Annotated in this window: 53 protein-coding genes and 1 tRNA gene (1 of these 54 running past the window's edge); 24 read left to right on the top strand and 30 right to left on the bottom strand. The window is 67.2% G+C overall.

All coding sequences use genetic code 11. The features are described from left to right. From QOZ99_RS17925 to QOZ99_RS17880, 10 genes are all read right to left on the bottom strand, one after another. Positions 1 to 343: the 5' portion of an XRE family transcriptional regulator gene (locus QOZ99_RS17925; protein WP_306891370.1), read on the bottom strand. It extends 2 nt beyond the left edge of the window; 343 of the gene's 345 nt are visible here — the first part of the coding sequence; its start codon is at positions 341 to 343; its stop codon straddles the left edge of the window (only 1 of its three bases is visible, at position 1). A gap of 272 nt (positions 344 to 615) precedes the next feature. Further along, entirely contained in the window at positions 616 to 1,080 is a 465-nt protein-coding gene (gene ptsN / locus QOZ99_RS17920; protein WP_183191438.1) for a PTS IIA-like nitrogen regulatory protein PtsN, read from the bottom strand. A 76-nt stretch (positions 1,081 to 1,156) separates the two neighbouring features. After that, a complete protein-coding gene (gene hpf / locus QOZ99_RS17915; RefSeq protein WP_306891369.1) occupies positions 1,157 to 1,765 on the bottom strand; it encodes a ribosome hibernation-promoting factor, HPF/YfiA family in 609 nt (202 codons plus the stop codon). Between the two features lie 231 nt (positions 1,766 to 1,996). Beyond that, positions 1,997 to 3,583, bottom strand: coding sequence for an RNA polymerase factor sigma-54 (gene rpoN, locus QOZ99_RS17910; protein ID WP_306891368.1), 1,587 nt, complete (start codon positions 3,581 to 3,583; stop codon positions 1,997 to 1,999). A gap of 65 nt (positions 3,584 to 3,648) precedes the next feature. Then, complete coding sequence (lptB, locus tag QOZ99_RS17905; RefSeq protein WP_306891367.1) at positions 3,649 to 4,554, bottom strand: LPS export ABC transporter ATP-binding protein; 906 nt, start codon at positions 4,552 to 4,554, stop codon at positions 3,649 to 3,651. A gap of 169 nt (positions 4,555 to 4,723) precedes the next feature. Beyond that, the gene (locus QOZ99_RS17900; RefSeq protein ID WP_306891366.1) at positions 4,724 to 5,482 is read right to left on the bottom strand and encodes an LptA/OstA family protein; all 759 of its coding nucleotides are present in this window, start codon (positions 5,480 to 5,482) and stop codon (positions 4,724 to 4,726) included. A 10-nt stretch (positions 5,483 to 5,492) separates the two neighbouring features. Further along, positions 5,493 to 6,134, bottom strand: coding sequence for an LPS export ABC transporter periplasmic protein LptC (lptC, locus tag QOZ99_RS17895; RefSeq protein ID WP_306891401.1), 642 nt, complete (start codon positions 6,132 to 6,134; stop codon positions 5,493 to 5,495). Between the two features lie 327 nt (positions 6,135 to 6,461). Beyond that, on the bottom strand, positions 6,462 to 7,094 hold the full coding sequence (locus QOZ99_RS17890) for a ribonuclease D (RefSeq protein WP_306891365.1): 633 nt from the start codon (positions 7,092 to 7,094) through the stop codon (positions 6,462 to 6,464). A gap of 84 nt (positions 7,095 to 7,178) precedes the next feature. Continuing rightward, on the bottom strand, positions 7,179 to 8,153 hold the full coding sequence (ubiA, locus tag QOZ99_RS17885) for a 4-hydroxybenzoate octaprenyltransferase (protein ID WP_306891364.1): 975 nt from the start codon (positions 8,151 to 8,153) through the stop codon (positions 7,179 to 7,181). A 10-nt stretch (positions 8,154 to 8,163) separates the two neighbouring features. Continuing rightward, complete coding sequence (locus QOZ99_RS17880; protein WP_306891363.1) at positions 8,164 to 8,937, bottom strand: hypothetical protein; 774 nt, start codon at positions 8,935 to 8,937, stop codon at positions 8,164 to 8,166. A 117-nt stretch (positions 8,938 to 9,054) separates the two neighbouring features. Here QOZ99_RS17880 and QOZ99_RS17875 point away from each other — a divergent pair, with 117 nt between their 5' ends. The 3 genes from QOZ99_RS17875 (at position 9,055) to QOZ99_RS17865 (ending at position 12,836) form a co-directional block, all read left to right on the top strand. Continuing rightward, positions 9,055 to 9,834 (top strand): 16S rRNA (uracil(1498)-N(3))-methyltransferase, encoded by a 780-nt coding sequence (locus QOZ99_RS17875; RefSeq protein WP_306891362.1) that lies wholly within the window; start codon positions 9,055 to 9,057, stop codon positions 9,832 to 9,834. Positions 9,835 to 10,107: 273 nt separating this feature from the next. Further along, a complete protein-coding gene (locus tag QOZ99_RS17870; protein ID WP_306891361.1) occupies positions 10,108 to 11,229 on the top strand; it encodes a carboxylate-amine ligase in 1,122 nt (373 codons plus the stop codon). 236 nt (positions 11,230 to 11,465) lie between these two features. Then, entirely contained in the window at positions 11,466 to 12,836 is a 1,371-nt protein-coding gene (locus QOZ99_RS17865) for a glutamate--cysteine ligase (protein WP_306891360.1), read from the top strand. On the opposite strand, the gene QOZ99_RS17860 is transcribed toward QOZ99_RS17865, so the two are convergent. Both QOZ99_RS17860 and QOZ99_RS17855 read right to left on the bottom strand, forming a co-directional pair. Continuing rightward, positions 12,837 to 13,256: a VOC family protein gene (locus QOZ99_RS17860; protein WP_306891359.1), complete on the bottom strand. Its 420-nt coding sequence runs from the start codon at positions 13,254 to 13,256 to the stop codon at positions 12,837 to 12,839. A gap of 154 nt (positions 13,257 to 13,410) precedes the next feature. Next, the gene (locus QOZ99_RS17855) at positions 13,411 to 14,295 is read right to left on the bottom strand and encodes a LysR substrate-binding domain-containing protein (protein ID WP_306891358.1); all 885 of its coding nucleotides are present in this window, start codon (positions 14,293 to 14,295) and stop codon (positions 13,411 to 13,413) included. Positions 14,296 to 14,487: 192 nt separating this feature from the next. Between QOZ99_RS17855 and QOZ99_RS17850 the strand changes: the two genes are divergently transcribed. Both QOZ99_RS17850 and QOZ99_RS17845 read left to right on the top strand, forming a co-directional pair. Further along, positions 14,488 to 14,835, top strand: a complete 348-nt coding sequence (locus QOZ99_RS17850) for a DUF1127 domain-containing protein (protein WP_306891357.1) — start codon at positions 14,488 to 14,490, stop codon at positions 14,833 to 14,835. A 371-nt stretch (positions 14,836 to 15,206) separates the two neighbouring features. After that, the gene (locus QOZ99_RS17845; protein ID WP_306891356.1) at positions 15,207 to 16,268 is read left to right on the top strand and encodes an LLM class flavin-dependent oxidoreductase; all 1,062 of its coding nucleotides are present in this window, start codon (positions 15,207 to 15,209) and stop codon (positions 16,266 to 16,268) included. A gap of 204 nt (positions 16,269 to 16,472) precedes the next feature. On the opposite strand, the gene QOZ99_RS17840 is transcribed toward QOZ99_RS17845, so the two are convergent. After that, complete coding sequence (locus tag QOZ99_RS17840; RefSeq protein ID WP_306891355.1) at positions 16,473 to 17,873, bottom strand: glutamine synthetase family protein; 1,401 nt, start codon at positions 17,871 to 17,873, stop codon at positions 16,473 to 16,475. Between the two features lie 194 nt (positions 17,874 to 18,067). Between QOZ99_RS17840 and QOZ99_RS17835 the strand changes: the two genes are divergently transcribed. From QOZ99_RS17835 to QOZ99_RS17800, 8 genes are all read left to right on the top strand, one after another. Further along, positions 18,068 to 19,243 carry an ABC transporter ATP-binding protein gene (locus QOZ99_RS17835; protein WP_306891354.1) on the top strand — a complete coding sequence of 392 codons (1,176 nt, stop codon included), beginning with the start codon at positions 18,068 to 18,070 and terminating at the stop codon, positions 19,241 to 19,243. A gap of 11 nt (positions 19,244 to 19,254) precedes the next feature. Next, entirely contained in the window at positions 19,255 to 20,166 is a 912-nt protein-coding gene (locus tag QOZ99_RS17830; protein WP_306891353.1) for an ABC transporter permease, read from the top strand. Beyond that, the gene (locus QOZ99_RS17825) at positions 20,167 to 20,985 is read left to right on the top strand and encodes an ABC transporter permease (protein ID WP_306891352.1); all 819 of its coding nucleotides are present in this window, start codon (positions 20,167 to 20,169) and stop codon (positions 20,983 to 20,985) included. 163 nt (positions 20,986 to 21,148) lie between these two features. Then, positions 21,149 to 21,697: a dual specificity protein phosphatase family protein gene (locus tag QOZ99_RS17820; protein ID WP_370876886.1), complete on the top strand. Its 549-nt coding sequence runs from the start codon at positions 21,149 to 21,151 to the stop codon at positions 21,695 to 21,697. Positions 21,698 to 21,785: 88 nt separating this feature from the next. Next, entirely contained in the window at positions 21,786 to 23,654 is a 1,869-nt protein-coding gene (gene mutL / locus QOZ99_RS17815) for a DNA mismatch repair endonuclease MutL (protein WP_306891350.1), read from the top strand. 24 nt (positions 23,655 to 23,678) lie between these two features. Beyond that, positions 23,679 to 24,959, top strand: coding sequence for an NAD(P)/FAD-dependent oxidoreductase (locus tag QOZ99_RS17810; RefSeq protein WP_306891349.1), 1,281 nt, complete (start codon positions 23,679 to 23,681; stop codon positions 24,957 to 24,959). 10 nt (positions 24,960 to 24,969) lie between these two features. Further along, on the top strand, positions 24,970 to 25,494 hold the full coding sequence (locus QOZ99_RS17805; protein ID WP_306891348.1) for a DedA family protein: 525 nt from the start codon (positions 24,970 to 24,972) through the stop codon (positions 25,492 to 25,494). Between the two features lie 84 nt (positions 25,495 to 25,578). Continuing rightward, on the top strand, positions 25,579 to 26,100 hold the full coding sequence (locus QOZ99_RS17800; RefSeq protein WP_306891347.1) for a macro domain-containing protein: 522 nt from the start codon (positions 25,579 to 25,581) through the stop codon (positions 26,098 to 26,100). A gap of 79 nt (positions 26,101 to 26,179) precedes the next feature. Here the strand turns inward: QOZ99_RS17800 and QOZ99_RS17795 are convergent, their stop codons facing one another. The 7 genes from QOZ99_RS17795 to QOZ99_RS17765 all read right to left on the bottom strand — a co-directional run bounded on the left by QOZ99_RS17795 (position 26,180) and on the right by QOZ99_RS17765 (position 32,108). Then, positions 26,180 to 26,332, bottom strand: coding sequence for a hypothetical protein (locus QOZ99_RS17795; RefSeq protein ID WP_306891346.1), 153 nt, complete (start codon positions 26,330 to 26,332; stop codon positions 26,180 to 26,182). A 64-nt stretch (positions 26,333 to 26,396) separates the two neighbouring features. Next, entirely contained in the window at positions 26,397 to 26,714 is a 318-nt protein-coding gene (locus QOZ99_RS17790) for a BrnT family toxin (protein ID WP_306891345.1), read from the bottom strand. 105 nt (positions 26,715 to 26,819) lie between these two features. Beyond that, the gene (gene ilvC, locus QOZ99_RS17785; RefSeq protein WP_306891344.1) at positions 26,820 to 27,839 is read right to left on the bottom strand and encodes a ketol-acid reductoisomerase; all 1,020 of its coding nucleotides are present in this window, start codon (positions 27,837 to 27,839) and stop codon (positions 26,820 to 26,822) included. A gap of 15 nt (positions 27,840 to 27,854) precedes the next feature. Beyond that, positions 27,855 to 28,526, bottom strand: a complete 672-nt coding sequence (locus QOZ99_RS17780; RefSeq protein ID WP_306891343.1) for a TetR/AcrR family transcriptional regulator C-terminal domain-containing protein — start codon at positions 28,524 to 28,526, stop codon at positions 27,855 to 27,857. Positions 28,527 to 28,616: 90 nt separating this feature from the next. Further along, complete coding sequence (locus QOZ99_RS17775; RefSeq protein WP_306891342.1) at positions 28,617 to 29,558, bottom strand: DMT family transporter; 942 nt, start codon at positions 29,556 to 29,558, stop codon at positions 28,617 to 28,619. Positions 29,559 to 29,627: 69 nt separating this feature from the next. Further along, positions 29,628 to 30,143, bottom strand: coding sequence for an acetolactate synthase small subunit (gene ilvN / locus QOZ99_RS17770; RefSeq protein WP_183191413.1), 516 nt, complete (start codon positions 30,141 to 30,143; stop codon positions 29,628 to 29,630). 204 nt (positions 30,144 to 30,347) lie between these two features. Beyond that, the gene (locus tag QOZ99_RS17765; protein ID WP_306891341.1) at positions 30,348 to 32,108 is read right to left on the bottom strand and encodes an acetolactate synthase 3 large subunit; all 1,761 of its coding nucleotides are present in this window, start codon (positions 32,106 to 32,108) and stop codon (positions 30,348 to 30,350) included. Positions 32,109 to 32,434: 326 nt separating this feature from the next. Between QOZ99_RS17765 and dapB the strand changes: the two genes are divergently transcribed. The 3 genes from dapB (at position 32,435) to QOZ99_RS17750 (ending at position 34,495) form a co-directional block, all read left to right on the top strand. Further along, on the top strand, positions 32,435 to 33,250 hold the full coding sequence (gene dapB / locus QOZ99_RS17760) for a 4-hydroxy-tetrahydrodipicolinate reductase (protein WP_306891340.1): 816 nt from the start codon (positions 32,435 to 32,437) through the stop codon (positions 33,248 to 33,250). A gap of 47 nt (positions 33,251 to 33,297) precedes the next feature. Then, a complete protein-coding gene (locus QOZ99_RS17755) occupies positions 33,298 to 33,921 on the top strand; it encodes a 2,3-bisphosphoglycerate-dependent phosphoglycerate mutase (RefSeq protein ID WP_306891339.1) in 624 nt (207 codons plus the stop codon). A 238-nt stretch (positions 33,922 to 34,159) separates the two neighbouring features. Next, the gene (locus QOZ99_RS17750; RefSeq protein ID WP_370876885.1) at positions 34,160 to 34,495 is read left to right on the top strand and encodes an SMR family transporter; all 336 of its coding nucleotides are present in this window, start codon (positions 34,160 to 34,162) and stop codon (positions 34,493 to 34,495) included. A gap of 108 nt (positions 34,496 to 34,603) precedes the next feature. Here the strand turns inward: QOZ99_RS17750 and QOZ99_RS17745 are convergent, their stop codons facing one another. After that, a complete protein-coding gene (locus QOZ99_RS17745) occupies positions 34,604 to 35,497 on the bottom strand; it encodes a methylated-DNA--[protein]-cysteine S-methyltransferase (RefSeq protein WP_306891338.1) in 894 nt (297 codons plus the stop codon). A gap of 83 nt (positions 35,498 to 35,580) precedes the next feature. Beyond that, positions 35,581 to 36,126, bottom strand: a complete 546-nt coding sequence (locus QOZ99_RS17740) for a DUF2244 domain-containing protein (RefSeq protein ID WP_306891337.1) — start codon at positions 36,124 to 36,126, stop codon at positions 35,581 to 35,583. 238 nt (positions 36,127 to 36,364) lie between these two features. Between QOZ99_RS17740 and nth the strand changes: the two genes are divergently transcribed. Continuing rightward, positions 36,365 to 37,108: an endonuclease III gene (gene nth, locus QOZ99_RS17735; RefSeq protein ID WP_306891336.1), complete on the top strand. Its 744-nt coding sequence runs from the start codon at positions 36,365 to 36,367 to the stop codon at positions 37,106 to 37,108. On the opposite strand, the gene QOZ99_RS17730 is transcribed toward nth, so the two are convergent. Next, positions 37,065 to 37,775 carry a sulfate transporter family protein gene (locus QOZ99_RS17730; protein ID WP_306891335.1) on the bottom strand — a complete coding sequence of 237 codons (711 nt, stop codon included), beginning with the start codon at positions 37,773 to 37,775 and terminating at the stop codon, positions 37,065 to 37,067. The two genes, nth and QOZ99_RS17730, sit on opposite strands and share 44 nt — an antisense overlap. 280 nt (positions 37,776 to 38,055) lie before the next feature. On the opposite strand from QOZ99_RS17730, the gene QOZ99_RS17725 reads away from it, so the two are divergent. Beyond that, the gene (locus QOZ99_RS17725) at positions 38,056 to 39,456 is read left to right on the top strand and encodes a flavin monoamine oxidase family protein (RefSeq protein WP_306891334.1); all 1,401 of its coding nucleotides are present in this window, start codon (positions 38,056 to 38,058) and stop codon (positions 39,454 to 39,456) included. A 54-nt stretch (positions 39,457 to 39,510) separates the two neighbouring features. Here QOZ99_RS17725 and pheT read toward each other — a convergent pair whose 3' ends face one another. From pheT to QOZ99_RS17695, 6 genes are all read right to left on the bottom strand, one after another. Beyond that, positions 39,511 to 41,916 carry a phenylalanine--tRNA ligase subunit beta gene (gene pheT, locus QOZ99_RS17720; protein ID WP_306891333.1) on the bottom strand — a complete coding sequence of 802 codons (2,406 nt, stop codon included), beginning with the start codon at positions 41,914 to 41,916 and terminating at the stop codon, positions 39,511 to 39,513. A 48-nt stretch (positions 41,917 to 41,964) separates the two neighbouring features. Next, on the bottom strand, positions 41,965 to 42,495 hold the full coding sequence (locus tag QOZ99_RS17715) for a hypothetical protein (protein ID WP_306891332.1): 531 nt from the start codon (positions 42,493 to 42,495) through the stop codon (positions 41,965 to 41,967). Continuing rightward, on the bottom strand, positions 42,492 to 43,592 hold the full coding sequence (gene pheS, locus QOZ99_RS17710; protein ID WP_306891331.1) for a phenylalanine--tRNA ligase subunit alpha: 1,101 nt from the start codon (positions 43,590 to 43,592) through the stop codon (positions 42,492 to 42,494). The genes QOZ99_RS17715 and pheS overlap by 4 nt, the downstream gene beginning before the upstream one ends. A 207-nt stretch (positions 43,593 to 43,799) precedes the next feature. Beyond that, the gene (gene rplT / locus QOZ99_RS17705; protein ID WP_306891330.1) at positions 43,800 to 44,183 is read right to left on the bottom strand and encodes a 50S ribosomal protein L20; all 384 of its coding nucleotides are present in this window, start codon (positions 44,181 to 44,183) and stop codon (positions 43,800 to 43,802) included. 34 nt (positions 44,184 to 44,217) lie between these two features. Then, on the bottom strand, positions 44,218 to 44,418 hold the full coding sequence (rpmI, locus tag QOZ99_RS17700) for a 50S ribosomal protein L35 (protein WP_183191402.1): 201 nt from the start codon (positions 44,416 to 44,418) through the stop codon (positions 44,218 to 44,220). 227 nt (positions 44,419 to 44,645) lie between these two features. After that, positions 44,646 to 45,458 (bottom strand): SH3 domain-containing protein, encoded by an 813-nt coding sequence (locus tag QOZ99_RS17695; RefSeq protein ID WP_306891329.1) that lies wholly within the window; start codon positions 45,456 to 45,458, stop codon positions 44,646 to 44,648. A 355-nt stretch (positions 45,459 to 45,813) separates the two neighbouring features. On the opposite strand from QOZ99_RS17695, the gene QOZ99_RS17690 reads away from it, so the two are divergent. Next, complete coding sequence (locus QOZ99_RS17690) at positions 45,814 to 46,620, top strand: undecaprenyl-diphosphate phosphatase (RefSeq protein WP_306891328.1); 807 nt, start codon at positions 45,814 to 45,816, stop codon at positions 46,618 to 46,620. A 95-nt stretch (positions 46,621 to 46,715) separates the two neighbouring features. On the opposite strand, the gene QOZ99_RS17685 is transcribed toward QOZ99_RS17690, so the two are convergent. Next, a complete protein-coding gene (locus tag QOZ99_RS17685; RefSeq protein WP_306891327.1) occupies positions 46,716 to 47,744 on the bottom strand; it encodes a complex I NDUFA9 subunit family protein in 1,029 nt (342 codons plus the stop codon). Between the two features lie 427 nt (positions 47,745 to 48,171). Between QOZ99_RS17685 and QOZ99_RS17680 the strand changes: the two genes are divergently transcribed. The 5 genes from QOZ99_RS17680 (at position 48,172) to QOZ99_RS17660 (ending at position 55,799) form a co-directional block, all read left to right on the top strand. Beyond that, a tRNA-Leu gene (locus QOZ99_RS17680) sits at positions 48,172 to 48,256 on the top strand. A gap of 1,053 nt (positions 48,257 to 49,309) precedes the next feature. Continuing rightward, positions 49,310 to 50,800 (top strand): class I SAM-dependent DNA methyltransferase, encoded by a 1,491-nt coding sequence (locus tag QOZ99_RS17675; RefSeq protein WP_370876882.1) that lies wholly within the window; start codon positions 49,310 to 49,312, stop codon positions 50,798 to 50,800. Beyond that, positions 50,793 to 52,139 (top strand): restriction endonuclease subunit S, encoded by a 1,347-nt coding sequence (locus QOZ99_RS17670; RefSeq protein WP_306891326.1) that lies wholly within the window; start codon positions 50,793 to 50,795, stop codon positions 52,137 to 52,139. Before QOZ99_RS17675 ends, QOZ99_RS17670 begins: the two co-directional genes overlap by 8 nt. A 121-nt stretch (positions 52,140 to 52,260) precedes the next feature. Beyond that, a complete protein-coding gene (locus QOZ99_RS17665) occupies positions 52,261 to 52,659 on the top strand; it encodes a hypothetical protein (RefSeq protein WP_306891325.1) in 399 nt (132 codons plus the stop codon). Continuing rightward, positions 52,659 to 55,799: a type I restriction endonuclease subunit R gene (locus tag QOZ99_RS17660; protein ID WP_306891324.1), complete on the top strand. Its 3,141-nt coding sequence runs from the start codon at positions 52,659 to 52,661 to the stop codon at positions 55,797 to 55,799. Before QOZ99_RS17665 ends, QOZ99_RS17660 begins: the two co-directional genes overlap by 1 nt. Positions 55,800 to 55,976 lie beyond the last annotated feature (177 nt).

Below are 55,976 nucleotides of genomic sequence, written 5' to 3'. Positions count from 1 at the left end.
ACACGTCGTTGGCGGAACTCAGCCGCTCGGCGGGGATATAGCCGCCCGCCTGCTTGATGCGCAGGCCGGGCCCGCCGCCGCTGCTCGGCTCGCCCGGCGCGAGAAAATCGATGCCGGCAGCTTCGAGCGTCCGCCGCAGGCGCTCGCGCTCGCTCGCCCCCTCGACGGCGCCCTCCCTTGCGCCATCGCTGAGCTCGCGGCCCTCCTCGAAGCTGCGGAGCCACTCCACGCCGACGCGGGCGCGCTCGGCGAGTTCATCGCCGGCCCAGCCGAGCAGCGCCCGCGCGGCGCGGCACAGTTCGGGCGATAGCGCCGGATTGCCGGAAAGGACGGTCTCAGCCATGGGGAAGTCTCCTCGTCCAGAGCATTTTCGGTGCAGCCCGGCTCACGGCGAATGCTCCGGATATTCAACTCCACCGGAGCTTTTCACGCGAGCCGGTATCCCATTCGCCTGAAAACGCCCAAGGCGGCATCGTCCATGACGCATCAGACGACACATGGGCAGGAGATAGGGCACGCGCCGCCGGATGGTAGCCACCCGTGCGGACCAGCACCGACGCATCGACCGATTCGCCGTTGCCCCGTCCTGCCCCGCGCCGCCCCGCCCCGCGCCGCTCAGGCCGCGTCCGAAGCCGGCGCGCCGGTGAGAATCGCATGGATCGTGGCGGCGTCGCGGGAGGCACGCAGCTTCCTCGCGACTTCCGGGTCGCGCAGCAGCCGCGCCACCCGCGCCAGCGCCTTGAGATGATCCGCCCCCGCCGCCTCGGGCGCGAGCAGCAGGAAGACGAGATCAACCGGCTCGCCGTCCAGCGCCTCGAAATCGATCGGCTTCTCCAGCCGCGCGAACAGGCCGAACAGACGGTCCATCTTGGCGAGCTTGCCATGGGGAATGGCGATGCCGTTGCCCACGCCGGTGGAGCCGAGCCGCTCGCGCTGGTTCAGCGTTTCGAAGATTTCCCGCTCGTCCCGGTGCAGCAGTTCGGCGGCACGGGCGGCCAGTTCCTGCAGCGCCTGCTTCTTGCTGCCGACCCGCAGGGCCGGGAAGACCGCGGGAACCGCCAAAATGTCGTTCAGGGCCATTGCAGGATCCGGGTCGTGGCGAGAGCGGGCGCGCGGGACACCAAAGCGGCCGCACGCCCTTCACGCAGATAGAGGGTCAATGGACGTCTTCAGCCGCGGCAAGGGCCGGCGCATCGACCCAGCCGACATGCCCGTCCGCCCGTCGATACACGACATTGATGCGCCCATGGCTGGCATGGCGAAACACCAGCACCGCGGCGCCGCTGAAATCAAGCTCCAGCACCGCATCGCTCACCGACAGGCGGCGCAGGCTGGTGGTCGATTCGGCGACCACGGTAGGGCTCCAGCCCTCGACCGCCTCTTCCTCGTCGTCGGGGGCGGAGAGCACCGTCAGCGCGGCCTGCTCCGGGGCGAAGACGCCGGCATCGATCCCATTGCTGTCGCCGCTCGGGGCGCGGCGCTTGAAGCGGTCGCGGTAACGGCGCAGGCGCGTCTCGATCCGCTCCACCGCCGCATCGGCGCTGGCATAGGGATCCTGCGCATCGGCATGCGCCTGCAGAATCGTACCGCTATCGAGATGCAGCGCGCAGTCCGAGCGGTAGCCGGAGCCCTCGCGGGCCACCGTGACGTGGCCGGACCAGCCGCCGTCGAAATACTTGCCCATGGCGCCGGCAACGCGGTCAGCAACCCGCTGCCTCAATGCCTCGCCTACGTCGAGATTTTTCCCAGAAACCCGCAGCGGCATCGTAACTAGTCCCTCTGCTGGGGCATGCCCGCGGCGCCCGTTCGCGTCCGCGACCTGCCCGAACCCCCTACTTGCCCGGCCGGTGCCTTAAAGAGGTAGGAGCCGCGAGAGGAAGTGTCAACGAGGGCCGTGGACAGGTGCCATCACACCCCCGCCATATTCTGGCGCCGACCCTGCCATCATACCGCCGCACGGCTGCCGGGAGTCGCTCATGCGGGCTGTGGAACCCGCTCAGCCCGCAGCGGCGGCGGCCTGCTTCTCGCGCCGGCGCTGCACGGAGGACGGGATGCGCATCGCCTCGCGATATTTCGCCACGGTGCGCCGCGCAATGTCGATGCCGGCCTCGCGCAGCCGCTGCACCAGCGTGTCGTCGGAGAGCACATCATCGGCCGACTCCGCATCGATCATCTGCTTGATGCGGAAGCGGACCGATTCCGCCGAATGCGCCTCGCCACCATCGGACGAGGAAATGGAGGACGAGAAGAAATACTTCATCTCGAAGATTCCGCGCGGCGTCGCCATGTATTTATTGGACGTCACGCGCGACACGGTAGATTCGTGCATGCCGATCGCATCGGCCACCATGCGCAGGTTCAGCGGCCGCAGATGCTGCACGCCGAGCGAAAGGAACCCCTCCTGCTGCCGCACGATCTCGGTCGCCACCTTCAGGATGGTGCGGGCGCGCTGGTCGAGCGAGCGGGTCAGCCAGGTCGCCGTCTGCATGCAGTCGGAGAGGAAGGCCTTCTCCTTGTCGCCGCGCGTGGTCTTCTGCACGCGTGCATAATAGGCCTGGTTCACCAGAACGCGCGGCAGCGTCTCGGAATTGAGCTCGACCAGCCAGTTCTCCGGCGCCCCGCGCACGAACACATCGGGCACGATCGGCTGGATCATGCCCGAGCCGAAGGCCAGGCCCGGCTTGGGGTTCAGCCGGCGGATCTCGCCGACCATTTCGACGAGATCCTCGTCGTCCACCGCGCAGACCCGCCGCAGCGTGGCGAATTCACGCCGCGCCAGCAGTTCGAGATGGGCGAGCAGGGCCGCCATGGCGGGGTCGTAGCGGTTGCGCTCTTTCAGCTGGATGGCGAGGCACTCGGCGAGCGAGCGCGCGCCGATGCCCGGCGGATCAAAGGTCTGCACCACTTCCAGAACCTTCTGCACCGTCGCCAGCGGCGCGCCGAGACGCTCGGCGACGGCGGAAAGGTCCGCCGTGAGATAGCCGGCCTCGTCGATCAGGTCGATCAGATGGGTGCCGATCAGCCGCTCCACCGGATCGCTCACCGCGAGCGTGAGCTGGCCCTCGAGATGATCGGCAAGCGTCGTGGCGGCGGAGAGGAAGGATTCGAGATTGTAGTCGTCATCCTCGCGCCCGCCCCCGCCAACGCTGGACCAGTCGGAAGAGCCGGCGCCCTCGCCGGCCGGCTGCAGCCGCGGGGTCTCGCGGCCGGTATCATCGGGAAAGACATTCTCGAGCCCGGTATCGAGCCGGTCCTCGATGGCGCTGCGGCTCATGTCCAGCCGGTCTTCCAGCCAGTCGGCGGTGGGCGCCTCGGTGGCGTCCGCCGTGTGGGCGCGCGGGTCGAGTTCGTGATCCTCGCTGCGCTGCACCACGTCGCCCGGCCCGACCACGGCCTCCACCTCGATGCGCGTGCCCTCGGGCTCGGCCTGACGTTCCAGCAGCGGATTGCGCTCCAGCTCGGCCTCGACATAGGCGATGAGGTCGAGATTGGAGAGCTGCAGCAGCTTGATCGCCTGCATCAGCTGCGGCGTCATGACAAGCGATTGCGTCTGGCGGAATTCGAGACGCGGACTCAACGACATGGCGCGCGACCTCCGGAGGCGGCATCGGCACAGGCAATGACGGGCGGCGGCGAGGGCGCGTCCATCTAGAGGCGGAACTCCTCGCCGAGATAAAGCCGGCGCACTTCCGAGCTCGCGACGATCTCGTCGGGCGAGCCTTCCATGAGCACCGTTCCGGAATGGATGATGTAGGCCCGGTCGATCAGCCCGAGCGTCTCGCGCACATTATGGTCGGTAATGAGAACGCCGATGCCGCGCTCGGTAAGATGGCGCACCAGCGCCTGGATATCGCCCACCGCGATGGGGTCGATGCCGGCGAAAGGCTCGTCCAGCAGCATGAAGGTCGGCCGCGAGGCCAGCGCCCGGGCGATCTCCACGCGGCGCCGCTCACCACCCGACAGCGCGATGGCGGGCGACTTGCGCACATGGGTGACGCGGAACTCCTCCAGCAGCGCGTCCAGCTCGCGCTCGCGCTTCTTGCGGCTCGGCTCCACCGCCTCCAGCACGGCGCGGATATTGTTTTCCACCGAGAGGCCACGGAAGATCGAGGCTTCCTGCGGCAGATAGCCGACGCCGAGGCGCGCGCGACGGTACATCGGCAGGCCGGTGACGTCATGGCCCTCCAGCTCGATACGGCCGGCATCGGCCTTCACCAGCCCGGTGATCATGTAGAAGATCGTGGTCTTGCCGGCGCCGTTCGGCCCGAGCAGGCCGACCGCCTCGCCGCGCCGCACATGCAGGTTGGCGTCGCGCACCACCTTGCGCCCGCCATAGGACTTGGCGAGGCCGATGGCGCTCAGCACCCCCTCGCCCGACTCAACGTCGTCCCAATAGGCATCCTGCGACGAAGCGCCGCCCCCGGCATACGGATCGTCGGGGCCTCGCGATGGCGACGCCGCATCGCGCCGCGCGCCCGTCTCGCCACCCTGGTAGGACGGCTGGCCTTGCGAAGCCTGGCCGCCACGCCCGCTCAAACCCGAGAAAACACCCACGCGCACCCTCCGTGGTGGAGACACCACGACAAAGGTGTAAACGCTCCGGCGCGCTCTGGCAAACCCGCATATGCAAAAAGCGGGCCGAATGGCCCGCTCCGCACGAATGCTGATACATCTCAAAGGGCTCGCGCCCAACGACACCCCGCCGGCAGCGCCGGCAGCGCGCTCAGGGATTCGGCTTCGCAGCCGGCTTGGGCGCAGCAGCCGGGGCGCCGGCGGCGGGCTTGGTGCCGGGTAGATCGCCCTTCATGCTGTTGGGCACGATCAGGCTTTCGATACGGCCGCCCTCGAAGCGCGACGTGCCGCTGGTGAGATCGACGGTCAGCTTCCTGCCGCGAATGACGTTCGGCCCCTGGGTCAGCACCACCGGGTTGCCGGTGAGGGTGATGGTGTTCGCCGCCGTCTCGAACACGCCCTGGTCGCCGGTCGCCGTCTGCTCCTTGGTGGTGACAACCACCGAGCCGTTGATTTCGAGGCGCCGTATGGCGGAGGAGTTGATCGGGCTGCCGGCACCGACCGCGGCCGGCGCCGGCGTGCCGGCGGCAGCCGTCTTGGCCTCGCCCGCCTTGGCCTCACCAGTCTTGCCGTCCACCGCAGTCTTGCCGTCGTAGAAAACCACCAGTTCCTTCGATCGCATGGTGGTGTCGCCCTGCGTCACCACGACATTGCCGGAGAAGATGGCCTTCTTGTCCTGGTCGAGCACTTCCAGGCTGTCCGCATCGATGCGGATCGGCTGGTCGCGGTTGGACGCAAAGCCCTGCAACGCATTCGGCACGCTGCGCGTTTGTGCAAACCCGGCATGCGGGGCACAGACGGACAGGAATATGGCGGCGGCGGCAAGGCGGGGGAGCGCGATCATGACACCATGTCTAGCCGTGAGCGGGCGCGCATTCAATGCTTCGCGTCCAAGCTTTGTCGCGCGCACCCGCTTTGCATCACGGCGAGCCGTCGACCATCGAGCGGCGCAGCGCCGGATCGCCCACCGGCGATGCCGCGTCGCCGGCCTTCCCGTCCGTCGGCAGCTTGAAATAGAGCTGCACCCGGCCGGTCAGCAGCGCGCGCGCGTCCTTCTGCCAGACCTCCATGCGGTCGGCCGTGAGCTTGCCGTCGAGATAGGTCAGCACGACCGGATTCTCGGTCGACAGCCGCCCGCCCTTGATGTCGACGGTGGCGTCCTGCAATTCCCCGCCATAGCCGGAGGAGGTGGAGAAATGCACGCCGTCGCCGAGCGTGATCTGCTCGACCTTGGTGTCGTAGCTGCCGGTCTGGGCGATGAGCCGCGCCCAGCCCTGATCGGTCAGTTCCAGATTGGCGTTGATCTTCTTCAGGTCGATCTTGTTCGGCTGGGTGAGGTCCTGCGCGGCGGTTTCCGCCGTCACCTTGTAGCCGCGATTATCCTGGGTGAATCCCTGCAGCTTGGGAGACTCCATCACCACCTGGGTGCCCGAGAACGAGACGCGCCCGAGCTCGAACGGCAGGTCGACCGACAGGCTGAACGGGTTGAGATATTGCACCGCCAGCACACCGCCCGCCACGAGCAGGACGCCCGCCGGGAGTGCGCGACGCAAGAAGCGCACGCGGCGGCTGTGGCGCCGGGCGCGGGCGAAGTCATCACGCTCGCGACGCGTGAGCCCGGACGCATGCATGGCGTCAGGCTCCGCGGCCGCTTTCGCGCGGACTGGAGGTTCCACGTGGCGATTCATGCGCGACGACACATCCCCGGCAGCCCGGCTCCCTCCGGCCCAATTGCAAGATGGCGGCTTAACACGCCGCATGCAAGCACGCCGCCATCCGGCTGGCGACCGGGCGACGCTTGCAGGCCCGTTTAAGCGAAAGATTGCGGCGACCGTGGGTCCCCGTCCGGGCGGGACCGCGCACGCGGGCCGGAACAGGATCGCCGCGCATCACGAATGCGAGAAAATATCCTGTTCCGGCCAGCCGGCGAGATCGAGCGCGGCGCGGGTCGGCAGAAAATCGAAGCATGACTGGGCCAGCCGGGTGCGATTCTCGCGCTCCAGCATGGCCGCGAGCCGGACCTGGAGCGCGTGCAGATGCAGCACGTCCGACGCGGCATAGATCAGCTGGGCATCGCTCAGGTCCTCGGCGGCCCAATCCGAACTCTGCTGCTGCTTGGAGAGGTCGATGCCGAGCAGCTCCCGCACCAGTTCCTTGAGCCCGTGGCGATCCGTATAGGTGCGCACGAGGCGCGAGGCGATCTTGGTGCACCAGATCGGACCGACGGTGACGCCAAATGCCTTGCCGAGCACCGCGATGTCGAAGCGGGCAAAGTGGAACAGCTTCACGATGGCCGGATCGGTCAGCAGCTTTTCCAGATTGGGCGCACTGCCGGGACCGGCCCCGGCCGGGATCTGCACCACATCGGCCGTGCCATCGCCCGGCGAGAGCTGCACCACGCAGAGCCGGTCGCGATGCGGGTTGAGCCCCAGCGTCTCGGTGTCGATGGCGACGAAGGGCGTGCGCTCGGCACTGTAGCGGGAGAGATCGACGAGGTCGCCGCGATGCAGGCGGATACTCATGGCTGGAGGCTCTCCCGGAGGCGCGCACTGGAAAAGCGGCTCCTTACCACCGCGCGGGCCGCGACGGCAACCGCGATCGGCCGGTCACAGCGGCACGAGGTCGAGCATCATCCCCGCGAACAGCAGGAGGCCGGCATCGCGGTTGGAGCGGAACAGCCGGAGGCACAGCGCCCGGTCGTCAATATCCAGCCGGCGCACCTGCCATCCCAGTTGCAGCGCGAACAGGGCGAGGCCGCCCCAGGCGAACAGGCCGGCACCTGCCGCCCATAGCGCGAGGGCGAACAGCCCCACCGCGCCGGCATAGAACCCCGCCAGCCAGGGATGGGTGTTGCTCTCGAACAAGCGGGCGGAAGACTTCACCCCCACCAGCGCATCATCCTCGCGGTCCTGATGCGCGTAGATCGTGTCATAGCCCACCACCCACAGGATGGAGCCGGCATAGAGCAGGAAGGCGCTCATGGGCAGGCGCTCCAGCAGCGCGGCAAATCCCATCAGCGCGCCCCAGGAGAAGGCAAGGCCCAGCACCAGCTGGGGAATCCAGATGATCCGCTTCATCAGCGGGTAGATCGCCACCACGCCGAGCGAGGACAGCGCCACCCCGATGGCGAAGGGCGGCAGGCACAGCAGCACGGCGAGGCCGACCAGCGCCTGAAGACCGAGAAACAGGAAAGCCCCGGCGAGCCCCACCTGCCCGGAGGGCAGCGGGCGCCCGCGCGTGCGCTCCACCTTGCCGTCGATGTCGCGGTCGAGAATGTCGTTCCAGGTGCAGCCGGCGCCGCGCATGGCGACCGAGCCGAGAGCGAACAACGCCAGCAGCGCGAGCGCATAGCCCGGCAGGGCCGGGTCCTCGCTCATGCCCATGCGCAGGGCCAGCGCGGTGGACCACCAGCACGGAATCAGCAGCAGCCAGCTGCCGATCGGCCGATCGGCGCGCGCCAGCCGCAGATAGGGGCGCAGGAAAACGGGGGCCCAGCGCCCGACCCAGTCGCTGGTGGCATCCTCCGGCACGAGGCCAGAAAGCGGCCCCGAGGCCGGTCCGGGCGAAACGGGGCCTGTCATGCCGGGCGGATCAGCGCAGCGCGTCGCCGGCAAGCGTGTCGAACACGCCGCCCTTGGCCGTGCCGGTCGGCGGCAGGCCGCTCGACAGGCCAAGTCCCGAAGACAGCGCACCCTGCGGCGGAGGACCGCCACCGCCGCCGCTCTTCTCCAGCTGCGCGGCCTTGCAGACCTTGTCGCGAATGCCGGCGACCTGGCCGGAATTCTTCTTCAGGCCGGTCAGCACCTCGCCCGGCACGCCGCACTTGGTCTTGTTCGTGTTGAGATAATTGTAGAATTTCTGCTGGGCCGAAACGAAGTTGCGGAATAGCGGGCACAGTTCCGAGGGAGGAACCTTCTTGTCCGCCGCCTTGCGCAGCGTCTCGTTGCGCGATTCCAGATCGTCGCGCAGCTTGGTCACATTGCTCTGGCAATCGGCGACATCGGCCGCGTTCGGACCGGTCTGCGGAGTCGGCGCCATGCCGCCCGGCGCGGGCGCGAAGCCACCGGCAAAACCGTCCGGCACCGCGCCCGACATGGACGGCGCGGCCGGCGCGACGGCCGGGGGGGCCGCGGGCACGGCGACGCTGGTCGGAGCGGGCAGTTCCGGGGGGGCGGTCGCGGCCGCCTCGCCGGTGCCGCCGGGCGTGCCGATCCACTGCGCGCCGGCCGGAGAGGCGAGAAGCCCGCCGACCAGCAGAACACCGAAGGCCAGCGCGAACGCACCCGCGCGGGTGCGCGCTCCCGCAACAGCAGGCATTCCAGGCAGCGAGAGCGCGGCGCGCTCATCGGAAATCGACCGTCTCATGCAGCTTACCCGCCCGTGCAGCGTCGTTTACCAAGCGTGATACAAAGGCCCCACAGATGGGGCAATATCACGGCGGCTGGCGTTGACCGGTTAATTTGCGCCAGAATGTTCGCCATCATGGCCCGACCTCACGAAGATTCGACCGACCACCCCTATGATTTTCGCGCCCAGCGCCTGTTCGTCGAGGATGATCTCGGCGAAGGCGCGCTTGTGCCGCTCGACCGCGATCGCGCGCATTACGTCTCCGATGTGATTCGCCTCGAGGTCGGCGGTCATCTGCATCTGTTCAACGGGCGCGCGGGCGAATGGCGCGCCCGGCGCGAGGCGGGCGGGCGGCGCGAGGTGCTGCTGCGCTGCGAGGCGCGCCTGCGCGTGCAGGCACCCCGGCCCGATCTCGATTATGTCTTCGCCCCGCTCAAGCATGCGCGCCTCGACTACATGGTGCAGAAGGCGGTGGAGATGGGCGCCGGCCGGCTGCAGCCGGTGATGACGCAGCATACCCAGGCCTCGCGGGTGAATACCGAGCGCATGCGCGCAAATGTGATCGAGGCGGCCGAGCAGTGCGGCATCCTGTCGATTCCCGATGTGCTGGAGCCCCTGCCCTTCACCCGCTGGCTCGCCGGACTGGAAGCCGCGCGCGCCCTGGTCTTCTGCGACGAGGCCGCCCCGCTGGCCGATCCGCTCGCCCCCCTGCGCGCGGCGCTGCCCGGCCCGCTCGCCGTGCTGATCGGCCCGGAAGGCGGGTTCGCGGAAGGCGAGCGCCGCCAGTTGCAGGGCCGCGCGGGCACGATCGTGCTGTCTCTCGGCCCGCGTATCCTGCGCGCCGACACCGCCGCCGTCGCCGCGCTCGCCCTGGTCGAGGCCGCCCGTCAGGGCGCCGCGTCGCCGGCGGACTGAGCCTCTCGGGAACCCTGCGCCGGCTGCCGCGTTGATCGGCGCTCCCCCTTCGCCCCGGCGGGCTGGGTGGGCCTCGTGACGCTTGGTGATCAGGTAACGTCGTCAGTCGATGACAGCAAACGCAACAACAATGCGTCAATTTTCGAATGATGAGCGGGTCATACTCCGGTCTCACTCCGCCATCATCACTCCAGCCGGCTCGGACAGGCCGATTCTGCGTCGGCTAAGCTGCACGCACCCGCCTCTGTTTCGATTCCTTCGGAGAAAGACGCCATGATTGAAGAATACCGCATCGGCATCGAGGAGGAATATTTCATCGTCGACGGCGAGACCAAGGGCACGCTCCGGCACATGCCCACCGCTTTCATGGAGAAGGCGCGCGAGGCGCTCGGCGAACGGGTCTCCGGCGAGATGCTGCAATCGCAGATCGAGGTGATGACCCGCCCCCATGACAGCGCCGCCGAGGCACGGGGCGAGTTGCAGGGGCTGCGCCGCATCCTGGGCGGCGTCGCTGCCGATTTCGACCTTGCCTTCCTCGCCGCCGGCACGCACCCCACGGCCAGCTGGCAGTGTGGCAAGAAGACGCCGACGCGGCGCTATGACGGGCTGATGCACGACCTGCAGATGCTGGGCGAGCGCAACCTGCTGTGCGGCCTGCACGTCCATGTCGAACTGCCCGATCCCGACACGCGCATCGACGTGATGCGCCGCATCATTCCCTTCCTGCCGGTCTTCGTGGCGCTGTCGACGTCCTCGCCCTTCTGGGAATCCAAGCGCACCGGGCTGATGGGCTACCGGCTGGCCGCCTATGACGAGTTGCCGCGCACCGGCCTGCCCGAGCTGTTCGAGAGCGCCAGGGACTACCAGGACTATATCGACGCGCTGGTCGCGGCGCGGGCGATTCGCGATTCGAGCTATGTCTGGTGGACCATCCGCCCCTCGCAGAAGCACCCGACGCTGGAGCTGCGCGCGCCCGACAGTTGCACCCGCGTGGAGGATTCGGTCGCCATCGCCGCGCTGTATCGCGCCGTGGTGCGCCACCTCGTGCGCAATCCCAAGCTGAATGCGGGCATCGACGCCGTCGACCGGGCCATCGCGGTGGAAAACAAGTGGCGCGCCCAGCGCTACGGCATCCATGGCAGCTTCGTCGACCGCGACGCCAAGCAGGCCATTCCCGTGGCTCAGGCCGTGGAGACGCTGATCGACCGCGTGGCGGAGGATGCGCAGGCGCTGGGCAGCCGGCAGGAGCTGGAGCATGTGCGCACCATCCTGGGCGGCGGCACCAGCGCCGATGTGCAGATCGCCATCTATCAGGAGGCGGAGCACCGCACCGGCAATCGCGGCGAGGCGCTGCGCGCCGTCACCAACTGGCTCGCCCACACCTCGGCGCAGTGAGGCGAGCGGGGCGCCGTGAGACGCGCGGCTCCGTACTGCCGGTCGAATCGCTGAGCGTCGCTGGGGGAGCGTGCGCGGCTGGCAGACGCGGCTGGCGCCCCTGACGTGTCGACCCCGCCCGCGTCCGGGACCGCTATATTCCGCAAGGGAATGCACGAATAGGTGTTTTTCGGCGATTTGCGTCGCCGCGCCGCCTGTGTATGGTCGCGCGCCCCAGCAGCCCGCCGGAGTCTTCCATGGCGCGAGACCAGATCGACACGCAGCACATCCAGAGCCGCGACGAACTCGTCGCCTGGTTCGAAGCCGGCTGCAAGGCGCCCTCGAAATTTCGAATCGGCACGGAGCACGAGAAGTTTCCCTTCACGCTGGAAGGGCATCGTCCCGTTCCCTATGAGGGCGCGAACGGTATCCGCGCGCTGCTGGACGGCATGCAGGCGCTGAATGGCTGGGAGCCCATACTGGAGGGCTCCACCCTTATCGGCCTCGCCGACAATATCGGCGGCGGCGCGATCTCGCTGGAGCCGGGCGGCCAGTTCGAGCTTTCCGGCGCGCCGCTCATGACCATTCACGAGACCTGCGCCGAGGTGAATTCCCACCTCACACAGGTGCGCGATGTCGCCACCCCGCTCGGCTTCGGTTTTCTCGGGCTCGGCATGAGCCCGAAATGGACGCTGGGCGAGACGCCTGTCATGCCCAAGGGCCGCTACAAGATCATGACCGACTACATGCCGAAGGTCGGCACGCGCGGCCTCGACATGATGTACCGGACCTGCACCGTGCAGGTGAATCTCGACTTCGCCTCCGAGCCCGACATGGTGAAGAAGCTGCGCGTCGGCCTCGCCCTGCAGCCGGTGGCCACCGCGCTGTTCGCCAACTCGCCCTTCACGGAAGGGCGGCCGAACGGCTTCCTCTCCTACCGCTCGGAAATCTGGCGCGACACCGACAATAACCGCGCCGGCATGCTGCCCTTCGCCTTCGAGGAGGGCATGGGTTTCGAGCGCTATGTCGACTACGCGCTCGACGTGCCGATGTATTTCATCAAGCGCGGCGACCGTTATATCGATGTCGCCGGCTCGTCCTTCCGCGATCTGCTGGCGGGCCGGCATCCCGCCCTTCCCGGCGAGGGTGCGACCGTATCCGACTGGGCCAACCACCTCTCCACCATCTTCCCCGAGGTGCGGCTGAAGCGTTATCTCGAAATGCGCGGCGCCGATGGCGGGCCCTGGGGCAACCTGTGCGCCCTGCCCGCGCTGTGGACCGGGCTCTATTACGACGCCACCAGCCTCGATGCCGCGTGGGATCTGGCCAAGGGCTGGACCACTGACGAGCGCCAGAAATTGCGCGACGACGTGCCCCGCCTCGGCTTCAAGGCCGAAATCGCCGGCCGCTCGATGCTCGACCTGGCCCGCGAGGTCGTCGCCATCGCCCGCGCCGGCCTCGCGCGCCGCGACCAGCGCGACAGCCAGGGCCGCGACGAGACGCGCTTCCTCACGCCGGTGGAAGAGAGTCTCGCCACCGGCCAGACCCCGGCAGAGGTGCTGCTGGCGCGCTATCACGGCGCGTGGGCCGGCTCGGTGGAGCCGGTATTCGACGAAGACGCCTATTGATCAGCCGCCGACATAGCTGCCGGCACGATAGGTACCGATGCTCCACAAATGCCCTTCGGGATCGCGTACGGCGAATTCGCGCGAGCCATAGGGCGTTTCATAGAGTTCCATAACCACCTCGGCATCGGCATCCAGCGCCTTGCGCCAGAGGAAATCAGCGTCGGCCACCACGATATAGACGCCTTGCGTGACCCCTCCCGCTGCGGCGGGGGTACGCATGCGCAGGATGTCATCCTTGCAGCCGCCGATCATGATGGCGCTGCTGCCGAGGACCAGTTCGGCATGGGCGACCCCGCCCGCGCCATCGTCGATCACCATCTGCGCCGCGAAGCCGAAGGCCCGCTGCAGCCATGCGATGGCCCTGCGCGGGTCGGCATAGCGGATGAAGGGGACGAGGTCCCCGGGAACGGGATCGCCCATGCGTCTCTCCATCGGCGAGCGTGCGCCGCGCCCGCCGCTTTGCCAATGATGCCCCAGGCGGACGCGAGGCCGAGCCTCAGCGCCAACCTGTCCGGCCGGCGCAATCAATCCATCTAGCGTTCCATCCTACTCCACTGTGATGGAGAGGTCGCTCTCACTCCGCCGCCATCGAGGTCTCGGAAATATTGTCCAGGCCCTGCACGATATGGGTGGCGAGCGCGTCGGCGAGCAGGGAAGCCTCGTGCCGGTTGCGCAACAGGCCGATGCGGCAGGGCGGCAGCGTGGGGAAACCTTCGGAGGAGCCCAGAACCCGCATGCCGGGGCGCAGCCCCGATTCGGGCAGCACCGAGATGGCGAGGCCCGCCAGCACCGCCGCCGAGACCGCCGTGCTGTTGGATGAGGTGTAGAGGATGCGGAACGGACGGCCGAGCGCCTGCAGCATGGCGATCGCCTCCTGCCGCCAGTTGCAGCTCTGCCGGCCGAGCGCCAGCGGCACGACGTCTTCCAGATGCAGCGAATGGCGCATCGAGCCGACCCAGAGCAGTTGCTCGCGGCGGATGATTTCCGGCTCGCGGTGCATCGTCTCGCAATCGGTGACGATGGCGAGGTCGAGATCGCCGGTATCGATGCGGTCGATCAGATCCGTGGAAGGGTCACACACCACGGTGAGTTCGACATTGGGATGGGTGGCGGAAAAGCGCGCCATGATTTCCGGCAGATAACGGTCGGCGTAATCATCCGGCACGCCGAGCCGCACGCGGCCGGACAGTTCGGCGGAAGCCAGGCTCGCCATCGCCTCCATGTTCAGCTTGACGATGCGGCGGGCATAGTCGAGCAGCCGCTCGCCCTCGTCGGTGAGGCGCGAGGCGCGCCCGTCGCGCGCGAAGATCGGCTTGCCGACGCGCTCCTCCAGCCGCTTCATCTGCATCGACACGGCCGACTGGGTCTTGTGCACCACTTCGGACGCTTTTGTGAAACTGCCCGTTTCGGCAATCGTTATGAATGTTCTTAATTGATCAATATCGAGCAGAACGGTCATGGACGGCCTCCCGGGCGGCTGACATCACTGATGATGATAAGTCAGATCAGAAACATTCGCTAGTGTGATTGGTCGAGCCCCCGCATAAGGATCCCGTCGCGAACGGGTGATGTCGAGAACGGGTGGCTGGCGATGCCGGCCCCGCTCACAAGAGGGACATCGCCGCCGCGCGGCCGACAGATGGAGGGATCAATGTCGTATTTTGGCGAAGCCCGCAGAAGTGCATTTTCGACCGTCGGCGCCGCGGCTGGCGGCTGGCTGGTGAACGGTGTCCTGGGCGCCGTGCGCCTCGTCAAGGCGATCGGCCACCGCCGCTATCTCGTCCAGCTCGGCGAGTTCGACGATCACATGCTCAAGGATATCGGCCTGACCCGCGCCGATCTGCGCGATGCCTCGTCCGGCCCGCTCTGGCACGATCCGACCGCCACGCTGGTGGTGCGCTCGGTGGAACGCCGCGCCAGCCGGCGGCAGGTGTCCCGCGCCAATCTGCGCCTCGTCAGCGCGCCGGCGCCGAAGGACGACCTCATTTCGTGCGGCTGATCCTGCGCCGCCCCGTTCGAATTACCAGCGGTATCGACCCCCTCGTGCCGCTCAACTGAAGCCCGCTGGCTCTGTCCGGCGGGCTTTTTTCTTGGCGCGCAGGGTTCTTGGCGCGCAGGTTTCTTGGCGCGGAGGGTCTCGTTTCCCGGCGCGCAGGGTCTCGCGCCCCCGCTCTCGCACTCCCGTATTTTTCGCGCACGACTCTCATGCCTTCGCGACAAGGCCATGCTCTCCCGCGCGACGCCGGCCGCTTGCACGCGCGAAAGATCGACCTTGCACGGCGGGCGATGCATCCCGCGACGCGCCGGTCCATATGGAGACGGCCGGCGCGATGCCGGTCCGCCCTTGAGGAAAACCGGGATATCCGCGTCATGGCCAAGCATCTTGATTTCGGGCTCGACACCTTCGGCGACGTGATGGCCGATGACGAGGGCCGTCCGCTCACCCAGGCGCAGGCTCTGCGCAACGTGGTGGAGCAGGGCGTGCTCGCCGACAAGGTCGGCGTCGACTTCTTCGCCGTGGGCGAGCATCACCGCGATGATTACGCGATCTCGGCGCCCGAGGTGGTGCTGGCCGCCATCGCCGCCCGCACGCAGCGGGTCCGGCTCGGATCGGCGGTGACCGTGCTGTCCTCCGATGACCCGATCCGGGTCTACCAGCGCTTCGCCACCGTCGACGCCATCTCGAACGGGCGGGCCGAGATCATTCTCGGCCGCGGCTCCTTCACGGAATCCTTCCCCCTCTTCGGCTTCAATCTCGACGATTACGAGACGCTGTTCACCGAGAAGCTCGACCTGTTCACCCATCTCCTGCGGGAGAACGCCAGCGCGGGCGGGGTGAACTGGACGGGCAACCTGCGCGCGCCGCTGGTGAGCCAGCATGTCTACCCGCTGCCGGAAAGCGGCACGATGAAGACGTGGATCGGCGTCGGCGGCTCGCCCGAATCGGTGGTGCGCGCGGCGACCTACGGCCTGCCGATGATGCTCGCCATCATCGGCGGCGGCGCCAGCCGCTTCAAGCCCTATGCCGAACTGTACCGCAAGGCCTTCACGCAGCTGGGCACGCCGGTGCAGCCGCTGGGCGTGCATTCGCCCGGCTATATCGCCGACACCGACGAGGCGGCAAAAGAGGAGTTCTTCCCCGCCTTCAAGGCCAATCGCGACCGCATCGGCCGCGAGCGCGGCTGGCCGCCCATCGGGCGCGAGGAATTCGAGCGCGAGGTGGCGGTGGGCTCGCTCTATCTCGGCTCGCCCGAGACGGTGGCGCAGAAGATCGCCCGCACCGTCCGGGCGCTCGATCTCGATCATTTCGACCTGAAATACAGCGCCGGCCCGCTCGGCCACGCGCAGGCGATGCGCGCCATCGAACTCTACGGCACCAAGGTGATCCCGCGCGTGCGCGAAATCTTGGCGGAGGAGAAGGTGGAGGCATAGGCGAGAGCATCGCCTTCCTTGCAGGCCATCATCGCCGCTCGCAGCCGGGCGCCGGCAGGAACGAGGCGGCACGAAACGCCGTTTCCTCTCCCCATCGGGGAGAGGTGGCCCGCGCAGCGGGTCGGCGAGGGGGAGCACGCGTGCGGAGCGTCGAAGCCCTCTCGTCCCAGCCCTCTCCCCGACGGGGAGAGGGAGCCGAACCCCTCACACGTTCAGCAGCAGGTATTCCCGCTCCCACGGCGAGATGACGCGCATGAACGTATCGAACTCGGTCTGCTTCACCGCCGTGTAGGTCTTCACGAAGGAGGGCCCGAGCACGGTGGAAATCTCGTCGGAATGCTGCATCGCCGCCACCGCTTCCAGCAGGCCGCGCGGCAGCTCGAAATCGAGGCCCTTGGCATCGGATTCCAGCGGCGCGGTCGGCCGCAGCCCCTCGACCAGCCCGAGATAGCCGCAGGCCAGCGAGGCCGCGATGACGAGATAGGGATTGGCATCGGAGGACGGCACCCGGTTCTCCACCCGCCGCGCCGCCGGTGACGAGGGCGGCACGCGCAGGCCCGCGGTGCGGTTGTCATAGCCCCACTGCACATTGATCGGCGCCATCGAATCGCGGGTGAGCCGGCGATAGGAATTCACATAGGGCGCGAGGATCGACATGACCGCCGGCAGGTAGCGCTGCTGGCCGGCGATGAAGGAGAAGAATTCCGGCGTCGGGTCGCCCTCCGCATCGGAAAAAATGTTCTTGCCCGTCTCGGAATCGACGATCGACTGGTGGATATGCATGGCGGAGCCGGGCTCGTCGGCGATCGGCTTGGCCATGAAGGTGGCGTAGATCTTGTGGGCAAGCGCCGCCTCGCGGATCGTGCGCTTGAACAGGAACACCTGGTCGGCGAGCACGATCGGGTCGCCGTGCAGCAGGTTGATTTCCATCTGCGCCGCGCCGTCCTCGTGGATCAGCGTGTCGATCTCGAGGCCCTGCGCCTCGGAATAATCGTACATGTCCTCGAACAGCGCGTCGAACTCGTTCACCGCCTGGATCGAATAGGACTGGCGGCCGATTTCCGGCCGGCCGGAGCGCCCGATCGGGGGTTTGAGCGGGTAGTCGGCATCGACATTGGGCTCGACGAGATAGAATTCGATCTCGGGAGCGACCACCGCCTTCCAGCCCTTCTTGGCATAGAGGTCGACGACGTTCTTCAGCACCTGGCGCGGGGCCAGTTCCACCGGGCGCCCGTCGCGGTGATAGGCGTCGTGGATGATCTGGGCGGTGGGATCCTGCGCCCAGGGCACGATGGCCAGCGTCGAGAAATCCGGCTCCATCACCAGATCCGAATCGACCACCACCGAATCGACGAGGTTGTCATAGGGCGGATAGTCGCCCGAGATGGTCTGGAAGAACACCGAGAGGGGCAGGTTCATCGTCGGGCCGGAGAGGAACTTCGACACCGGCATGATCTTGCCGCGCCCAACCCCGGCAAGGTCCGGCACCGCGCATTCAATCTCGGTGATGCCGCGCGCGGCCATCCACGCTTTCGCTTCCTCGAGGGAGGCGACGCCGCGGGTGGAGCTGACGGCGTCCTTCTCGGTCCGCTTCTTCTTGGCCATGATTTCCGTATCCTGAGGCGCATGGTGCGCCGTCTGGAGGCAACCATGCCCTCATGATAGCCGTCAAGGCGAAGCCAGCTGCCCATTTCCGGGCATGGTAAAATTGTTCGCATTGTGCCGTTGAGTGCCCGCCCGAAGCCGGATAGCGTTCGCGTCAACAGCCGAGCATCCGGCGGGGACAACGGGGCCGACACATGAGCGCAGGCGTCGCCGAAAAGACGCAGAAGACGATCGGCGGCATCCGCCGTAAATTTGCCCCCTGGAATGATCCGAGCGCCGTGCCGCTCATCCGCTTTCAGAACGTGACCAAGCGGTTCGGCGATTTCATCGCCATCGAAAATCTCTCCCTCGACATCTATGAGCGTGAATTCTTCGCGCTGCTCGGCCCCTCGGGCTGCGGCAAGACCACCTTGATGCGCATGCTCGCGGGCTTCGAGGAGCCGAACGAAGGGCGCATCACCCTCGCCGGCGAGGACCTCGTGGGCACCCCGCCCTATCGCCGGCCGGTGAACATGATGTTCCAGTCCTACGCGCTGTTCCCGCACATGAGCGTGTGGGACAACATCGCCTTCGGCCTGCGGCAGGACGGCATGGAAAAAGGCGCCGTCGCCGCCCGCGTCGAGGAAATGCTCAAGCTGGTGAAGCTGGGGCAGTTCGCCAAGCGCAAGCCGCACCAGCTCTCCGGCGGCCAGCGCCAGCGCGTCGCGCTCGCCCGCTCGCTCGCCAAGCGCCCCAAGGTGCTGCTGCTCGACGAGCCGCTCGGCGCGCTCGACAAGAAGCTGCGCGAGGAAACCCAGTTCGAGCTCATGGACCTCCAGATGGAGCTCGGCATGACCTTCCTGATCGTGACCCACGATCAGGAGGAGGCGATGACGGTGGCCGACCGCATCGCGGTGATGAACCACGGCAAGCTGGTGCAGGTCGACCAGCCGGCGGTGATCTATGAACACCCCAACTCCCGCTATGTCGCCGATTTCGTCGGCGACGTGAACATTCTCGATGCCACGGTCGTCTCGGTCGAGCCGGGCCTCGTCACCGTCCGGCCCGTGGCGGCGCCGGACAGGCTCTTCCGCATCGCGCAGGAGTGCCCGGCCAAGGCCGGCGACAGCGTCGCCATCGCGCTCCGCCCGGAGAAGCTGCGGGTGGAACTCGACCCGCCGGCGGATACGAGCGTCAACTGCCTCTCCGGCGAGATCTGGGACATCGGCTATCTCGGTGATCTGTCCATCTATCATGTCGAGCTGCCCGGCGGCTCGCGGGTCAAGGCGGCCAAGCCGAACCTGACCCGCATGGTGGAGCGGCCGATCAGCTGGGAGGACAAGGTCTATGTCTCCTTCTCGCCGGATGCCGGCGTCGTGCTGACGAGCTGAGGGGCAAGGTCATGACGGGCAAGGCGAGAGGGCGATGGCTGGTCGTCGCCATTCCTTATCTGTGGCTGCTGGCGCTGTTCCTCATCCCGTTCCTGATCGTGTTCAAGATCAGTCTGTCGCAGGATGCGATCGCCCAGCCGCCCTACACCCCGGTCTTCGATCTGGCGGCGGGCTGGGAGGCGTTCAAGCAGAGCCTCGGTGAGCTCTCGATCGACAATTACGGCTATGTGCTGAGCTGGGACAACGAGTTCATCGAGGCCTACGGCTCCAGCCTGTGGATCGCCGGCATCTCGACCGTGCTCCTGCTGCTGGTGGGCTACCCCATCGCCTACGCCATGGCGCGGGCGCCGAAATCCATCCGCCCGACCCTGCTGATGCTGGTGATCCTGCCGTTCTGGACCTCGTTCCTGATCCGCGTCTATGCCTGGATCGGCATTCTCTCGCCCGAGGGGCTGCTCAACCAGCTGCTGATCGCGCTCGGCATCCTCTCGCCGGACGCGCCGCTGCAGATCCTCGCCACCGATACGGCGGTCTATATCGGCATCGTCTATTCCTACCTGCCCTTCATGATCCTGCCGCTCTACTCGGCGCTGGAAAAGATGGACGAGACGCTGCTGGAGGCCGCGGCCGATCTCGGCTGCCCGCCGCTTTCCGCCTTCTGGAAGATCACCTGGCCGCTGTCGCTGCCGGGGGTGTTCGCCGGCTGCCTGCTGTGCTTCATCCCGGCGGTGGGCGAATTCGTCATCCCGGACCTGCTGGGCGGCTCCGACACGTTGATGATCGGCAAGGTGCTGTGGACCGAATTCTCGGTGAACCGCTCCTGGACCGTCTCCTCGGCGGTCGCCGTTCTGCTGCTGCTGGTGCTGGTGGTGCCCATCGTCTTCTACCAGAACGTCCAGCAGCGCGAATTGGAGGGAAGGTAGATGCGCAAGGGCCTTTCCTGGTTCAACGTCACCTCGATCGCGTTGGGATTTGCCTTTCTCTACATCCCGATCATCCTGCTGGTGGTCTACTCCTTCAATGCCTCGCGCCTCGTCACGGTATGGGCGGGCTTCTCCACGCACTGGTACTGGCAGCTCTTCCAGAACGAGCAGTTGCTCGATGCCGCCTGGGTGACGCTGCGCGTCGCCTTCATCACCGCCTCCGTCGCCACCGTGCTCGGCACCATGGCGGCGATCACGCTCACCCGCTACGGGCGGTTCAACGGGCGCATGCTGTTCTCCGGCATGATCTACGCGCCGCTGGTCATGCCGGAGGTGATCACGGGCCTGTCGCTGCTGCTGCTATTCGTGGCGGTGAACATCGATCGCGGCTTCTGGACCATCACGCTGGCGCACATCACCTTCACCATGTGCTTCGTCTGCGTCGTGGTGCAGTCGCGCCTCGTCACCTTCGACCGCAGCCTGGAAGAAGCCGCGCTCGACCTCGGCTGCCCGCCGCTGAAGACCTTCCTGGTGGTGACGCTGCCCATCATCCTGCCCGCCGTGATCTCGGGCTGGATGCTCGCCTTCACCCTGTCGCTCGACGACCTCGTCATCGCCAGCTTCACCACAGGCCCCGGCGCCACCACGCTGCCCATGCGCATCTACAGCCAGGTGCGCCTCGGCGTGACGCCGGAAATCAACGCCGCCTGCACCCTCCTCATCGCCATTGTCACGGTGGTGGTGATCATCACCTCCATCATGACCAAGCGGCAGGAAATGGAGCGCCAGAAGGCGGAGAGACTGGCCGCCGCGGGCTGAATTCCGACATGATTGCTGCCGAAGGATGGCGCCCGATGCGCTGTCCTTTTCCGGCCCGAACCGTCTGCGAGCCCTCCCCATGAGCGAGACCGAAACCATCGGCGCCACGCCGGCCCGGCCCGGCGACGCCGGGAAGCGCCCCTCCGGCCGGCTGCGGCGGGCGATGCGGTCGGCGCTGTGGGTTCTTGTCGTCCTGGCCGTGGCGGGCGGCGGCTTTCTCGGCATCGAGCAGTTGATCGGCAATTTCCACACGGTGGTGGCGGGCGAACTCTACCGTTCGGCCCAGATCAGCGCCGACCAGCTGGCCGATGCGAAGGCCCGCTACGGCATCCGCACGGTGATCAACCTGCGCGGTCCCTCGACCCGCGACTGGTATGTCGACGAAGTCAGGGAAAGCGAGCGGCTGGGTCTCAACCATGTCGACTTCAAGCTCTCCGCCGAACAGGAACTCACCCCGGGGCAGGTGGAAGAGCTGGTCGCGGTGATGCGCGAGGCGCCCAAGCCGATCCTCGTGCATTGCAAGGGCGGCGCCGACCGCACCGGCCTCGCCTCCGCGCTCTATGTCGCCGCCATCGCCCGGCAGAGCGAAGCCGCCGCCGAATGGCAGCTGTCGCCGTATTACGGCCATTTCTCCATCCCCCTGTTCCCCTCCTGGGCGATGGACCAGAGCTTCGAGCGTGCCGAACCCTGGCTCGGCTTCAAGGGCTCGTGACCCACAGCCGAAGCGCCCCGCGCGGGGCGCGCGCGCGGGCGGGAGGGTGTAGGCTCATCGCCCTCAGATTCGGGACCCACGATACCTCATGCCGCTGCGCCTCCTGCCCACAACCCTCGTCGACCGCATCGCCGCCGGCGAGGTCGTGGAGCGTCCGGCCGCGGCGCTGAAGGAGATTGTCGAGAACGCGCTCGACGCCGGCGCCACGCGCATCGAGATCATCATCGACGGCGGCGGGCGGCGCCTGCTGCGGGTGACCGACGATGGCTGCGGCATGAGCGCGGACGAACTCGCGCTGGCGGTGGAGCGCCATGCCACCTCCAAGCTCGATGGCGAAGACCTGCTGTCCATCGCCACGCTCGGTTTTCGTGGCGAGGCGCTGCCCTCCATCGGCTCGGTGGCGCGGCTTGCCATTACCAGCCGGCCGCGGGGCACCGACAGCGCGCATGAGATCCGCGTCGAGGGCGGGGTGAAATCGCCGGTCCGCCCCGCCGCTCTCGGCACGGGCACCCGCGTCGAGGTGCGCGACCTGTTCTTCGCCACCCCGGCGCGGCTGAAATTCCTCAAATCCGAGCGCGCCGAGACGGCGGCGGCGGTCGATGCCGTCAAGCGTCTCGCGCTGGCCCGCCCCGAGGTCGGCTTCACCCTCGTCGCCGACGAGCGCGCGCCGCTCACCTGGGCCGCGCGGGGCGAGGATGCGGCGGGGCGGCGCGCGCGCATCGCCGATGTGCTGGGCCGGGAGGTCGGCGCCAACGCGCTCGACATTGACGGCCGGCGCGAGGGCGCACGGCTCACCGGCCTTGCCGGCCTGCCAACCTATTCCAAGGCCAATTCGCTCTCGCAATACCTGTTCGTCAACGGCCGCCCGGTACGCGACAAGGTGTTGATCGGCGCCATCCGCGCGGCCTATGCCGACCTGCTGCCCTCGGACCGGCACCCGGTGACGGCGCTGTTCCTCGATCTCGATCCGCGCGAGGTGGACGTGAACGTGCACCCGGCCAAGACCGAGGTGCGCTTCCGCGATCCGGGGCTGATCCGCGCGCTGATCGTGCGCACGCTGAGCGATGCGCTCACCGCCGGCGTGCCGCGCACCGCCTCGACAGCGGCCGGCCGGCTCGCGCAGTTCGCGCGGCCCGACCTTTCCAGCAGCTTCCGGCCGGCGCCCTATCCCGGCAATCACGACTGGACCCGCTCCTGGGCGGCACCGGGCGGCACGGCTCCCGACGGGGCGGCGGCGGAGCCGGCCGATAGCGGCCATGAAATGCCCGGCCTGCGCGAGGCGCCGGCGCGCTTCGATTTCGGCGGCCTCGGCCTTGCGCTCGCCCCGGGGGCCGATGCGCGCGCCGCCGCGACCCCGGCCGACCCGGACCTGATGGAGCGCCCGCTCGGCGCCGCCCGCGCGCAGCTGCACGAGACCTATATCATCGCCCAGACCCGCGACGGCGTGGTGGTGGTCGACCAGCACGCCGCTCATGAGCGCATCGTCTACGAGCGGCTGAAGGCGGCGATGGAGCGTGACGGGCTCAATCGCCAGCTGCTGCTGGTGCCGCTGGTGGTCGAGCTCGACCCCTCGGACGCGGCACGGCTCGGCGAGCGCGTCGAGGCGCTGGCCGGCCTCGGTCTCGTCATCGAGCCGTTCGGCCCCGGCGCCGTGCTGGTGCGCGAGGTGCCCGCGCTGATCGGCGAGGCGGATGTCTCCGCCCTGGTGCGCGAGCTCGCCGAGCACGCGGCGGAATGGGACGATGCCCTGCCGCTGGAGCGGCGCCTCTTGCACATCGCCGCCACCATGGCGTGCCATGGCTCGGTGCGCGCCGGCCGGCGGCTGCGGGTGGAGGAGATGAACGCCTTGCTGCGCGACATGGAGCAGACCCCCAACGCCGCGCAGTGCAATCACGGCCGGCCGACCTTCGTCACCCTGGCGCTGGCCGACATTGAACGCCTCTTCGCGCGGCGCTGAAGATTGGCATAGAGTACCCCCACGATGGCGTTCGACACCGATCACCCCAACAGCTGGTACGCCGCCACGGCGCACAGGCTTCCGCCCTTTCCCCAGCTCAACGGCACGGCGCGGGCCGATGTATGCATCATCGGCGGCGGCTATACCGGACTGTCGGCCGCGCTGCATCTGGCCGAGGCCGGCTTCGACGTGGCGCTGCTGGAAGCATCGGGCGTCGGCACGGGCGCCTCGGGCCGCAATGGCGGGCAGATCCATTCCGGCCAGCGCCGCGATCAGGACTGGCTGGAGGCGCAGGTCGGGCTCGAGGACGCCAAGAAGCTCTGGCGGCTGGCGGAGGACGCCAAGGCGCTGCTGCACGATCTCATCGCCCGCCATGGCATTGACTGCGACCTGCGCCCCGGCCTCATCATCGCCGACCACAAGCCAGCCTATGCCGCGCATAGCCACGCCTATGCGCGCAAGCTGAACGAGGTCTATGGCTACGATCAGGCCGCCCCGCTCTCGCGCGAGCAATTGCGTGAAATGGTCGGCACCGATGCCTATTGCGGCGGCATGATCGACCATGGCGGGGGCCACCTGCACCCGCTCAACCTCGCGCTCGGCCTCGCGGAAGCCGCCTGCCGGGCGGGGGCGCGCATCTTCGAGCATTCGCGCGCGCTTGCCATCGAGGAAGGCGCCAAGGTGCGGGTCGTCACCGTGTCCGGCGCGGTCGAGGCGGATTGGGTGCTGGAATGCGGCGACGGGCTGCAGGACGGCCTCGACCGACGGCTCGACGCCTATGTGATGCCGATCGCCAACTACATCGCCGCGACCGAGCCGCTGGGCGCGCGGGCGAAGGACATCATCGCCAATGACGCGGCGGTGTCGGACAGCCGCTTCGTCGTCAACTATTACCGCCTGTCGTCCGACGGGCGGCTGCTGTTCGGCGGCGGCGAGAGCTATACGCGCCGGCTGCGCCCCAATCCCGGCGCCTTCGTGCGCCCCTACATGCTGAAGGTGTTTCCCCAGCTCGCCGATGTGCGCATCGATTACGGCTGGGGCGGCATTCTCGGCATCACCATGAGCCGCATGCCCTTCGTGCGGCGGCTTTCCCCGCGCGTGCTCACCGCCGCCGGCTATTCCGGCCATGGCGTGGTGCTGGCCCCCTATTTCGGCAAGCTGCTGGGCGAGGCCATCGCCGGGCAACTCGGCACGTTCGATCTGCTGGCCGGGCTGCCCGTGCCGCCCTTCCCCGGGGGGCCGCTCATGCGCTGGCCTCTGCTGGTCGCCGGGCTGAGCTATTACGCGCTGCGCGACCGGCTGTGAGGGCGGACCGGTGATCGAACTGGAAGCCTATGCGCGCGATGCGCTCGCCTTCGTCGAGGCGCATGCCCACTGGGCGCCCTATATCGCCTTCGGGTTGGCCTTCGGCGAATCCTTCGCCGTGCTGTCGCTGCTCTTTCCCGCCACGATCGTGCTGATCGGGCTGGGACCGATCATCGAGGCCGGCGGCATCCCCTTCCTGCCGGTCTGGGCGGGAGCCGTGGCGGGCGCCTCCTTGGGCGACGCCATTTCCTACTGGATCGGCCACGCCTTCAAGGACCGCGTGCGCGGCGCCTGGCCGCTGCGCAACCACCCCGAGGCGATGGCGCGCGGCGAGCGCTTCTTCCACCGCTTCGGCTCGTCGAGCGTGTTCCTCGGCCGGTTCTTCGGCCCCCTGCGGGCCTTCGTGCCGCTCATTGCCGGCATGTTCGCGATGCCGCATTTCCTGTTCCAGATGGTCAACATCGCCTCCGCCATGGCCTGGGCGCTGCTGCTGCTGGCCCCCGGCGCGGCAGCCGTGAAGGCGCTGGGCTGGTGAGCCCACTTGCGATTCCTCAAGGACCGCAAGCCTCGCTTGGCCGACACAGGGCGGGAGAAACGGTTCACGACGGAGGAATGACCGATGGCGAAGATTCATGAGGTCGAGGGCGACATCCTGCTGAGCGGCGCCGAGGCCATCGCCCATGGCGTGGCGCCGGGCGATCATTTCGACACCGGCCTCGCGCTGGCGCTGCGCGAGCGTTTTCCCTCGCTGGCGAAGGATTTCCGCCATTATGGCCACCTCCAACACCCCCGGCCCGGCACCCTCTGGGCGTGGGGCGGCGTGAGCGCGGAGGGCCACGCGGTGCGCATCGTCAGCCTGCTCACGCAGGAGCCCGCCGAGAACGCCACCGGCCGCCCCGGCAAGGCGACGCTGGAAAATGTCGGCCATGCGCTGCGCGCCCTCGCCCAGCACGCCAAAGCGGAAGGCCTCACCAGCCTCGCCTTGCCGCGCCTCGCCACCGGCATCGGCGGGCTGGACTGGGCCGACGTTAAGCCTCTGGTCGAGCGCCATCTCGGCGAGTTGGGCATCCCGGTCTATGTCTATGTGGTCTATCACGCGCAGGTGAAGGCCCGCGAGCCGGGCTTGACCGCGGCGGTGTGAGCGCGGGCACAGCGCCTGATACGGAAAGGGCGACCCCGGGGTCGCCTTTTTGCGTTGAAACGGGTGAGTGGCGCGTGACCTATTCCGCTGCTTCCTTCGGCGGCTTGCCACGGGCCGTGCCGTCGCTCGCCGTCTCGGCCGGCGCCGCCTTGGCCCGCGCCACCTCGCGCCGAGCCTTGGCGGGAAGCACCAGATCGAATTCGGCGAGTTCTTCCGCGGTGGGCCAGGTCATGTCCTTGTCCCACGCCCAGTGCGCACGGATTTCCTCGTCCGACATGGCGTCGAACGTCGACCAGTCAAATTCCTTTGCGAGACGATCCGCCTCTTCCAATTGCTTCTTGGTAGGCACGCCGTTCACTCCGATTGGCGACCCTTAGCGAGATAAGGCGACGACGCGCATCTCTCCAATGCCAAACGCAGAATAACATGCGTCCCTCGACTTCGGCCATGGTTTCGAAGCGCGCCTCGTCCAATGGTGATTTGTCGGAGATGTCTTCCGTCTTTTCGCGGCCGTCGAACATCAGCGCCGCAAAGAGGAGCGGCAAACCGCGATTGGCACGGTTTGCCGCGTCCTTGTCATCGTCCCATTCGAAGTCGTCCGTCTCGCCCATCATCAAAACCTGTTTGCTGATAGGGAGAATTTAACTCCGGTAAGGCCGCCACACTACATGTAGTGTCCAGTTAAATACCGGTTGACAGCCTGCAACGCGTTTGATTCGTCAGTTCTTCGCCTTGTCGACCAGCTTGTTCTTGCCGATCCACGGCATCATGCCGCGCAGCTTGGCGCCGACTTCCTCGATCTGGTGGCTGTCATTGATGCGGCGGATGCCCTTGAAGCGGGCGGCGCCGGCGCGGTATTCCTGCATCCATTCCGAGGTGAACTTGCCGGTCTGGATGTCGGTGAGCACGCGCTTCATCTCGGCCTTGGTCTCGGCGGTGATGATGCGCGGGCCGGAGACGTATTCGCCCCACTCGGCAGTGTTGGAAATCGAGTAGTTCATGTTGGCGATGCCGCCCTCATAGATGAGGTCGACGATCAGCTTCACTTCGTGCAGGCACTCGAAATAGGCCATTTCCGGCGCGTAGCCGGCTTCCACCAGCGTCTCGAAGCCGGCGCGGATCAGTTCCACCAGACCGCCGCACAGCACGACCTGCTCGCCGAACAGGTCGGTCTCGCACTCTTCCTTGAAGGTGGTCTCGATGATGCCCGAGCGGCCGCCGCCCACACCCGACGCATAGGACAGGCCGAGGTCGAGCGCGTTGCCCGAGGCGTCCTGATGCACGGCCACGAGGCACGGCACGCCGCCGCCCTTCTCATATTCGCCGCGCACGGTGTGGCCGGGGCCCTTGGGCGCGATCATCAGCACGTCGACGGTCGACTTCGGCTCGATCAGGCCGAAATGCACGTTGAGGCCGTGGGCGAAGGCGATGGCCGCGCCGTCGCGGATATTGGGGGCGATCTCGTCGCGATAGATGTCGGCCTGCAATTCGTCCGGGGTGGCCATCATCATCAGGTCCGCCCATTTGGCGGCCTCGGCGACGGTCATCACCTTGAGGCCGTCGGCCTCGACCTTCTTGGCGGTGGCCGAGCCGGGCTTCAGGCCGACGGCGAGTTCCGTGGCGCCGGAATCCTTGAGGTTCAGCGCATGCGCGCGGCCCTGGGAACCGTAGCCGATGATGGCGACCTTCTTGCCCTTGATCAGGTTGAGGTCGGCGTCGCGATCGTAATAAACGCGCATGGGTGTCTCCTTATGTCACGCGTGGATCGTGGGGCGGCGGGGAGCATTGTCTCCCGTGCCGTAGAGAGCGAGAAACTGGTCGGTGGCGCGCGCCGCGTCGCGCTCGATCTCCGGCCCGGCCAGGTCGAGCGTGTCGCCGAGCAGCAGGCGGATCTGCACGTCCCGCCCGACCAGGCCGATAAAGGTGCGGAACGCGGTCTCGGTATCCGTGAAGGCGATGAGCCCGGCCTCGCGGCCGGCCTCGAAGACCGGCCTCAGACGTTCGCCAATGGCGAACCGCCCATTCGCCAGCACGATGGCGCCGAGATTGCTGGCGCCCTTGTCCCCCTTGCCGCCCTGCGCGATGGCAAGGCGGTTCAGCGCGATGGAGGTCGGGCTGGAAATGACCGACAGCCAGTTGGCGGCGAAGCGGACCAGGCTGTCGCGCAGCGCCGAGACGTCGAGCCGCTGGCGATCATAATTGCCGGCGCGCACCTTCGAGGCCTGCCAGCGCACCGTGGCGGTCAGCAGCCCGTCGCGGTCGCCGAACCATTTGTAGAGCGTTTCCTTCGAACAGCTCGCCCGGCGCGCCACCGCCGTCATCGTCAGGTCGCCGCCCTTCTCGACCATCAGCGCGAGAACGGCATCGAGAACGGCCTGCTGCCGCTCTGTCAGCGCCTCGCCTTGGGAGTCGTGCTGCGTCGCCATGGGCTTGAAAACACCGTACCGTACGTTACGGTTCTCCTACAGGAGGTCGCGCCGCCCCGCAAGCGCGGCCTGCAAGCCGGGGCTGCCGATTCACCGCCGTTTCCACGGCAATCCGCCGCGCCAAGGCAGCCGCTGGGCGGAAGCGAGCGCCACGCCGCCTGCCGCCAGCGCCATGCCGGCCCAGGCGAGCGGGGGCATCCTCTCCCCCAGCAGCAGCCAGGCGATGACCGCCGAACAGGGCGGCACCAGGAAGAACAGCGCCGACACGCGGGAGACTTCCCCCGCGCGGATCATGGCGAGGTAGAGCGAGATGGCGACCAGCGAATTGCCGATGACCAGGTACGCCAGCGCCGCCACGAAGGGCAGCGACCAGTCGACATGCCCGTCATCCAGCATCAGCGCGAGCGGCAGCGTGAAGACGAAGCCGACGACATATTGCACGCTGTTGGCCACCAGCGGATGCTGGGCGACGCCGAACCGCTTCTCGTAGAGCGCGGCGGCGGACATGGCGAGCAGGGCGCCGACGGCGAGCCCCAGCACGCCGGGTGAGGCCGTCTCGATCGCCGCGCGCGAGACGATCACCAGCGCCGCCCCGCCGAGACCAAGCACCAGCCCGGCCCAGCGCAGGGCGTTCACCCGCTCGCCGGCGATGAGCGGGGCGGCGAGCCCGACCACGATCGGCTGCATCGAGGCGATGAGGGCGAGCGTGCCGGCCGATATGCCGTAGCGGAAGGCGAAATAGCTCAGGTCGAAATAGAGCACCTGGATGAGGAATCCCACGACCACGAGGTTGAGCCAGGCCCGCCGCGTGCGCGGCAGCGCCGGGCGAAACCAGGCGAGAAGCGGCAGCAGCACCACCAGCACCAGCCCGTAGCGCAGGGCGAGCAGGGTGAACGGCCCGGTCGACAGGATGCCGATCTTGCCGACCGCGAAACCGCCCGACCAGAGCAGCAGGAACAGGAACGGCGCCGCCCGCAGCCAGAAGGGCTTGCCGCGGGCCATCGCCGGCGCGGCCATGCTGCGTTCACTCAACGACGTCGCGCTCCCCGCCCCGCCTTCCAATCCCGCTCCCGCGGGCCCGGCCGGGCCCGCACCTCGCGCTCACATGGCGTCGGGCCCGCGCCCGATGGCGGCGACGCCGGTGCGCGACACTTCGACAAGGCCGAGCGGCTCCAGCAGCGAGACGAACTGGTCGATCTTGTCCGGCTTGCCGGTGATCTCGAACACGAAGCTCTCCAGCGTCGTGTCGACGGTGCGGGCGCGGAAGCTGTCGGCGATCAGCAGCGCCTCCTGCCGGATCTCGCCCTTGCCGCGCACCTTGATCAGCGCGAGTTCGCGCTCGACCGCCTTGCCGATCACGGTGAGATCGACGACGCGGTGCACCGGCACCAGCCGGTCGAGCTGGCTCTTGATCTGCTCGATGATCATCGGCGCGCCGGTCGTGACCACGGTGATGCGCGAGCGCCGGGAATCGTGGCTGACCTCGGAGACGGTCAGGCTGTCAATATTGTAGCCCCGCCCGGAGAACAGGCCGACGATGCGGGCGAGAACGCCCGGCTCGTTGTCGACCAGCAGCGAGAGGGTATGGCGTTCGGCAGGCTCTTGGATGGGGGGCATGGGTCACTCTGAAGGCTGGGTCTCGGCACGCCAGATCCCCTCTCCCCGCCCGAACCCGGCTGTTGCCGCGTTCGGTTGCTCAGGGCCGAAGCTGGAATATCCGGCTTCGGGGGAGAGGGGTGGGGCGAGGGGTCACTGGCGCATCGCCCCTCACCCGACCGCTGCGCGGTCGACCTCTCCCCGATGGGGAGAGGTTAAGGTGCCTCACACCAGCATCTTGCCTTCCTCGGAAATCGCCTCGTCCAGCGCCTCGGGATGATCGGGCATGATCATCTCGTTATGCGGCTTGCCCGAGGGGATCATCGGCAGCACGTTCTCGGTCTTGTCGACCAGGCAATCGAACAGCACGGGACGGTCCACATTGATCATCTCGGCGATGGTGGCGTCGAGATCGGCCGGGTTCGCGCAGCGCAGGCCGACGGCGCCATAGGCCTCGGCGAGCTTGACGAAATCGGGCAGCGATTCCGAATAGGAATGCGAGTAGCGCCCGCCATGCAGCAGGTCCTGCCACTGGCGCACCATGCCCATATATTCGTTGTTCAGCACGAAGATCTTGACCGGCAGGTTGAACTGCAGCGCGGTGGAGAGTTCCTGCAGGCACATCTGGATCGAGGCCTCGCCGGCAATGTCGATGACGAGGCTGCCCGGATGGGCCACCTGCACGCCGATGGCGGCGGGCAGGCCATAGCCCATGGTGCCGAGGCCGCCCGAGGTCATCCAGCGGTTGGGCTGCTCGAAATGGAAGTGCTGGGCGGCCCACATCTGGTGCTGGCCGACTTCCGTTGTGATGTAGACGTCCTTGTCCTTCACCTGGTCGTACAGCGCCTTGATGGCCTGCTGCGGCTTGATGATGCGATCGGACGCGGTGAAGGCGAGCGACTTGCGGGCGCGCCACTTCTCGATCTGCACCCACCAGTCGGCGATGGCGCGCCGGTCCGGCTCGATCTTCATCGCCCGCCAGAGCGTCAGCATATCCTCGAGGACGTGCTTCACGTCGCCGATGATGGGCAGGTCGATCTTGACGTTCTTGTTGATCGAGGACGGATCGATGTCGATATGGATCTTCTTCGAATGCGGCGAGAAGGCATCCACCCGGCCGGTGATGCGATCGTCGAAGCGCGCGCCGACGCACACCATGACGTCGCAATCATGCATCGCCATGTTGGCTTCATAGGTGCCGTGCATGCCGAGCATGCCGAGCCACTGCTTGTCCGCCGCCGGATAGGCCCCCAGCCCCATCAGCGTCGACGTGACGGGATGGCCGGTGAGCCGGGCGAGTTCGCGCAGCAGGCGGCTCGCCTCCGGGCCGGAATTGATGACGCCGCCGCCGGTGTAGAACACCGGCCGCTTCGCCCTGGCCAGCAGTTCCACCGCCTGGCGGATCTTCTCCGGGTCGCCCTTGAGGCGCGGCTTGTAGGTCTTGTGCTCGATGTTCTCCGGGCCGACATACATGCCGCGCGCGAACTGGATGTCCTTGGGGATGTCGACCACGACCGGGCCCGGACGGCCGTTCTGCGCGACATAGAAGGCCTCGTGCAGCACGCGGGCGAGATCGTTGATGTCCCGCACCAGATAATTGTGCTTGGTGCAGGGCCGCGTGATGCCGACCGTGTCGCATTCCTGGAAGGCATCCGTGCCGATCAGGTGCGTCGGCACCTGGCCGGTAATGCAGACCAGCGGGATGGAATCGAGCAGCGCGTCGGTGAGGCCGGTGACGGCATTGGTCGCGCCGGGGCCGGAGGTGACGAGCACGACGCCGACCTTGCCGGAGGAGCGCGCATAGCCTTCCGCCATGTGCACCGCGCCCTGCTCGTGGCGCACGAGAACGTGACGAACCTGGTTCTGGTGGAACATGGCGTCATAGATCGGCAGCACGGCGCCGCCGGGATAGCCGAACATGTGTTCGACGCCCTGATCGATCAGCGCCTGCATCACCATTTCGGCGCCGGTCATCTCGCGCATCATGGTCGTGTTCCTCTGAGCTTTATTCGGTCTTGGCCGTTGCGGGGGTCCAGAAAATCAAAAGGCCCCGTAAGGGGCCAATTTCGCGCGTCACCGTTTGGCGGAGCAGCCCTCAGGCAAGCTCCGCGGCGACGCGCCATCCTACGATAAGGGTAATTTTATTGCGCATTGCGGCGCCGCTCCTTCAAAAAGTTGCGCGACCTGTACAGGCGCCAACGCCTGACGTCAAGCCATGGGCAGATCATCGCGCAGAATGAGCAACGATCAAGCACTTTTCGTGACACCGGAACGCCGCTATACGCCGTTGGGAGCGGAGAGAGATCACGGACATGACGCAGATGCGGCTCGTTGTCGTGGGTGCGGGGGGCCGTATGGGCCGCACCGTCATCCGGGCCATCGCGGAAGCGCCCGACCTCGTGCTGTCGGCCGCGATCGATACCGCCGGCGCCGACACGATCGGCCGCGATGTCGGCGAACTGGTCGGCCTGCCGGCCTTCGGTGTGCCGGTGAGCGAGGACGCGCTCACCGCCTTCGCCGCCGCCGAGGGGGTGATCGACTTCACCATTCCGCAGGCCAGCATCGCCTATGCCGCGCTGGCCGCGCAGGCCCGTATCGCCCATGTGATCGGCACGACCGGCCTCACTGCGGAAGATGAGGCGAAGATCGACGCGGCGGCGCGGCACGCTCCGATCGTCAAGTCCGGCAATATGAGCCTCGGCGTCAATCTGCTCGCCGCGCTGGTGAAGCGCGTGGCGCGCACGCTGGACGAGGATTTCGACATCGAAGTGGTGGAAATGCACCACCGCGCCAAGATCGACGCGCCCTCGGGTACCGCGCTGCTGCTGGGGCGCGCGGCGGCGGAGGGACGCGGCGTCGACCTCGACACGCAGGGCGTCTTCACGCGCCACGGCCACACCGGCGCCCGCCGCCCCGGCGATATCGGCTTCGCCACGCTGCGCGGCGGCACGGTGGTGGGCGAACACAACGTGATCTTCGCCGGCCCCGCCGAGCGCATCGAACTCGCCCACAAGGCGGAAGACCGCGGTATCTTCGCCCGCGGCGCCATCGCCGCCGCGCGCTGGGCGCGCGGGCGCAAGCCGGGACTGTATTCCATGGCCGACGTGCTCGGCCTCAGCGACATCTGACACGGACCCTTCGCCACCAACCGCCCGCCCTGCAGGAGACCGACACGATGACCGAACGCCTTCTCGTCCTCGTCCGCCACGGCCAGAGCGAGTGGAACCTGAAGAACCTGTTCACCGGCTGGCGCGACCCCGACCTCACGCCGCTGGGCGTCGAGGAGGCGCTGAAGGCCGGCCAGCGGCTGAAGGCGGATGGCTACCAGTTCGACATCGCCTTCACCTCGGCGCTCTCGCGGGCGCAGCGCACGCTCGACCTCGCGCTCGGCGAACTCGGCCAGACCGGCCTGCCCATCATCCGCGACCAGGCGCTCAACGAGCGCGACTATGGCGACCTCGCCGGCCTGAACAAGGACGATGCCCGCGTCAAATGGGGCGAGGAGCAGGTGCATGTCTGGCGTCGCTCCTATGACGTGCCCCCACCCGGCGGCGAGAGCCTCAAGGACACGGTCGCCCGCGCCCTGCCCTATTACGTCACCGAGATCCTGCCCAAGGTGCTGCAGGGCAACCGCGTGCTGGTCGCCGCGCACGGCAATTCGCTGCGCGCGCTGATCATGGTGCTGGAGAGGCATAGCCCCGAGAGCATCATGAAGCGCGAACTCGCCACCGGCGTGCCGGTGATCTACCGGCTGAAGGCCGATTCCACGGTGGAGAGCGTGGTCGACCTCGCGGGTTGACGGGGTTGCCCAGCGAGCCGGAAACCGATCCGTGCCATGAGAGCACGCCGCCACGAAGCCTCATGCCCGTCCCGCGAACGCTCTGTCAGCGGACAGGCATGGGGGCGTGACCCGTCCGGGTAACGGCCCGGACGGGCGGATGGCCCTCATCGCCTTGGCGGGGTTGTCTTGTCGATCGGCCGATGTCTCGACAAGGGGCAAGGCGTGAGCGTTACCGCCGGAGGGGCTGCCCGTGAGTTTGTTCGCTACCTATATCGTGCTTCTGATCGCCATCGCCGCCGAAGTTGTCGGCACCACCGCCATGTCGCGCTCGGATGGGCTCACCAAGCTGGGGCCGAGCCTCATCACCTTGGTGGGCTATGTCATCGCCTTCTGGTGCCTGTCCATCGTGCTGCGCACCATTCCGACCGGCATCGCCTATGCGGTGTGGGCAGGCCTGGGCATCGTGCTGATCACCGCGGTGGCGTGGATCTTCTATGGCCAGAAGCTCGACACGCCGGCCCTGATCGGCCTCGGCCTCATTGTTGCCGGCGTGCTGGTGATCAACCTGTTCTCGAATTCAGTGGTGCACTGAGCGGACGGCGTGGGCGCCCGGAGCATTCCAGTTCACCGGAATGCTCCGGGTTCTTGGCTTGGCGCGAATTCATCACGCGAACCGGAATCCAGTGCGTTTGAGGACGCTCTAAAGCCCGCCCCACGCCTTGCACAGCCGGCCGGCCTCCCAGCCCAGTATCGCCCGCTTGCGGGTGAGCCCCCAGTGATAGCCGGTGAGGTCGCCATTCTTGCCGATCACGCGATGGCACGGCACGACGAAGGAGATCGGATTCTTGCCGACCGCCGCGCCCACCGCGCGCGCCGCCTTGGGCCGCTCGACACAGCCGGCGATGCTGGAATAGGTGGTCGCCTTGCCCATGGGAATGCGCATCAGCGTCTCCCATACCTGCACCTCGAAATCCGTGCCGATGAACACGATGCGCAGCGGATCATTGGCGCTCCAGGCGCGGGCGTCGAAGATGCGCGCCGCGTAGGGCGCCGTCGCCAACGGATCCTCGATATAGATGGCGTTCGGCCAGCGCCGGCGCATGTCGGCCAGCGCCGGCTCCTCCTCGCCCTCGTCGGCGAAGGCGAGACCGCACAGGCCGCGCGGCGCGACCATGGCCAGCGCCTTGCCGAACTGCGAGGCATGGAAGCCGTAGCGGATGACCAGGCCGGCGCCGCCGGTCTTCCATTCGCCGGGCGACATGCTCTCATGCACGACGAACAGGTCGTGCAGCCGGCCGGGACCGGACAGACCAAGCTCATAGGCGGCGTCGAGCACATTGTCGGACTGCGACAGCACCCGGCGGGCGGCGTCGATCGTCACCGCCTGCAGGAAATCCTTCGGCGTGAGGCCGCACCAGCGGCGGAACAGCTCGGTCAGCGCGCGCGGAGGCACGCCTGCGGCGCGGGCGATCTCCTCCACCTCCGGCTGGTCGCGGAAGCGCAGATTCACGTATTCCACCGCCCGGCGCACGATCTCGTAATCGGCGGCAGCGATCTCCAGCGGCTGGGCGGCGTCGAGATTGGGCGCGAGCACGGTTGTTCTCCTCCTGATTGCCCCATCCGACCATGCCGTGCCGGCCGGGGCCACCCGATTTCGACGCACGCGCGCCGCCATCCTCACGGCGCGGAGCGCGATACCCCCCGCTTGGCCGTGCTCAGCGCCAAGGACAGTTCCAGCGCAAGCTCCTCGCGCTGTGCCGTGTGCAGGAACGCACCCACCACGACCGGCACCCCGCGCGAGAACAGCGTGAGCTTCTGCACGCCGTAATCCTCGTGCAATTCCTTGTCGAGGCGGGTCCAGAGCGGGTTCATCCGCGCCTCGCGCGCCGCGCCATCGGCTTCCACCTGCCGCACCCGGATGAGGCTGGGCGTGACGGTGATCTCCTCCACCGCGCGGGCCTGTCGAAAATTGATGCGGAAGGCCCACCAGATCGCCAGCACGTCGAGCCCGAACAGCCCGAACACCGGCCACGCCCCCATCAGCAGGAAGGCGGTGCCGCAGACGAAGCTGATCGCCACCACGATGATCATGACGATGAGAAAGCCGCGCTGGTCGAGCGAGCGATAGGGCGTCAGCCGCGCCGAGAACAGCGTCGGCTCGTCGTCGGACGCCGGGTTGCCTGTCATGGGATCGGAATTGGGATCGGTATTGGCAGCGCTCATGAAGCGGCATTATAGGTCGAAAATGGCGAATGCGGACAAGGATTCGGCGCGGCGGCGCGGCGCGGGCGGCTCGGCTTCCCAGGGAGCGGCGGCCGACCACGATACGGGTAAGGCCGCCGTGCGGCCGGCGGGGCCCGGCACGGCTACCGCCGTCAAGGCCGTAACCGCGAGCAAGGCCGGAACCGCGAGCAAGGCCGCCAGGACAGCGAATTCCAGCAAAGCGACGCCCGCAAAACGCGTGGCGCCGGCGCCGGCAGCGCTTCCCGAGCCCGCGGCGCCTCGCCCGGCGCGCCGGCGCGCGGTGGCCAATGCCGCGGCGGCGGCGGTCAGCGGCAGCTTCAGGCCGTGGACCCCGGCCGAGGTCGAGGCCGCCTTCGCCCGCTTCGCGGCGGCCGATCCCGCGCCAAAGGGCGAGCTCGACTATGTCGACCCCTACACGCTGCTGGTCGCGGTGGTGCTTTCCGCGCAGGCGACCGATATCGGCGTGAACAGGGCGACGCGCACGCTGTTCGCGGCCGCTCCCACGCCTCAGGCGATGGTCGCGCTCGGCGAGGAGGGCGTGGCGCAGCACATCCGCACGCTCGGCCTGTATCGCGGCAAGGCCAGGAACGTCGTCGAACTCTCGCGCCGGCTCATCGCCGAGCATGGCGGCACTGTCCCGGCCGACCGCGCGGCGCTGGAAGCGCTGCCCGGCGTCGGCCGCAAGACCGCCAATGTGGTGCTCAACATCGCCTTCCAGCTGCCGACCATCGCCGTCGACACCCATCTGTTCCGCGTGGCGAACCGCACCGGCCTCGCGCCGGGCCGCACGCCGCTTGAGGTGGAACTCGGGCTGGAGCGGGAGATACCCGACCGCTTCAAGCTCCACGCCCACCACTGGCTGATCCTGCACGGGCGCTATGTCTGCAAGGCGCTGAAGCCGGACTGCCCGCGCTGCCTTATTTCAGACCTGTGCCGCTGGCCGCAGAAATCCCCCGCTTAGCATAGGAGCGCGAGCGGGTGAGCCGCTTGTGCAGCCGCACCATGAAGATGGTGGCGAAGACCGGGGTGATGAGGTTGAGGATCGGGATCGAGACCAGCACGGCGATGATGAGCCCGCCGAAGAAGATGGGCAGCGCATGATGCCGGCGCACCAGCGCCACCTGGTCCTCGTCACGATAGCGCATCGCCGCGAGCGAGAAATACTCGCGCCCGAGCAGATAGCCATTGGCCACGTAGAACACGATGATGTTCACGCCCGGCACCAGCAGCAGCAGCAGGGCGACGAGGTTGACCGCGATGGCGACGCCGAAGAAGCGCAGCGAGAGCAGCAGCGAGCGGCCGAACGGAATCGCCCTTCCCACGCTCTGGTCGGCGAACTCGGTCGCCTCGACCCGCTCCGCGACGTCATCGAGGAAGAAGCCGGCGACCAGCGTCGTGACCGGCGGCACCAGAAAGATCGCCCCGACCGCGATGCCGAGCGCGCCCAGAATGTCCAGCGTGAGCTGCGCCCATCGCAGATCGAGCGCGACAAAGCTGGTCAGCGCATAATGCGCCCCGATGGCGAGCGCGATGAGCAGCCCGACCGCAAGCCCGACCGAGAGCAGCAGCACGCGCCGATACTCGCGGGAGAAGGTCAGGACGAAGGCACGTTGTGCGTCTTGCAGCATGCTGATTCGAGTTTCGAACAATTCCATATAAGCACGGATACGCACTGTCCGCAAAACAGACACACGGTTGAGCACGACGCTTGGGGGGCCGAAAGGTTCCCTGCGCGCGAAGAAATTCCGCGAAAAACATTCGGCGCTTGCCTTTCCCGATTCGCCGAGCGAGTCCCGATTCGTTCCAACGCGAACAAATCATGATTCGCATCAGCCACTTAGCCGGCGTCTTCGCCCCTGCCGCCGGGTGTGCTAGCTTTTGCGGGCTGCCTCCGAGGTGTTCGCCCGCATGAACGACACGCCGCCCCTCCCCGGCCCGACGCGGCTTTCGCGCGGGCTGACCCGCCGCCGGCTGATCGCGGCCGGGGGCGCGGCGCTCCTCGCGCTGCCAGCCTTTCGCGCGGCTCACGCCCAGGCGGGCGCGAGCGATGTCGACGTCGCCATTGTCGGCGGCGGCGCGGCCGGCATCGCCGCCGCGCGCGCCCTTGCGAGCGCCGGGCGCAGCTATGTGCTGCTGGAGGCCGGCGAGAAGCTCGGCGGGCGGGCGCGGACCGACACGGCCTTCGGACATGTCTTCGATCTCGGCGCCTCCGGCTTCGCGCGCGGCGTCGAGACGGAAGGTCTGGCGGGTGCGGCCATGGCGGCCAAGCTGCCGCTGGCGAACCTGCCGAGCGGACGGCGTCTTTTCCTGGATGGCCATGAGGTGCGCGAGGGCGGGTATGACGCCTTCCTGGCCACGCTGGGGCGTGCCCGCCGGGACATTCTCGCCGCCAGCGACGCCGGCAAGGATGTCGCCTGCGCCTCCGTGCTCACCGCGCCCGGCGACTGGTCGGCGAGCGTGGCCGCGCTGCTCGGCCCGCTCGGCGTGGGACGCGGTCTGGCCGAACTGTCGACCGTCGACCTCGCCATGCGCGCCGTGCCGGCGGATGATACCACGAGCCCGATCGGCATCGGCGCGCTGCTGGAAGCGCTGGGCGCCGGGCTGAACGTGCAGACCCATGCGCAGGTGACGCTGATCACCAATGCCGGGCGCCTGCACATGCTGAGCATTGCCGGCCAGCGCACGCAGATTCGCGCCCGTGCCGTCGTGCTCGCCGTGCCGGCTCCGGTCATCGCCAGCGGAGCGCTGCGCTTCAACCCGCCGCTGCCGCTACGTCTCGTGAATGCCTTTCGCGCCTTCCCGGCCGGCACTCTCGAACAGGTGGCCTTCCTGCTGCCGGGCAATCCGCTGCGGCTCGAGCATGACGAGACCGTGCTGCCCAAGGTCTCGGGCGCGCCCAACGCGCCTCCGCCGGCCCTGCTGCGGGCGCGGGTGAACGGCTCGGATCTTCATGTACTGAGTTTCGGCGGCGCGCCGGCGCGGGAGATCGCGCAGAAGGGCGAGGGCGCCGCGCTACGCCTGTCTCGCGCCTTCCTTGCCGCGGCGTTCGGCCCGCAGGCGGCCGCGGCGGTGCACGAGGTGGTCGCCTCGCGCTGGAGCGCCGATCCGCTGATCCGCGGCGCGGTGGCGCTCGCCCTGCCCGGCCAGGGCGCCCAGCGCCGGCTGTTCACCGAGCCGGTGCAGGGCCGCATCTTCCTCGCGGGCGAATATACCGCGCTGGACAGCTGGGGCACCCTTTCGGGCGCCTTCGCCTCGGGCGAGGTCGCCGCCGCCAAGGCGCTGCGGCTGGTGGGCGGCGGGCCGGCCTGATGCCCCTCACCCCCGGGCCGCGCCCGGGGATGCCATCGCGGTGCCGCGCCGGCCTCAGCCGCGCAAGGTGGCGCCGGTCTTCTTCGACACCTCGGCGACGATGCGGGCCGCCACCGCCTCGATCTCGGCATCGGTGAGGGTCTTCTCGCGCGGCTGCAGCGCGACCGAGAGCGCGACCGACTTCTTGTCGGCATCCACGCCCGGCCCCTCATAGACGTCGAACACGTTGACCGCCGTGATGAGCTTGCGATCGACACCGGCCGCCGCCTTCACGATGTCGCCCGCCGCGACGGAGCGCGCCACCACGAAGGCGAAGTCGCGCTCCACCGGCTGGAAGGCGGAGAGCTCCAGCAGCGGCTTCACGCGGGTCGGCTTGGCCTTGGGCTCGGGAACCCGGTCGAGCAGCACCTCGAAGCCGACCAGCGGGCCATCGGCGTCGAGCGCTTCCAGCACGCCGGGATGCAGTTCGCCGAAATGGCCGATCACATTGGCGCCCAGGCGGAACGTGCCGGAGCGGCCGGGATGGAACCAGACCGGCGCGTCGGTCGAGATCTGCAGATTGGCCACCGGCGCCCCGGACGCGGCGAGAATGGCGAGCGCATCCGCCTTGGCGTCGAACGCGTCCACCGGCGTTGCCTTGGCCGCCCAGTGCCGCCCTGCCCCGGCGGGCCGCGCGAGGGCGCGGCGGATGCCGCTGGCCGCCATGAACTGGTCCTGCGGGCGATCGCCCTTGAACACCTGGCCGACCTCGAACAGCGCGACATCGCCGAGGCCGCGATCGGCATTGGCCTGCGCTGAACGGATCAGGCCCGGCAGCAGGCTCGGGCGCATGTCGGAGAGATCGGAGGCGATCGGGTTGGCGAGCGCCAGCGCGGCGTTGCCGCCGCCGAACAGCTCGGCCTGCGGCTTCGACACGAAGGACCAGGTGACCGCCTCCACCAGCCCGCGCGTCGCCAGCGCGCGCTTGGCCTTGCGCGTGCGCAGCTGCAGCGTGGTGAGCACCGGCTTGCGGGCGGTCTCGTCGCGCGGGAAGGGCGTGGACGGCACGCGGTCGAGCCCGACAATGCGAATGACCTCCTCCACGAGATCGGCCTTGCCCTCGATGTCGCCACGCCAGGACGGCGGGGTGACGCGAACCGTGCCGGAAGTGCCTTCAACGGTGAAGCCGAGCCGGCCCAGCGTCTCCACCTGCTCGGCGTCGCTGGCCACCAGTCCGGTGAGCTTCTCGGTCAGCGCCAGCGGGAACTCGATCACCCGTGTGGTGTCAGGGATCGCGCCGGCCAGCACCACGTCGGAAGGCTCCCCACCGCACAGGTCGAGAATCAGCCGGGTCGCCAGTTCGATGCCGGGCATGGTGAAGGCGGGGTCGATGCCGCGCTCGAAGCGGAAGCGCGCATCGGAATTGAGGCCGAGCTTGCGGCCGGTGGAGGCGATGTTGATCGGCTCCCACAGCGCGGATTCCACCAGAACGTCGACCGTGTCGGCATCGCAACCGGATTCCTCGCCGCCCATCACGCCGGCGAGCGATTCCACGGCGCGGTCGTCGGAGATGACGCAGATCGAGGGATCGAGCGCATAGGTCTTGCCGTCCAGCGCCAGCAGGCTCTCGCCCGCCACGGCGCGGCGCACGACAAGATGGCCCTGCACCTTGGCGGCATCGAACACATGCAGCGGGCGGTTCTGGTCAAAGGTGAGGAAATTGGTGACGTCGACCAGCGCGTTGATGGGCCGCAGGCCGATGGCGCGCAGCTTGGCCTGCAGCCAGTCCGGCGAGGGGCCGTTGCTGACGCCGCGAATGAGCCGCAGCGCGAAAGCCGGGCACGGCGCGTCCGGCGCGAGGGTGACGGAGACCGGGCAGGGATAGGCGCCTGGCACGGGGACGATGGCGTCCTCCACCAGCACGCCGACACCGGCCGCGGCAAGGTCGCGCGCCACGCCGTGAATGCCGAGGCAGTCGGCGCGGTTGGGCGTCACGGCAATCTCGATCACCGGATCGTTCAGGCCGATCCAGTCGACATAAGGGACGCCAACCGGCGCGTCGTCCGGCAGTTCGATGATGCCGTCATGATCCTCGGAAAGTTCCAGCTCGGCCGCCGAGCAGAGCATGCCCCGGCTCTCGACGCCACGGATGGTGCCGATGCCCAGCGTGATGTTCTTGCCGGGAATATAGGTGCCGGGCGGGGAGAACACGCTCTTCAGCCCGGTGCGGGCATTGGGCGCGCCGCACACCACCTGCACCGGCTCGCCCGCGCCGGTATCGACCATGCACAGGCGCAGCTTGTCGGCATTGGGGTGCTGAACGGCGGAGACGACATAGGCGATGGTGAAGCCCCGGAGCTTGGCCGCCTTGTCCTCGACGCCCTCGACCTCCAGCCCGATGCGGTTCAGCGCGTCGGTGACGTCGTCGAGCGTGTAGGCACCGGACAGGTGCTCGCGCAGCCAGGAGAGGGTGAATTTCATGGGAGAGCCCTACCGTTCCGCTTGTTCATATGCACCGACAGGGCTGGCCTACCGGTAACCCTTCTCATCCGCCCCCTCGCCCGACCAGGCGAGAGCCGCATCATCGGCGGCGACAAGGAACTCGATGCCGACATTGCGCTTCTTGCCGGCGTCCTCGGGCGAGATGCGATAGTCGAGGATCTTGCCCTGACGGTAGGACGGCTCGGTTCGGGACTTGTGCAGCGCCAGCCTGGCACCGGACTTGACGGCCCGGATGACCTCGTCCTCGGGCACGATCCAGAATCCGGTCCAGAAGAAGCCCTCGCCATCCATGCTGACGCCGCGGTCGTTCTCGCAGACGAAGTGGAACGCGCTGACGCCATTGCGGGTCACGCGCTTGGCCACCGTCGCGCCGCCAGACGACGTTCTTCCCGATGACGTCGCGCCGCGGATCGCGGGGCCGCGCTCGGCCAGCACCTCCTCGCATTGGGCGGCGAGGTCCGAGGCGCCACGCTTTTCGGCATTGGCGAGAAGCTGCTTGAGCTGCGGCGTTTCCATCGCGCGTAGACGATCGATGGACCAGTCGGGTGTCTTGATCACGCGCTCAGCCCCCCGGCCAGAGTGGGGAAGTCGAGCGGGCGGAAACCGTAATGGGCGAGCCACCGCGCATCGGCCTCGAAGAAGGCTCGCAGGTCCGGCATGCCGTATTTCAGCATGGCGATGCGGTCGATGCCCATGCCCCAGGCGAAGCCCTGATACTCCTCGGGGTCCAGCCCGCAATTGCGCAGCACATTCGGATGCACCATGCCGCAACCGAGGATCTCCAGCCAGTCCGCGCCCTCGCCGAAGCGGATCTCGCCCGGACGGGAACGGTCGCACTGGATGTCGACCTCCATCGACGGCTCGGTGAACGGGAAGAAGGACGGCCGGAACCGCATCTTCACGTTGTCGACCTCGAAGAACGCCTTGCAGAACTCCTCAAGGATCCACTTGAGGTGGCCGAGATTGGAGCCCTTGTCGATGACGAGACCCTCGACCTGATGGAACATCGGCGTATGGGTCTGGTCCGAATCGGAGCGATAGGTGCGACCGGGGCAGATGACGCGGATCGGCGGCGCCTTCGACATCATGGTGCGCACCTGCACCGGCGAGGTGTGGGTGCGCAGAACCATGCGCGACCCGTCGTCCCGGGTCGGCAGGTAGAACGTGTCGTGCATCTCGCGCGCCGGGTGTCCGGGCGGGAAGTTCAGCGCGGTGAAATTGTGGAAGTCGTCCTCGATGTCGGGCCCTTCCGCCACCGAGAAGCCCATGTCGGCGAAGATGGCGGTAAGCTCGTCGATCACCTGGCTGATCGGGTGCAGGCGGCCAAGCTCGGCCGGCGTCTCGCGCACGGGCAGCGTCACGTCGACCCGCTCGGTCTCCAGCCGCACCGCCAGCGCAGCCGCCTTCAGCGCGCCACGACGGGCGACCAGTGCCGCGTTGAGGCGGTCGCGCAGGCCGTTGATGGCGGGCCCGGCGCTCTTGCGCTCCTCCGGGCTCATGCCGCCAAGGCTCTTGAGCAGCTCGGAAACAGAGCCCTTCTTGCCCAGCGCGGCGACACGGATCGCCTCCAGTGCCGACTCGTCGGCGGCCTCGGCGATGCCGGCATGGAGCGCGCGCTCCAGCGCGTCGAGATCAGGAAGGGCGGCAACGGGCATGACGGCTCCTCGGGCGGAACGGGTTCGGCGGCGCCGCGTCTTCCCGGCGAGACCGGAGGAAGGCGCGGCGGACAGGCGGGGCGCTTATAGCCGGGGGGGACCGTGAGGCAAAGCCACCACGCTCGCGCGTAAGCGCCATGAACGCGAAAAGCCCCAACGCTCGCGCGCGGGGCTCCTCGCATTTTGGTCCCGACAGGGCGGGAAGGATCAGGCGGCCTGCGGCTCCGGCGCGGATTTCTCCAGCGCGGCCTTGGCCTGCTCGACCAGCGCCGCGAAGGCGGCGGGTTCATGGATGGCGATATCCGAGAGCACCTTGCGGTCGACCTCGATCCCGGCCTTGCCGAGACCATCGATAAATCGGCCATAGGTGAAGCCGAGTTCGCGGGTGGCGGCGTTGATGCGCTGGATCCACAGGGCGCGGAAATTGCGCTTCTTAACCTTACGGTCACGATAGGCGTATTGCTGCGCCTTCTCGACCGCCTGCTTCGCGACGCGGATGGTATTCTTGCGGCGGCCAAAATAGCCCTTCGCCGCCTTGAGCACTTTCTTGTGCTTGGCGTGAGAAGTTACGCCGCGCTTGACACGTGCCATGGGAGTTCTCCTCGGAACTGGCTAAGGGGTGGCGTCAGCCGTTGGGCAGATAGAACTTGCGAACGTTGAAGGCATCACGCTCGGACATGACCGTGGTGCCGCGCTGATCGCGGATCTGCTTGTTGGTGCGCTTGATCATGCCATGGCGCTTATTGGCCTGGGCCATGATCACCTTGCCGGTGCCGGAGAGCTTGAAGCGCTTCTTCGCTCCGGACTTGGTCTTCATCTTGGGCATTTGGCTCGGTCTCCACGGGCACGGCATTCCTCTCGCGAGGCATCCGGCCCAATCTAGTGTGAGCGTTCGAACCGCCACGGCAGCCCTTGTAGCCGGGCGGTTCTTGAAGGAGGCACCCTTTAGCGGAGCGGCCGGCGAATTTCAAGCCCGCCGGCCGCGACAACGCCAGAAGTGAGGCCGATGGCGACACCGGCCGGTCCGCGCGGGCGGGCCGGCAGGCGTCTACGTCACCGCTCCTGTTGCGGGCAGCCCGGGGAGCGCGGCTGGATCACGCACCGATCCTGCTGGCCCTGCGGGGAGGCCTGAGGGGGCTGACGTGGCGGCTGGGCCTGCTGCTGGGGCGGCGGACCGCCCTGCGGCGGACGCCCGCCGCCATTGTTCCAGTTGGGGTTGCCCTGCTGCGGCGGCGGGCCACCCTGCGGCGGACGGCCATTATTGTTCCAGTTCGGGTTGCCCTGCTGCGGCGGCGGACCACCCTGCGGGGGACGGCCGTTATTGTTCCAGTTCGGATTGCCCTGCTGGGGACCATTGGACCAGCCCTGACCGGGAGGCGGGCCATAGCCACCACCGGGAGGCGGGCCATAACCGCCACCGGGCGGGGGGCCATAGCCGGGACCACCGGGCGGGGGCGGGCGATAGCCGCGCGGCGGCGGCGGGCCCCAGCGGTCATTGTTCGAGTACCAGGAGCGCCCGCGATAATTGTTGCCCCAGTATTCGCCAAAGCTGAAACCGATGATCGGCACGCCAATGGTCGGCGCGTAATCGTAGAATTCGACCTGACGGCCGCGATATTCGTAGCCGAGATAGCGGGCCGCGACCCAGCCGCGGTTGCCGCGCCAGTTCACGTCGCACCAGGTGTAGTCCTGCAGGCAGCCATAGATCCGCAGCGGCGTCCCCGCCTCAAGGATCACCACCGCCGGATAGGCCGTGCTGGGCCCCGCGCGCAGGTTCACATTCGTTGTCGCATACCCCCGCTCCTGCGCCAGAGCGGCTCCGCCGAGCGCCAGCAACAAGGCGACGCTCGCCAAGATTCGTTTCATCCGTCATTCCCCCAACGCTGCACGTTCCTACAACGCCGACCGCCGCCAAAAGGAGGCATGGTCTTTGGCGGATTCGTGTTGCCAAAGTGTTGAGAGGGCGGTGGCGGGCGGAAATCTTACCCAAGGTCGGCCGGCGCGCCTTGCGCCGCCTGACCTAGCGTGACGTTGATTGTGGCGGGCGAAGCAGACAGGATGCGCCGCCCGTCTGCCGGGCCGTGGTCGACTGTCCCGGTCACCCGCCCGCCGGGTGCCCGCCCGGCATGCGGAACGCCCGGTGCCGCCGGCATCTCTATCCCACCCACCCTGTGCCTTGGCCACCCCTTCCGCCGCCTCCCCCTCCAGGACGGACCCCTTCATGTCGTTCGGCACCCTGCTCGAAGCCTTTTTCCTTGGCCTTCTCGAAGGCTTCACCGAGTTCCTGCCGGTCTCCTCGACCGGCCACATCCTGCTCGCGGCGCATTTCATCGGCTTCGAAAGCCAGGGCAAGGTGTTCGAGGTGCTGATCCAGCTCGGCGCCATCCTCGCCATCGTCACCGTGTATTTCGGCCGCTTCTGGCAGGTGCTGATCACCCTGCCCACCAGCGCCCGCTCGCGCAATTTCGTGCTGGGCCTCATCATCGCCTTCCTGCCGGCGGCGGTGATCGGCGCCTTCGCGCACGGCTTCATCAAGAGCGTGCTGTTCGAATCGCCCGCGCTGATCTGCACGACGCTGATTCTCGGCGGCATCGTGCTCCTGTGGGTCGACACGCTGAAGACCCGCCCGACGCAGATCGACGCCATGGCCTTTCCCAAATCGCTGGCGCTCAAGATCGGCTTCGCCCAATGCCTGGCCATGGTGCCCGGCGTGTCGCGCTCCGGCTCGTCCATCGTCGCGGGCATGCTGATGGGTGCCAGCAAGCCGGCAGCGGCCGAATTTTCCTTCTTCCTCGCCCTGCCGACCATGGCGGGCGCCTTCGCCTACGACCTCTACAAGAATCGCGACGCGCTCTCGATGGATGACGGCGTGCTCATCGCGGTGGGCTTCATCGCGGCGTTTCTCTCGGCCGTCTGCGTGGTGCGCACGCTGCTCGCCTTCGTCTCGCGCCATGGCTACACGCCGTTCGGCTGGTGGCGCATCGCGGTGGGCGGCATCGGCCTGGTGGCGCTGGCGCTGGTCGGCTGAGCGGGAGCCTGGATAACGAAAACCCCGCCGGACAGAACCGTCCGGCGGGGTTTTGATTCAGGGGAAGCCGAAAGCCTCCGGGGAAGCCGAAAGCCTCAGGCGGCTTCCGTCCGGGCGAACTGGCCCGCCTTGCGGTAGCGCCAGAGATAGGATGGCAGGATCGCGCCGAGCGCCGTCGGGGCGATGCCGAGCCCTTCCAGCGTGCGCCCTTCCGCCTGCGCGGCGGCGGACACCACATTGTCATAGCCCAGCAGCTTCACCTGGTCGCGGGTCAGCAGCGGGCTCGGCAGCATTTCCAGAAGGCGCGCCTGCAGCGCGGCGATCCCGGCCGGCACCGGCAGCAGCAGCCGCGTGCGGTCGACTTCCCGCAGCATCAGCTCCATGAGTTGCTTGAAGGTGAGCACCTCCGGCCCACCCAGCTCATAAACCGTGCCGGGCCGGGCCTCGCCGTCCACCGCTTTGGCGACGGCGGCTGCCACATCGCCGACGAAGACCGGCTGGAAACGCGTTCCGCCGCCGCCGATCAGCGGCAGCACGGGCGAAAGGCGCGCCATGGCGGCGAACCGGTTGAAGAACGCGTCCTCGGGGCCGAACACGATGGACGGCCGCAGGATGACGGCCTCCGCCACCGCCCCGAGCGCCGCCGCCTCGCCGGCCGCCTTGGTGCGGGCATAGAGCGAGGACGACTGGGCATCCGCGCCGATCGCCGAGACATGAACCAGCCGGGCGCCGACCTGCCGGGCGGCGAGCGCCACCTGCCGGGCGCCGAAATCATGCACCGCCGCGAAGCTCTGGCGCCCGCTCTCATGCAAGACGCCGACAAGATTGATGACGACTTCCGCGCCTTCGGCCGCCCGCAGCACCGAGGCGGGATAGCGCAGATTGGCCTGCACCGGGTTGATCTGCCCGACCGCGCCGAGCGGCTGCAGATGGCCGGCGAGATCGGGCCGGCGCACCGCGGCACGGATGCGCCAGCCGCGGCGCGCGAGCGCGCGCACGACATGGCGGCCGAGGAAGCCCGAGGCGCCATAGACGGTGACGAGCCGCTCCATCGGCGCGGCTCTTTTCAGCAGCTCAGCCTCGTTTTCCAGCGGCAGCTCGTCGGATGTGGCGGCGTCGACCATCGGCTCTCCTCCCGGCCCGGCAATGGGGACTGAGCGACGATTAGCGCGCCGCCGCCCCAGCGTCCAGCGCGTGTATACCACGCAATGGCGCTCCCGCGCCGAAACCCGGCAATGGCGCTCCCGCGCCGAAACCCGCTCGGGGGTGTCGGCGGCTTCGCGATCCCGCCCATGCCCGGCACACGCCCGGCCCCTTCATGCGGGTCAACGGCAACAACCGGGTCGCCATCACCGGCGACACGCCGTTCCGGCGCCGGCCTGCCGGATCCAGCCAACATGCCCGCCCCGGCGGCGTCCCCGCAACGGAAGGGGGAGGCTGAAAGACGCCAGCATGTGAATAACTCGCGCAGACCGAGGCGACATCATCAAAGCCTCGTTGACAAGACCAAGGGTCCCCGACTATCTCTCCCCGCCATGGCCGACAGGCTGTGCCCAGGTGGCGGAATTGGTAGACGCGCTGGTTTCAGGTACCAGTGGGTAACACCGTGGAGGTTCGAGTCCTCTCCTGGGCACCATCAGGCCTTTCGACAAGGGCCGACGACTTCCAAAAAACGTTGAAAATGCTGGATTTCCTGAGCCGATAGGTTTCGGGAAGATCCGGCTTTTTCCGTTGGAAGCCGGCACATTTGGGGTTTTTTGGGGGGTATTGCCGAGAAACCTCATCTAAGGCCCGATGCCCCGTGGCGCTTACCGAAGTCGCCATCCGCGCGGCAAGGCCGTCGCGAAAGGACGCGGCCAAGGCCAAGGCCGCGAAGCTGCGCGATTATCCGAGCCAGGAGCAGATACGCGCCGCCCTTGCCGCCAGGCCGGCGGAGACGGTGATCGAGCGGCGCAACCGCGCCCTCCTCACCTTCGCCATCCTCACTGGCATGCGCGACCGCGCCGTGGCGTCACTGTCCCCGCGCGACCTCGACCTCGCCAAATCCCCGCCTCTGGTGCGGCCACAATCTCGGCCACGAGAACATCGCCACCACCTTCAGCAGCTATGGCCGGATCGACCCGCACCGGCAGGGCGAGGTGATCGGGGCGATGGCTGGGGAAAGGCCGCAAAGCGAGGCGCTGGCGCGGGAAATGGCGGCATTGTGCGCGCGCCATGGCGGATGGCGTGGCGGAGGAGCCCTGCGCCATTGCTTACGCGGCCGGACTTGGATTTTATCCGGCCATCGGCGGGCATCGGAACGACTCGCCGCCCATCAGTGCTTCACGGGGCCAATAACGCGAATGACGGACCAGCCACTCAACGACGCGCTTCTCGCCAAGCTCACCGAGCTGGGCGGTTCCGCTGGCAACGGCCGGTTGCGCGAGGCGCTGCAATGGAGCGAGCCCACCTACACGGCAGTGAAGGACGGGCTGGTGATGCAAGGCCTTCTCCTGCCAGGGCGCGGACGCGGTGGCTCGGTGGCTCTCCCCAACCAGCCGGAGAGGCCCCGCACGGCGGAAGCGGAAATGACTGACGCACCCGCCGCGCCACGGCCTGCGAAGCAGCCCGTACGAATGGCAACGGCAAGGGCGGCGATCTCGGCTTCGAGGCGGAACTGTTCAAGGCGGCGGACAAGCTGCGCGGCAATATGGAGCCGTCGGATTACAAGCATGTCGCGCTCGGCCTGATCTTCCTCAAGCACATATCCGACAGCTTCGAGGCCAAGCGCGCCGAACTTCTCGCCGACTATCCCGAGGGCGCCGAGGACCGCGACGAATACGCCGCCGACAATGTGTTCTGGGTGCCGCCAACGTCGCGCTGGTCGCACCTTCAGGCCAACGCCAAGCAACCCTCGATCGGCAAGATGATCGACGAGGCGATGCTCGCCCTTGAGAAGGACAATGAGAACCTCAAGGGCGTTCTGCCGAAGGAATATGCCCGCCCCGCGCTGAATGCGGTGATGCTGGGCGAGTTGATCGACCTCGTCTCCAACATCGCGCTCGGCGCGCAGAAGGGCGAGGCGCGCGACGTGCTCGGTCGCGTCTATGAATATTTCCTCGGCCAGTTCGCGGGCTCGGAGGGCAAGCGCGGCGGCGAGTTCTACACGCCGCGCTCGGTGGTGCGGGTGATGGTGGAGATGATCGAGCCCTATAAGGGGCGGGTCTACGATCCCTGCTGCGGGTCCGGCGGCATGTTCGTGCAGTCGGAAAAATTCGCGCTGGAGCATGAGGGGCGCATCGGCGACATCGCCGTCTATGGGCAGGAGTCCAACTACACGACGTGGCGCCTGTGCAAGATGAACCTCGCGGTGCGCGGCATCGATGCCGACATCAAATGGAACAGCGAGGGCAGCTTCCACAAGGACGAGCTGCGCGACCTGAAGGCCGATTACATTCTCGCCAACCCGCCCTTCAACATTTCCGACTGGGGCGGCGAGCGGCTGCGGGAAGATGCGCGCTGGGCCTATGGCACGCCGCCGGCCGGCAACGCCAATTTCGCCTGGGTGCAGCACATCGTGCATCACCTCGCACCCGCAGGGGTGGCGGGCGTGGTGCTGGCCAATGGCTCCATGTCGTCGACGCAGAACAATGAGGGCGCCATCCGGCAGGCGCTGATCGAGGGCGTGAAAGGCGCGCCCGGCGTGGTGGACTGCATGGTCGCGCTGCCGGGCCAGCTGTTCTATTCCACGCAGATTCCCGTCTGCCTGTGGTTCCTCGCCCGCGACAAGTCCAACGGCATCGCCCGCAACGCCAAGCTGCGCGACCGGCGCGGCGAGATGCTGTTTATCGACGCGCGCAAGCTCGGCCACATGGTGGACCGCACGCGCAAGGAATTCTCCGACGCCGATATCGACCGCATCACCCGCGCCTATCACGCCTGGCGCGGCGAGGCCGAGGCGGGCACGTATGAAGACGTGCCGGGCTTCTGCAAATCAGCCACGCTGGAGGAGATCAAGGCGCACGGCTATGTGCTGACGCCGGGGCGCTATGTCGGCGCGGCGGATGCCGAGGATGACGACGTGCCTTTTGCGGAGCGGTTTGACGGCCTCAAGTCAATACTCGATCAGCAGATGAATGCGTCTGAGTTGTTGTCTAAATCCATCCGCGCTCAACTGACGAGAGTAAGCGCCGATGGCTGAGTGGCCAATCTACACTGTTCATCAGCTCATCGAATTGGGAGTGATTGAGCGTCCAATGGACGGCAACCATGGTTCAATTCATCCCAAGACAGCTGATTTCGTTGAGTCTGGCATCCCATTCATAATGGCATCAGACCTTAAGGGCGGACGGGTCGACCTAATTAACTGCGCCTTCATATCGGAGAAGCAGGCAGGCCAGTTAGCCAAGGGTTTTTCAATACCCGGCGATGTTCTGCTATCTCATAAGGCGACGCTGGGAAGAACTGCAATCGTTCAAGATTGCAACTTCCCATTTATTATGCTTACGCCACAAGTCACTTATTATCGGATCAAAGACGAGAATCGGCTAAACAATCGCTTCCTAAAATACTACTTCAACTCTCGTCCTTTCCTGGACATATTTGAAGCGTGGGCTGGCGGCGGCTCCACGCGGTCATATTTGGGGATCACGGCTCAGAGGGATTTGCCAATTCCCATGCCTCCCATAGAGGTTCAGCTAGCTATTGCTGAGTTGGTCGGCCCATTAGACGACAAAATCGAGGTGAACCGGCGGATGAACGAGACGCTGGAGGCGATGGCGCGGGCGATCTTCAAGGATTGGTTCGTCGATTTCGGCCCGACCCGCACCAAGATGGCCCTGCGCGGCGAAGACCCGCAGAAGGAAAACGTCGCGCGCGCGCCCTACCTCGCTCCCGATATCTGGTCCCTCTTCCCCGATCACCTCGATAACGACGGCAAGCCGGAGGGGTGGGGCGAACAACCGCTCGATCAAATCGCTGACTTTCTCAATGGGCTCGCCCTTCAGAAATACCCAGCAAATGGCGGTTTATCTCTACCAATTATCAAAATCTCTCAACTTCGTGCGGCCAGTATCGCTTCGGCTGACATTGCATCAGCAGATATTCCAACGAGCTATGTTGTCCAGAATGGAGACGTGCTTTTCTCTTGGTCTGGGAGCTTGATTCATCGAGTTTGGACGGCCGGTCGAGGTGCGTTGAACCAGCACCTTTTCAAGGTGACATCCAAGCATTTCCCGAAGTGGTTCTTCTTCCACTGGATCGCGGAACATATGCCCTCGTTCCAGGCCACGGCTGCGTCCAAGGCAACGACGATGGGTCATATTCAGCGGCACCACCTTACCCAGGCCATGACCTTTGTCGGCCCCCCCGCCGTCATGAAGGCAGCCGACGAAATTATCGGCCCTCTGTTCGATCGGCAGATAGCCAACGATCTGGAATCCCGCACCCTCGCCGCCACCCGCGACCTCCTCCTCCCCAAGCTCATGTCCGGCGAAATCCGCGTGCGCGACGCCGAGAAGCTCGTCGAGGCGGTGGCATGAGCGCTGTCACGGTTTGCAGCTATGGCGGCGGGCGCGGCGCGAGGGTGCACATTTTGCCAGCCTCTGGCTTCAGCCACTCCCTCCCGAGCATCGCTTCCAACATCGACAGGGCGGAACACTCATGATCGACCGCTCAACGCTCAAGAGCGCGGCTGAACTCGCGTTGAACCTTCTGGGCGAGGAGCATCCGATCAAGCATCAGCCTTCCAAGGGCGCGCGCTATGTGCTGCGGACGCGGTCGGGGGCCATGGAGTTGATGCTTGAGAAAAACATCGATGTCCCCACGAATATATGGATGCATCAGGACCAGGCGGCGGGCCTGATCGGCAAAGGTGTCGCTCACAAGTTATCCTCGGCCAGGAAATTGTACAAAGTGCTGGGAGCCAACGGCAAGCTTCGATACGGACGCCATAGCGCACTTGAGGACATGCCGGAGCTTGGAACGGCCGATCTCGTCTACTTCATACCGAAGACTTTCACAGAGCTTGGGGTCGTTCTCGATTATCTGGTGGGGTTGTAATGGCCTATCTCTCGGAAGCCGCGCTTGAACAGGCCGTGCTCGGCTATCTCGGCGGGCTCGGCTATACGCTGGCGAGCGATGCCGGGATCGGCCCCGACGGCAAGGCGCCCGAGCGCGAGGCTTACGCCGACGTCATTCTCGCCCCCCGCCTGACCGCCGCCATCGAACGGCTCAATCCCGCCATTCCGCCCGAGGCGCGCGGCGATGCGCTGCGCAAGGTGCTGGCGACCGAGCGCCCCTCCCTCATCGAGGAGAACCGCCGCCTGCACAGGCTGATGGTCGAGGGAGTCGATGTCGAGTTCTATGGCGAGGATGGCACCATCCGGGGCGACAAGGTTCGGCTGATCGACTTTGACGATGTGACCGCCAATGACTGGCTGGCCAGCGGCCAGTTCACCGTGATCGAGGGCGGCGCCAACCGGCGGCCGGACGTGGTGGTGTTCGTCAACGGCCTGCCGCTCGGCGTCATCGAGTTGAAGGCCCCCGGCGGCGAAAACGCCACGCTCACCGGGGCGTTCAACCAGCTGCAGACTTATAAGGGACAGATTCCGTCGCTGTTCCGCACCAATGCCGTGCTCGTCACTTCCGACGGCATCACCGCCCGCATCGGCTCGCTGACCGCCGACCAGGAGCGTTTCATGCCCTGGCGGACGACGGACGGCAAAGTCGTCGCCGCCAAGGGCCAGCCGGAACTGAAGGTCCTGATCGAGGGGGTTTTTGCGCCCCGCCGCCTGCTTGACCTGCTGCATGACTTCACCGTGTTCGGCGAGACAGGTTCCGGGCTGGCGAAGATCATCGCGGGCTATCATCAATTCCACGCGGTGCGCCATGCGGTCGACAAGACCGTCGAGGCCTCAGCCCCGCAGGGCGACCGCAAGGTCGGCGTGATCTGGCACACGCAGGGTTCGGGCAAGAGCCTGCTGATGGCGTTTTATGCCGGGCAGCTGGTGCGGCGCACCGAACTGGAGAACCCGACCATCGTCGTCATCACCGATCGCAACGATCTCGACGACCAGCTTTTCGGTACCTTCTCCATATGCCGCGACCTGATCCGGCAAACACCGATCCAGGCCGACAGCCGGGGGGATCTGCAATCGGCCCTCAGCCGCGCTTCCGGCGGGGTGATCTTCACGACCATTCAGAAGTTCTCCCCCGTCACGGGCGAGACAACCTACCCGATGCTCTCCGACCGCCGGAACATCGTCGTCATCGCCGACGAGGCGCACCGGAGCCAGTACGGATTCAGCGCGCGGATCGAGCCGAAGACCGGCGAAATCGCCTATGGCTTCGCGAAATATCTACGCGACGCGCTGCCCAACGCCTCGTTCATCGGCTTCACCGGAACGCCTATCGAACAGGACGACGTCAACACGCCTGCCGTGTTCGGCGAGTATATCGACATCTACGACATCAGCCGGGCGGTGGAAGACGGCGCGACCGTACCGATCTACTACGAGAGCCGCCTCGCCCGCATCGAGCTTCCCGAGGAGGAGAAGCCCAAGATCGACAGCGAGGTCGATTATCTCACAGAAGACGACGCACTGACTGAACAGGAGAAGTTCAAGCAGCAGTGGTCCACCGTCGAGAAGCTCGTGGGCTCCGAGAAGCGGCTCGACTTGATCGCGGCCGATCTGGTGCGGCATTTCGAGGATCGCGTCGCTGCCTTGGACGGCAAGGCGATGATCGTCTGCATGAGCCGCCGTATCTGCGTGGCTCTCTATGACAACATCGTGCGGCTTCGGCCCGAGTGGCACAGCGACGATGACGCTTCCGGTGCAATCAAGGTGGTGATGACCGGCTCCGCATCCGATCCGCAGGGGTGGCAGCCGCATATCGGCTCAAAGATGCGCCGCGACCTTCTGGCGAAGCGCGCGAAAGACCCGAAGGACGCGCTGAAACTGGTGATCGTCCGGGATATGTGGCTGACCGGCTTCGACGCTCCGTCGATGCACACGATGTATGTCGACAAGCCGATGAAGGGCCACGGCCTGATGCAGGCGATTGCGCGCGTGAATCGCGTGTTCCGCGACAAGCCCGCAGGCCTCGTGGTCGATTATATCGGCATCGCGCAGAACCTTAAGAACGCGCTCGGTCAATATTCCGGCTCGGATCAGCGGCAGGCGGGCATCGACGAGGCCGAAGCTGTCGCCGTTCTGCTCGAAAAATACGAAGTCGCGAAGGCGATGTATCACGGCTTCGACCATGAGCGTGGCTTGGCAGGCAGCCCCCATGAGCGCCTCGTGGTCCTTGCCGAAGCCATCGAATGGATATTGGCCCGCCAGCACGAAGCGGCGGCGAGGGAAACCAGCGAAGACGCCAAGCGCCGCGAGAACCGCCGCTATCAGGACGCTGTCCTGGCGCTCTCCAAGGCGTTCGCCCTGGCATCGGCAAGCGACGAGGCCCGCGACATCAGGGACGAGGTCGGCTTCTTCCAGACCGTTCGCGCCGCGCTCGTGAAGTCGGCTGATGGAACAGGCGGAAGCGCAGCCGATCGGGAATTCGCTATTCAGCAAATCCTTGATCGGGCTGTCGTTTCAACCGAAATCGTCGACATCCTCGCCGCCGCCGGAATAACGACGCCCGATATATCGATTCTTTCGGACGAGTTTCTCGCCGAGATCAACCAGCTTGAAAAGAAAAACTTGGCACTGGAGGCGCTCCGCAAGCTGCTGAACGATGAAATACGCTCGCGCAGCAAGACAAACGTGGTTGAAACCAAACGCTTTTCAGAGCGACTAGAGGCGGCGATCGCGCGTTATCACACCAACGCCATCAGTACCGTGGAAGTGCTGCAGGAGCTGATAAACCTCGCCAAGGACCTGCGCGCGGCCCGCAGGCGGGGTGAAGATGAGGGTCTCTCTCAAGACGAGATCGCCTTCTATGACGCACTCGCTGAAAGCGAGAATGCTGTCGAGCTAATGGGCAACGATGCCCTCAAAGTCATCGCGCACGAACTCCTTGTCCGCCTCAAGGGGAGCGTCTCGGTCGACTGGTCGCATCGCGAAAATGCCCGCGCGAGGATGCGCGTGCTGGTCAAGCGGGTGCTGCGCAAACACGGCTACCCGCCCGACCTTCAGGATGCGGCCGTGCAGACCGTTCTTCGGCAGGCGGAAGCGCTTTCCGCAAGCTGGGTGGTCTGAGAGGCTGCGCGATCAGCCGAACGAGAGCGGCCTGGCGCCATTCATAAAGGCAGCACGCATCGGTTGGCGCCCTCCCCTGCCGGATCCTTCGGCTGGGGCTTCCGCCCATTTTTGGGTGTGCCGGGATTGTTGAGTTGCGCTGTTGGGGGTGTTGTTACGAACGAAAACCCCGCCTGG

It is taken from the genome of Ancylobacter amanitiformis, from assembly GCF_030814815.1.
Taxonomy (GTDB): Bacteria; Pseudomonadota; Alphaproteobacteria; order Rhizobiales; family Xanthobacteraceae; genus Ancylobacter; species Ancylobacter amanitiformis.
The sequence above is the reverse complement of the archived record's forward strand: the minus strand, read 5'-3'. Positions and strand labels throughout refer to the sequence as shown.

Excerpts from the sequence above, each read along its gene's own strand:
- ptsN (WP_183191438.1), bottom strand. The coding sequence starts at position 1,080 with ATGGCCCTGAACGACATTTTGGCGGTTCCCGCGGTCTTCCCGGCCCTG.
- hpf (WP_306891369.1), bottom strand. The coding sequence starts at position 1,765 with ATGCCGCTGCGGGTTTCTGGGAAAAATCTCGACGTAGGCGAGGCATTG.
- rpoN (WP_306891368.1), bottom strand. The coding sequence starts at position 3,583 with ATGTCGTTGAGTCCGCGTCTCGAATTCCGCCAGACGCAATCGCTTGTC.
- QOZ99_RS17890 (WP_306891365.1), bottom strand. The coding sequence starts at position 7,094 with ATGAGTATCCGCCTGCATCGCGGCGACCTCGTCGATCTCTCCCGCTAC.
- ubiA (WP_306891364.1), bottom strand. The coding sequence starts at position 8,153 with ATGACAGGCCCCGTTTCGCCCGGACCGGCCTCGGGGCCGCTTTCTGGC.
- QOZ99_RS17880 (WP_306891363.1), bottom strand. The coding sequence starts at position 8,937 with ATGAGACGGTCGATTTCCGATGAGCGCGCCGCGCTCTCGCTGCCTGGA.
- QOZ99_RS17875 (WP_306891362.1), top strand. The coding sequence starts at position 9,055 with ATGGCCCGACCTCACGAAGATTCGACCGACCACCCCTATGATTTTCGC.
- QOZ99_RS17870 (WP_306891361.1), top strand. The coding sequence starts at position 10,108 with ATGATTGAAGAATACCGCATCGGCATCGAGGAGGAATATTTCATCGTC.
- QOZ99_RS17865 (WP_306891360.1), top strand. The coding sequence starts at position 11,466 with ATGGCGCGAGACCAGATCGACACGCAGCACATCCAGAGCCGCGACGAA.
- QOZ99_RS17860 (WP_306891359.1), bottom strand. The coding sequence starts at position 13,256 with ATGGGCGATCCCGTTCCCGGGGACCTCGTCCCCTTCATCCGCTATGCC.
- QOZ99_RS17855 (WP_306891358.1), bottom strand. The coding sequence starts at position 14,295 with ATGACCGTTCTGCTCGATATTGATCAATTAAGAACATTCATAACGATT.
- QOZ99_RS17850 (WP_306891357.1), top strand. The coding sequence starts at position 14,488 with ATGTCGTATTTTGGCGAAGCCCGCAGAAGTGCATTTTCGACCGTCGGC.
- QOZ99_RS17845 (WP_306891356.1), top strand. The coding sequence starts at position 15,207 with ATGGCCAAGCATCTTGATTTCGGGCTCGACACCTTCGGCGACGTGATG.
- QOZ99_RS17840 (WP_306891355.1), bottom strand. The coding sequence starts at position 17,873 with ATGGCCAAGAAGAAGCGGACCGAGAAGGACGCCGTCAGCTCCACCCGC.
- QOZ99_RS17835 (WP_306891354.1), top strand. The coding sequence starts at position 18,068 with ATGAGCGCAGGCGTCGCCGAAAAGACGCAGAAGACGATCGGCGGCATC.
- QOZ99_RS17830 (WP_306891353.1), top strand. The coding sequence starts at position 19,255 with ATGACGGGCAAGGCGAGAGGGCGATGGCTGGTCGTCGCCATTCCTTAT.
- QOZ99_RS17825 (WP_306891352.1), top strand. The coding sequence starts at position 20,167 with ATGCGCAAGGGCCTTTCCTGGTTCAACGTCACCTCGATCGCGTTGGGA.
- QOZ99_RS17820 (WP_370876886.1), top strand. The coding sequence starts at position 21,149 with ATGCGGTCGGCGCTGTGGGTTCTTGTCGTCCTGGCCGTGGCGGGCGGC.
- mutL (WP_306891350.1), top strand. The coding sequence starts at position 21,786 with ATGCCGCTGCGCCTCCTGCCCACAACCCTCGTCGACCGCATCGCCGCC.
- QOZ99_RS17810 (WP_306891349.1), top strand. The coding sequence starts at position 23,679 with ATGGCGTTCGACACCGATCACCCCAACAGCTGGTACGCCGCCACGGCG.
- QOZ99_RS17800 (WP_306891347.1), top strand. The coding sequence starts at position 25,579 with ATGGCGAAGATTCATGAGGTCGAGGGCGACATCCTGCTGAGCGGCGCC.
- QOZ99_RS17795 (WP_306891346.1), bottom strand. The coding sequence starts at position 26,332 with ATGACCTGGCCCACCGCGGAAGAACTCGCCGAATTCGATCTGGTGCTT.
- QOZ99_RS17790 (WP_306891345.1), bottom strand. The coding sequence starts at position 26,714 with ATGATGGGCGAGACGGACGACTTCGAATGGGACGATGACAAGGACGCG.
- ilvC (WP_306891344.1), bottom strand. The coding sequence starts at position 27,839 with ATGCGCGTTTATTACGATCGCGACGCCGACCTCAACCTGATCAAGGGC.
- QOZ99_RS17780 (WP_306891343.1), bottom strand. The coding sequence starts at position 28,526 with ATGGCGACGCAGCACGACTCCCAAGGCGAGGCGCTGACAGAGCGGCAG.
- ilvN (WP_183191413.1), bottom strand. The coding sequence starts at position 30,143 with ATGCCCCCCATCCAAGAGCCTGCCGAACGCCATACCCTCTCGCTGCTG.
- QOZ99_RS17765 (WP_306891341.1), bottom strand. The coding sequence starts at position 32,108 with ATGATGCGCGAGATGACCGGCGCCGAAATGGTGATGCAGGCGCTGATC.
- dapB (WP_306891340.1), top strand. The coding sequence starts at position 32,435 with ATGACGCAGATGCGGCTCGTTGTCGTGGGTGCGGGGGGCCGTATGGGC.
- QOZ99_RS17755 (WP_306891339.1), top strand. The coding sequence starts at position 33,298 with ATGACCGAACGCCTTCTCGTCCTCGTCCGCCACGGCCAGAGCGAGTGG.
- QOZ99_RS17740 (WP_306891337.1), bottom strand. The coding sequence starts at position 36,126 with ATGAGCGCTGCCAATACCGATCCCAATTCCGATCCCATGACAGGCAAC.
- QOZ99_RS17730 (WP_306891335.1), bottom strand. The coding sequence starts at position 37,775 with ATGCTGCAAGACGCACAACGTGCCTTCGTCCTGACCTTCTCCCGCGAG.
- QOZ99_RS17725 (WP_306891334.1), top strand. The coding sequence starts at position 38,056 with ATGAACGACACGCCGCCCCTCCCCGGCCCGACGCGGCTTTCGCGCGGG.
- pheT (WP_306891333.1), bottom strand. The coding sequence starts at position 41,916 with ATGAAATTCACCCTCTCCTGGCTGCGCGAGCACCTGTCCGGTGCCTAC.
- pheS (WP_306891331.1), bottom strand. The coding sequence starts at position 43,592 with ATGCCCGTTGCCGCCCTTCCTGATCTCGACGCGCTGGAGCGCGCGCTC.
- rplT (WP_306891330.1), bottom strand. The coding sequence starts at position 44,183 with ATGGCACGTGTCAAGCGCGGCGTAACTTCTCACGCCAAGCACAAGAAA.
- rpmI (WP_183191402.1), bottom strand. The coding sequence starts at position 44,418 with ATGCCCAAGATGAAGACCAAGTCCGGAGCGAAGAAGCGCTTCAAGCTC.
- QOZ99_RS17695 (WP_306891329.1), bottom strand. The coding sequence starts at position 45,458 with ATGAAACGAATCTTGGCGAGCGTCGCCTTGTTGCTGGCGCTCGGCGGA.
- QOZ99_RS17690 (WP_306891328.1), top strand. The coding sequence starts at position 45,814 with ATGTCGTTCGGCACCCTGCTCGAAGCCTTTTTCCTTGGCCTTCTCGAA.
- QOZ99_RS17685 (WP_306891327.1), bottom strand. The coding sequence starts at position 47,744 with ATGGTCGACGCCGCCACATCCGACGAGCTGCCGCTGGAAAACGAGGCT.
- QOZ99_RS17675 (WP_370876882.1), top strand. The coding sequence starts at position 49,310 with ATGGAGCCGTCGGATTACAAGCATGTCGCGCTCGGCCTGATCTTCCTC.
- QOZ99_RS17670 (WP_306891326.1), top strand. The coding sequence starts at position 50,793 with ATGGCTGAGTGGCCAATCTACACTGTTCATCAGCTCATCGAATTGGGA.
- QOZ99_RS17665 (WP_306891325.1), top strand. The coding sequence starts at position 52,261 with ATGATCGACCGCTCAACGCTCAAGAGCGCGGCTGAACTCGCGTTGAAC.
- QOZ99_RS17660 (WP_306891324.1), top strand. The coding sequence starts at position 52,659 with ATGGCCTATCTCTCGGAAGCCGCGCTTGAACAGGCCGTGCTCGGCTAT.